Annotated in this window: 59 protein-coding genes (2 of these 59 running past the window's edge); 42 read left to right on the top strand and 17 right to left on the bottom strand. The window is 64.9% G+C overall.

The annotated features are described in order from the left end of the window. Positions 1-681, top strand: partial view of a helix-turn-helix transcriptional regulator gene (locus tag DFR48_RS04710; RefSeq protein WP_114362000.1) — the 3' portion only. It extends 186 nt beyond the left edge of the window; 681 of the gene's 867 nt are visible here — the last part of the coding sequence; its start codon lies beyond the left edge, outside the window; its stop codon occupies positions 679-681. A 45-nt stretch (positions 682-726) separates the two neighbouring features. Beyond that, positions 727-1269, top strand: coding sequence for a YbhB/YbcL family Raf kinase inhibitor-like protein (locus tag DFR48_RS04705; protein ID WP_210205963.1), 543 nt, complete (start codon positions 727-729; stop codon positions 1267-1269). Positions 1270-1275: 6 nt separating this feature from the next. Here the strand turns inward: DFR48_RS04705 and DFR48_RS04700 are convergent, their stop codons facing one another. Beyond that, positions 1276-1959, bottom strand: coding sequence for a glutathione S-transferase family protein (locus tag DFR48_RS04700; RefSeq protein WP_114361998.1), 684 nt, complete (start codon positions 1957-1959; stop codon positions 1276-1278). A 146-nt stretch (positions 1960-2105) separates the two neighbouring features. On the opposite strand from DFR48_RS04700, the gene DFR48_RS04695 reads away from it, so the two are divergent. The 5 genes from DFR48_RS04695 (at position 2106) to DFR48_RS04675 (ending at position 6554) form a co-directional block, all read left to right on the top strand. Next, the gene (locus DFR48_RS04695; protein ID WP_114361997.1) at positions 2106-2615 is read left to right on the top strand and encodes a DinB family protein; all 510 of its coding nucleotides are present in this window, start codon (positions 2106-2108) and stop codon (positions 2613-2615) included. A 155-nt stretch (positions 2616-2770) separates the two neighbouring features. Continuing rightward, positions 2771-3832 carry a GGDEF domain-containing protein gene (locus tag DFR48_RS04690; RefSeq protein ID WP_114361996.1) on the top strand — a complete coding sequence of 354 codons (1062 nt, stop codon included), beginning with the start codon at positions 2771-2773 and terminating at the stop codon, positions 3830-3832. Positions 3833-3962: 130 nt separating this feature from the next. Then, positions 3963-5849 carry a ribosomal protection-like ABC-F family protein gene (gene abc-f / locus DFR48_RS04685; RefSeq protein WP_114361995.1) on the top strand — a complete coding sequence of 629 codons (1887 nt, stop codon included), beginning with the start codon at positions 3963-3965 and terminating at the stop codon, positions 5847-5849. 59 nt (positions 5850-5908) lie between these two features. Further along, a complete protein-coding gene (locus DFR48_RS04680; RefSeq protein ID WP_114361994.1) occupies positions 5909-6169 on the top strand; it encodes a type II toxin-antitoxin system VapB family antitoxin in 261 nt (86 codons plus the stop codon). Continuing rightward, the gene (locus DFR48_RS04675) at positions 6156-6554 is read left to right on the top strand and encodes a type II toxin-antitoxin system VapC family toxin (protein WP_114361993.1); all 399 of its coding nucleotides are present in this window, start codon (positions 6156-6158) and stop codon (positions 6552-6554) included. Before DFR48_RS04680 ends, DFR48_RS04675 begins: the two co-directional genes overlap by 14 nt. Before the next feature lie 13 nt (positions 6555-6567). Here the strand turns inward: DFR48_RS04675 and DFR48_RS04670 are convergent, their stop codons facing one another. After that, complete coding sequence (locus tag DFR48_RS04670; protein ID WP_114361992.1) at positions 6568-7017, bottom strand: DNA polymerase III subunit chi; 450 nt, start codon at positions 7015-7017, stop codon at positions 6568-6570. 16 nt (positions 7018-7033) lie between these two features. Beyond that, the gene (locus DFR48_RS04665; RefSeq protein WP_114361991.1) at positions 7034-8533 is read right to left on the bottom strand and encodes a leucyl aminopeptidase; all 1500 of its coding nucleotides are present in this window, start codon (positions 8531-8533) and stop codon (positions 7034-7036) included. Positions 8534-8720: 187 nt separating this feature from the next. Here DFR48_RS04665 and DFR48_RS04660 point away from each other — a divergent pair, with 187 nt between their 5' ends. The 7 genes from DFR48_RS04660 to rsmA all read left to right on the top strand — a co-directional run bounded on the left by DFR48_RS04660 (position 8721) and on the right by rsmA (position 17232). Further along, on the top strand, positions 8721-9494 hold the full coding sequence (locus tag DFR48_RS04660; RefSeq protein WP_114361990.1) for a phosphatase PAP2 family protein: 774 nt from the start codon (positions 8721-8723) through the stop codon (positions 9492-9494). Positions 9495-9603: 109 nt separating this feature from the next. Next, on the top strand, positions 9604-10782 hold the full coding sequence (locus DFR48_RS04655) for an LptF/LptG family permease (protein WP_114361989.1): 1179 nt from the start codon (positions 9604-9606) through the stop codon (positions 10780-10782). Further along, entirely contained in the window at positions 10779-11864 is a 1086-nt protein-coding gene (lptG, locus tag DFR48_RS04650) for an LPS export ABC transporter permease LptG (RefSeq protein WP_114361988.1), read from the top strand. The genes DFR48_RS04655 and lptG overlap by 4 nt, the downstream gene beginning before the upstream one ends. Continuing rightward, positions 11864-14209: an LPS-assembly protein LptD gene (locus DFR48_RS04645; RefSeq protein WP_245415526.1), complete on the top strand. Its 2346-nt coding sequence runs from the start codon at positions 11864-11866 to the stop codon at positions 14207-14209. Before lptG ends, DFR48_RS04645 begins: the two co-directional genes overlap by 1 nt. Positions 14210-14409: 200 nt before the next feature. Beyond that, the gene (locus tag DFR48_RS04640) at positions 14410-15354 is read left to right on the top strand and encodes a SurA N-terminal domain-containing protein (protein WP_114361986.1); all 945 of its coding nucleotides are present in this window, start codon (positions 14410-14412) and stop codon (positions 15352-15354) included. Positions 15355-15373: 19 nt separating this feature from the next. Next, complete coding sequence (gene pdxA / locus DFR48_RS04635) at positions 15374-16405, top strand: 4-hydroxythreonine-4-phosphate dehydrogenase PdxA (RefSeq protein ID WP_114361985.1); 1032 nt, start codon at positions 15374-15376, stop codon at positions 16403-16405. After that, positions 16405-17232, top strand: a complete 828-nt coding sequence (gene rsmA, locus DFR48_RS04630; protein ID WP_114361984.1) for a 16S rRNA (adenine(1518)-N(6)/adenine(1519)-N(6))-dimethyltransferase RsmA — start codon at positions 16405-16407, stop codon at positions 17230-17232. The genes pdxA and rsmA overlap by 1 nt, the downstream gene beginning before the upstream one ends. 41 nt (positions 17233-17273) lie before the next feature. On the opposite strand, the gene gmk is transcribed toward rsmA, so the two are convergent. The 8 genes from gmk to fabD all read right to left on the bottom strand — a co-directional run bounded on the left by gmk (position 17274) and on the right by fabD (position 24413). Next, positions 17274-17930 carry a guanylate kinase gene (gmk, locus tag DFR48_RS04625; RefSeq protein ID WP_112686900.1) on the bottom strand — a complete coding sequence of 219 codons (657 nt, stop codon included), beginning with the start codon at positions 17928-17930 and terminating at the stop codon, positions 17274-17276. Between the two features lie 3 nt (positions 17931-17933). Further along, positions 17934-18824 (bottom strand): YicC/YloC family endoribonuclease, encoded by an 891-nt coding sequence (locus DFR48_RS04620; RefSeq protein ID WP_114361983.1) that lies wholly within the window; start codon positions 18822-18824, stop codon positions 17934-17936. 90 nt (positions 18825-18914) lie between these two features. Beyond that, on the bottom strand, positions 18915-20105 hold the full coding sequence (gene mltG / locus DFR48_RS04615; protein WP_425359234.1) for an endolytic transglycosylase MltG: 1191 nt from the start codon (positions 20103-20105) through the stop codon (positions 18915-18917). Between the two features lie 108 nt (positions 20106-20213). Next, positions 20214-21470: a beta-ketoacyl-ACP synthase II gene (gene fabF / locus DFR48_RS04610; RefSeq protein WP_114361981.1), complete on the bottom strand. Its 1257-nt coding sequence runs from the start codon at positions 21468-21470 to the stop codon at positions 20214-20216. 106 nt (positions 21471-21576) lie between these two features. Next, the gene (locus DFR48_RS04605) at positions 21577-21813 is read right to left on the bottom strand and encodes an acyl carrier protein (protein WP_027507378.1); all 237 of its coding nucleotides are present in this window, start codon (positions 21811-21813) and stop codon (positions 21577-21579) included. A gap of 272 nt (positions 21814-22085) precedes the next feature. Then, a complete protein-coding gene (fabG, locus tag DFR48_RS04600; RefSeq protein WP_114361980.1) occupies positions 22086-22823 on the bottom strand; it encodes a 3-oxoacyl-[acyl-carrier-protein] reductase in 738 nt (245 codons plus the stop codon). Positions 22824-22828: 5 nt separating this feature from the next. Continuing rightward, positions 22829-23440 (bottom strand): hypothetical protein, encoded by a 612-nt coding sequence (locus DFR48_RS04595; RefSeq protein ID WP_114361979.1) that lies wholly within the window; start codon positions 23438-23440, stop codon positions 22829-22831. A gap of 28 nt (positions 23441-23468) precedes the next feature. Then, a complete protein-coding gene (gene fabD / locus DFR48_RS04590) occupies positions 23469-24413 on the bottom strand; it encodes an ACP S-malonyltransferase (RefSeq protein WP_114361978.1) in 945 nt (314 codons plus the stop codon). A gap of 247 nt (positions 24414-24660) precedes the next feature. Here fabD and DFR48_RS04585 point away from each other — a divergent pair, with 247 nt between their 5' ends. The 8 genes from DFR48_RS04585 (at position 24661) to DFR48_RS04545 (ending at position 31874) form a co-directional block, all read left to right on the top strand. Next, a complete protein-coding gene (locus DFR48_RS04585; RefSeq protein WP_114361977.1) occupies positions 24661-25704 on the top strand; it encodes an aldo/keto reductase in 1044 nt (347 codons plus the stop codon). A 103-nt stretch (positions 25705-25807) separates the two neighbouring features. Continuing rightward, entirely contained in the window at positions 25808-26734 is a 927-nt protein-coding gene (locus DFR48_RS04580; RefSeq protein WP_114361976.1) for a calcium/sodium antiporter, read from the top strand. A 277-nt stretch (positions 26735-27011) separates the two neighbouring features. Continuing rightward, the gene (gene rpsF, locus DFR48_RS04570) at positions 27012-27467 is read left to right on the top strand and encodes a 30S ribosomal protein S6 (RefSeq protein WP_112686884.1); all 456 of its coding nucleotides are present in this window, start codon (positions 27012-27014) and stop codon (positions 27465-27467) included. A 24-nt stretch (positions 27468-27491) separates the two neighbouring features. Then, entirely contained in the window at positions 27492-27740 is a 249-nt protein-coding gene (gene rpsR / locus DFR48_RS04565) for a 30S ribosomal protein S18 (RefSeq protein ID WP_112686882.1), read from the top strand. A gap of 149 nt (positions 27741-27889) precedes the next feature. Further along, a complete protein-coding gene (locus tag DFR48_RS04560) occupies positions 27890-28867 on the top strand; it encodes a DUF2232 domain-containing protein (protein ID WP_114362310.1) in 978 nt (325 codons plus the stop codon). A gap of 25 nt (positions 28868-28892) precedes the next feature. After that, positions 28893-29468: a 50S ribosomal protein L9 gene (gene rplI, locus DFR48_RS04555; protein WP_114361975.1), complete on the top strand. Its 576-nt coding sequence runs from the start codon at positions 28893-28895 to the stop codon at positions 29466-29468. Positions 29469-29817: 349 nt separating this feature from the next. Continuing rightward, a complete protein-coding gene (locus DFR48_RS04550; protein WP_114361974.1) occupies positions 29818-31314 on the top strand; it encodes a replicative DNA helicase in 1497 nt (498 codons plus the stop codon). A gap of 158 nt (positions 31315-31472) precedes the next feature. Then, positions 31473-31874 (top strand): VOC family protein, encoded by a 402-nt coding sequence (locus tag DFR48_RS04545; RefSeq protein WP_114361973.1) that lies wholly within the window; start codon positions 31473-31475, stop codon positions 31872-31874. A 79-nt stretch (positions 31875-31953) separates the two neighbouring features. On the opposite strand, the gene DFR48_RS04540 is transcribed toward DFR48_RS04545, so the two are convergent. Beyond that, positions 31954-32394, bottom strand: a complete 441-nt coding sequence (locus DFR48_RS04540) for a GNAT family N-acetyltransferase (protein WP_114361972.1) — start codon at positions 32392-32394, stop codon at positions 31954-31956. After that, positions 32394-32795 (bottom strand): rhodanese-like domain-containing protein, encoded by a 402-nt coding sequence (locus DFR48_RS04535; RefSeq protein ID WP_210205954.1) that lies wholly within the window; start codon positions 32793-32795, stop codon positions 32394-32396. Before DFR48_RS04535 ends, DFR48_RS04540 begins: the two co-directional genes overlap by 1 nt. 84 nt (positions 32796-32879) lie before the next feature. Here DFR48_RS04535 and ftrA point away from each other — a divergent pair, with 84 nt between their 5' ends. Then, positions 32880-33872, top strand: coding sequence for a transcriptional regulator FtrA (ftrA, locus tag DFR48_RS04530; protein ID WP_114361970.1), 993 nt, complete (start codon positions 32880-32882; stop codon positions 33870-33872). 12 nt (positions 33873-33884) lie between these two features. Here ftrA and DFR48_RS04525 read toward each other — a convergent pair whose 3' ends face one another. The 3 genes from DFR48_RS04525 to DFR48_RS04515 form a co-directional block, all read right to left on the bottom strand. Beyond that, entirely contained in the window at positions 33885-34187 is a 303-nt protein-coding gene (locus tag DFR48_RS04525; RefSeq protein WP_114361969.1) for an AzlD family protein, read from the bottom strand. Continuing rightward, a complete protein-coding gene (locus DFR48_RS04520) occupies positions 34184-34891 on the bottom strand; it encodes an AzlC family ABC transporter permease (protein WP_170141801.1) in 708 nt (235 codons plus the stop codon). The genes DFR48_RS04525 and DFR48_RS04520 overlap by 4 nt, the downstream gene beginning before the upstream one ends. 71 nt (positions 34892-34962) lie before the next feature. Then, entirely contained in the window at positions 34963-35820 is an 858-nt protein-coding gene (locus DFR48_RS04515) for a helix-turn-helix domain-containing protein (protein ID WP_114361967.1), read from the bottom strand. Between the two features lie 117 nt (positions 35821-35937). Here DFR48_RS04515 and alr point away from each other — a divergent pair, with 117 nt between their 5' ends. The 17 genes from alr (at position 35938) to rarD (ending at position 51848) form a co-directional block, all read left to right on the top strand. Continuing rightward, complete coding sequence (gene alr / locus DFR48_RS04510) at positions 35938-37104, top strand: alanine racemase (protein ID WP_114361966.1); 1167 nt, start codon at positions 35938-35940, stop codon at positions 37102-37104. Positions 37105-37180: 76 nt separating this feature from the next. Then, complete coding sequence (locus DFR48_RS04505) at positions 37181-37435, top strand: type II toxin-antitoxin system ParD family antitoxin (protein WP_114361965.1); 255 nt, start codon at positions 37181-37183, stop codon at positions 37433-37435. Further along, on the top strand, positions 37419-37733 hold the full coding sequence (locus DFR48_RS04500; protein ID WP_170141800.1) for a type II toxin-antitoxin system RelE/ParE family toxin: 315 nt from the start codon (positions 37419-37421) through the stop codon (positions 37731-37733). The genes DFR48_RS04505 and DFR48_RS04500 overlap by 17 nt, the downstream gene beginning before the upstream one ends. Before the next feature lie 3 nt (positions 37734-37736). Further along, complete coding sequence (radA, locus tag DFR48_RS04495) at positions 37737-39140, top strand: DNA repair protein RadA (RefSeq protein WP_114361963.1); 1404 nt, start codon at positions 37737-37739, stop codon at positions 39138-39140. Between the two features lie 89 nt (positions 39141-39229). Continuing rightward, positions 39230-39865: a CvpA family protein gene (locus DFR48_RS04490; protein ID WP_114361962.1), complete on the top strand. Its 636-nt coding sequence runs from the start codon at positions 39230-39232 to the stop codon at positions 39863-39865. A 135-nt stretch (positions 39866-40000) separates the two neighbouring features. Continuing rightward, positions 40001-41491: an amidophosphoribosyltransferase gene (gene purF / locus DFR48_RS04485; protein WP_114361961.1), complete on the top strand. Its 1491-nt coding sequence runs from the start codon at positions 40001-40003 to the stop codon at positions 41489-41491. A gap of 200 nt (positions 41492-41691) precedes the next feature. Then, on the top strand, positions 41692-42432 hold the full coding sequence (locus DFR48_RS04480) for an SDR family NAD(P)-dependent oxidoreductase (RefSeq protein WP_114361960.1): 741 nt from the start codon (positions 41692-41694) through the stop codon (positions 42430-42432). A gap of 64 nt (positions 42433-42496) precedes the next feature. Continuing rightward, positions 42497-42718, top strand: a complete 222-nt coding sequence (locus tag DFR48_RS04475; protein WP_114361959.1) for a DUF6500 family protein — start codon at positions 42497-42499, stop codon at positions 42716-42718. A gap of 43 nt (positions 42719-42761) precedes the next feature. After that, positions 42762-43649, top strand: a complete 888-nt coding sequence (locus tag DFR48_RS04470) for a DMT family transporter (protein WP_114361958.1) — start codon at positions 42762-42764, stop codon at positions 43647-43649. Between the two features lie 205 nt (positions 43650-43854). Beyond that, the gene (gene cysS, locus DFR48_RS04465) at positions 43855-45360 is read left to right on the top strand and encodes a cysteine--tRNA ligase (RefSeq protein ID WP_114361957.1); all 1506 of its coding nucleotides are present in this window, start codon (positions 43855-43857) and stop codon (positions 45358-45360) included. Between the two features lie 338 nt (positions 45361-45698). After that, positions 45699-46067: an endonuclease domain-containing protein gene (locus DFR48_RS04455; RefSeq protein WP_114361956.1), complete on the top strand. Its 369-nt coding sequence runs from the start codon at positions 45699-45701 to the stop codon at positions 46065-46067. Positions 46068-46283: 216 nt separating this feature from the next. After that, positions 46284-46760, top strand: a complete 477-nt coding sequence (locus DFR48_RS04450) for a GFA family protein (RefSeq protein WP_114361955.1) — start codon at positions 46284-46286, stop codon at positions 46758-46760. 133 nt (positions 46761-46893) lie between these two features. Continuing rightward, the gene (locus DFR48_RS04445) at positions 46894-47364 is read left to right on the top strand and encodes a GFA family protein (RefSeq protein ID WP_114361954.1); all 471 of its coding nucleotides are present in this window, start codon (positions 46894-46896) and stop codon (positions 47362-47364) included. After that, on the top strand, positions 47361-47858 hold the full coding sequence (locus tag DFR48_RS04440; protein ID WP_114361953.1) for a GFA family protein: 498 nt from the start codon (positions 47361-47363) through the stop codon (positions 47856-47858). The genes DFR48_RS04445 and DFR48_RS04440 overlap by 4 nt, the downstream gene beginning before the upstream one ends. Further along, positions 47855-48814 (top strand): prolyl aminopeptidase, encoded by a 960-nt coding sequence (pip, locus tag DFR48_RS04435; RefSeq protein ID WP_114361952.1) that lies wholly within the window; start codon positions 47855-47857, stop codon positions 48812-48814. Before DFR48_RS04440 ends, pip begins: the two co-directional genes overlap by 4 nt. A gap of 346 nt (positions 48815-49160) precedes the next feature. Continuing rightward, positions 49161-50777 (top strand): citramalate synthase, encoded by a 1617-nt coding sequence (cimA, locus tag DFR48_RS04425; RefSeq protein WP_114361950.1) that lies wholly within the window; start codon positions 49161-49163, stop codon positions 50775-50777. A 162-nt stretch (positions 50778-50939) separates the two neighbouring features. Further along, complete coding sequence (gene rarD, locus DFR48_RS04420; protein ID WP_114361949.1) at positions 50940-51848, top strand: EamA family transporter RarD; 909 nt, start codon at positions 50940-50942, stop codon at positions 51846-51848. A gap of 12 nt (positions 51849-51860) precedes the next feature. Here rarD and DFR48_RS04415 read toward each other — a convergent pair whose 3' ends face one another. After that, the gene (locus DFR48_RS04415) at positions 51861-52481 is read right to left on the bottom strand and encodes an LOG family protein (protein WP_114361948.1); all 621 of its coding nucleotides are present in this window, start codon (positions 52479-52481) and stop codon (positions 51861-51863) included. Positions 52482-52637: 156 nt separating this feature from the next. Between DFR48_RS04415 and DFR48_RS04410 the strand changes: the two genes are divergently transcribed. Together DFR48_RS04410 and DFR48_RS04405 are read left to right on the top strand one after the other, a co-directional pair. Further along, positions 52638-54749, top strand: coding sequence for a LysM peptidoglycan-binding domain-containing protein (locus DFR48_RS04410; RefSeq protein WP_114361947.1), 2112 nt, complete (start codon positions 52638-52640; stop codon positions 54747-54749). 142 nt (positions 54750-54891) lie between these two features. After that, a protein-coding gene (locus DFR48_RS04405) for an ABCB family ABC transporter ATP-binding protein/permease (protein ID WP_114361946.1) crosses the window boundary here: on the top strand, positions 54892-55990 show its 5' portion. The gene runs 785 nt beyond the window's last position; only the first 1099 of its 1884 coding nucleotides appear in the window; it begins with the start codon at positions 54892-54894; its stop codon lies beyond the right edge, outside the window.

Here is a 55990-nt window from a genome sequence, read left to right as displayed (position 1 = left end):
CCGGGCGAAGCGGTCTTCGTACCGCAAGGCCTCGAATGCGTGATCATCAACGGCGTCGGGGAGACGGGCGCCTATCACGCCGAGGCGCTGAGCCTCGCACCGTCGCTGGTCGCCGCTTACGCCGACCCCGCGGCACGGCCGACGACCGGGGCCGTCCACATCGCGCTGGACGACGGCTTCCTCGATGCGCTTGCCCGCGCACGGCAAACCATCGCCGAGGGAGCCTCGACGCAGGAGAGCGTTCATCGCCACATCCTCGGCGAACTGGTGATCCGCCTGCAGGCGCGGGGGATCGGCCTCCTGCCGGACATGCGCGAACATCTCGTCTGGCGCATCCGCGCGCTCGTCCGGACCGATCCCGCCGCAGACTGGCCGGCGGCAATCGTCGCCGGCGCGCTTGCGATGAGCGAGCAGACGCTGCGGCGCAAGCTCGCCCTTCTCGGCACCAACCTCACCGAGATCATTACCGACGTCCGCATGACCACCGCCCTCGCCCTCCTCCAGGCGAGCGAACTGCCGATCAATCGCGTCGCGCTCGACGTCGGCTACGGCTCGGCGTCGAAATTCGCGGCACGGTTCCGTGCCCGCTTCGGGCTCTCGCCGCGCGACATCCGCTCCGCCGCAGGCGACAGCGAGCGTTCCGGGACAGAAGTCGAGCGTCCGAGGGCCGCGGCGGAGTGAAGTGCCGGTTACGGTAGGGCTCCAAAGCAAAGGAGCCAGACCATGTTGAAATCCCTCGTTCTCGCAACCGCCATCGCGAGCCTCTCCGGCTTTGCCGCACAGGCTGCGGACTTCACGCTATCGAGCGCCGACATCCGCGACGGCGGCACGCTTTCCGACGCGCAGGTCGCGAATACCTTCGGCTGCGACGGCGGCAACATCTCCCCGCAGCTTTCCTGGTCAAATGCACCAGCGGACACGAAGAGCTTCGTCGTCAGCGCCTATGATCCGGACGCGCCGACCGGCTCCGGCTTCTGGCACTGGGTGATGTTCAACGTCCCGGCCTCGGTCACCAGGCTCGAAGGCGGCGTCACGCCGAACAAGGGCGCACCGGACGGCGCCGTGCAGAGCCGCGCCGACGCCGGCTTCGCAAGCTATCTCGGCGCCTGCCCGCCGGCCGGCGAGACGCACCGCTACATCTTCACGGTGACCGCACTCTCGGTCGACAAGCTCGACCTCGACCAGAATGCCAGCGGCGCCCTGATCGGCTTCATGACGAATGCCAACGCACTCGCCAAAGCCGCGATCACCGTGACCTACGGGCGCTGAGGAGCGTTAGGCGACCTTCCTGGCCTCGCCGTCGTAGAGGTCGAGGCAGCGCTCGTACCAGGCATAGGCCGGATCGTCCTGCGGCAGGTGCACCGAGCCGGTCGTGATCCTCAGCCACTGCAGCGCGCCGAAGAGGATGTAGTCGGCAAAGAGCGGACCGTCGCCGCCGATGAACGGCTGGAAGGTGAGCACGTGGCGCAGCGGCGTGAACTTGTCGGGGAGGGCCGCGATTTCCTGGTCACGGGCGGCCGCGACCTCCTCGATCGGCACGCCGAAACGCTGTTCGCGGCTTCGGCGGAAATAGGCCCGGTCCGCCTCGTCGAGCATATCGTGGATGTCCATGATGGCGATGCGGGTGATCGCCGGATGGATCACCGTCTGGGAAAAGCCCTCGACGAAGCGGGCGAGCGCCTTGCCACCCTCGCCGCCGAACAGCGTCGGCTCGTCCGGATAGGCGTCGTCGAGATAGAGCGCGATGGCGAAACTGTCGGAGATCAGGCGGTCGCCGTCGCGCAGCAACGGCACCGTCCGCGTCGCCCCGTTCTCGATATCGGGGATGGCCGTGAACGGCAGCGGCCGCTCGGAATAGGACAGCCCCTTGTGCTTCAGAGCCATCACGACTTTCCAGCAATGGGGCGAGAACGGGCGGGAGAGATCACTGCCGCAAAGCGAGTAGAGGGTTCTGGACATCGCGGGGCTCCTTGTTCCAAGAATGATCGCCGGCATTCAAGGGCATGGCTGCGGCGCAATCAAATCAGGAAATTTCATCGGACCCATCACCCACACTTCAGTTCCCCTCGCCTAGACTGAGGCGTCACTCGTTCCGGAGACCCGAAATGCTGCAGCACTGCCAGATGTTCGCCGCCTATAACCGCTGGGCCAACGAGCGGGTCTACGCCGCCGCCGCAGAACTCACCGAGGACGAGCTCTTCCGTGACACCGGCGCCTTCTTCGGCTCGCTCTTCGGCACACTCAGCCACATCCTCGTCGGCGACCGTATCTGGATGCGGCGTTTCACCGGCGAAGGTCCCGTCCCCCGCGCGCTGGACGAACGCCCCTATGAAACGCTCGCCGATCTCGCCGCCGCCCGAAAGGCCGAGGACGAGCGCATCATCCGCTGGGTCGACGGGCTCGACGAGGCGTCGCTCGACGCCCGCATCTCCTACACGACCATCGTCAAGCCGGAGCCGATCAGCCACAAGCTCGGCGCCGCGGTCGCGCATTTCTTCAACCACCAGACCCATCACCGTGGTCAGGCGCACATGGCGTTGACGGTGCTCGGCAAGCCCTCCCTCGTACTCGACCTCGTCTACTTCCAGCGGCAGGAAGGGCAGCAGTGGATCTGACCCGGCTGGAGACGGTCCCTTAACCCTCCCGGCAAACTCCGTTGCGCATCAAGCGCCGGCGTCCCCCATCGTTTACGGATTGCACAGGCTTTCCGCCTCATCTGGTTTCCGGAAAAAGCCAGGGAAGCAAACGAGCTTTGGACGGGGAAAGCGGGATGGGCCATCGGAACGAAGGGACGGCATCGGCAGAGAACGAGGCGACGGACCGGCTGCAGCGCGTCACGCAGGCGATGGCGCGACTCAAGGTCGACGCCCTGCCGCGCAACTACGAACTCTTCCACGAAGCGCTCTTCGGGCATGATCCGGCGCTCGCCCGCGACGTCACCTCGCTTGCGCCCAACCCGCCGCAGCATGTGCTCGACCGGATCGGCCTCGCCTACCGTCTCACCGGCCATTGCGGGCTCATCGAGGAGAAATCCTGCGTGGAGGCCGCGCGTGTTCTCTCCGGGGCCGCGGAGGAGATGTCCGCCGCCATTCGCGAGAAGCAGGCCTTCGTCAGCGCCATGGAGACACTCCTCCGCGCGATCCGCGAGGACCGGGACCGCGGGGTCGAGGATCTCCTCGCCGACGTCGACTTCCTGCAATCCTCCGCCGCCGAACTTCTTCGAAGCGAAAGCCGGGCCGAGCAGGCGCTGAAGGCCGGTCTGGACCGGCTCGACACTGCCGAGCGAGCGACGCGTGCGGCAAAGGCCGCAATCCTGCGCGATCGCCTGACCGGGTTGCCGAACCGCATCGCCTTCGCCAACCGCCTCGAGAGCCTCTACGAGTCCGGGGCGCTGCCACGCGGTACCGCCCTTCTCATCGCCGATATCGACGGGTTCGCCGCCGTCAACCGCGACTACGGCACGGAGGCCGGCAACCGCATTCTCAAGCGGCTCGCCGCGATCCTGAGGAAGTCGATCAAGAAGAACGACTTCGTCGCCCGCATCGGAGCCGACGAGTTCGCCTTCCTCTTCGCCGACGTCGATGACGCCGCCGCTCGGACGATCGCCGGGCGCATCCACGATTCGGTCGAGAACGGGCTGGTCTTCGCCACCGCCGACGGCGAGGACAACGGCGCACTCGGACTGTCGATCGGGATTGCCCTCAGCGACGACGCCGAGAGTGCGCAACATCTCACTGCCCGGGCGGAACAGGCGCTCGCCGCCGCCAAGGTGGACCCGCGCGCGCCGATTGCCTGTTTTGCGCCCGGCGTCGCGGGTCGCCGCGCCGCCTGACGCCCGAAGGCGAAAACAGCCGGAAAATGTTGCCCGCCGGACACCCCGGCGCAGAGCCCGCATACCCTCACCGCCGGCGGGGCCGCTCGCGTCTTGCCTTTGGCGAGCGCTTCCGCCAAAAGCCAAGGCCATGATTACCATCAACGACATCTCGGCCCGCATCGCCGGGCGGCTCCTGATCGACCACGCCACAGTTTCACTGCCGGAGGGCACGAAGGCGGGCCTCGTCGGCCGCAACGGCGCCGGCAAGTCGACGCTCTTCAAGATCATCACCGGCGAACTCTCCGCCGAAACGGGATCGATCACCATCCCGAAGAACGCCCGCATCGGCCAGGTGGCGCAGGAAGCGCCGGGTACCGAAGAGGCGCTGATCGAGATCGTCATGGCTGCGGACAAGGAGCGCGCGGCACTCCTCAAGGAGGCCGAGACGGCGACCGATCCGCACCGCATCGCCGAGATCCAGACGCGGCTCGCCGACATCGGCGCCCATTCGGCGGAGGCGCGCGCCGCGACGATCCTCGCCGGTCTCGGCTTCGACCACGAGGCGCAGCGCCGCCCGGCCTCGTCGTTCTCCGGCGGCTGGCGGATGCGCGTGGCTCTCGCGGCCGTGCTCTTTTCCGAACCGGACCTCCTGCTCCTCGACGAACCGACCAACTATCTCGACCTCGAAGGCACGCTCTGGCTCGAGGACTATGTGCGGCGCTATCCGCACACCGTCATCATCATCAGCCACGACCGCGACCTTCTGAACACCGCCGTCAACGCGATTATCCATCTCGACCAGAAGAAGCTCACCTTCTATCGCGGCGGTTACGACCAGTTCGAGCGGCAGAAGGCGGAGGCCGACGAACTGCAGATGAAGGCTAAGGCGAAAAGCGACGCGGCGCGCAAGCACCTGCAGAGCTATATCGACCGCTTCCGCTACAAGGCGTCGAAGGCGCGGCAGGCCCAGAGCCGCATCAAGGCGCTGGAACGCATGGGCACGGTCGCGGCCGTCATCGAGGATCACGTCCAGCCGATCTCCTTCCCGGAACCGGAGAAACAGCCGGCCTCGCCGATCGTCGCGATTTCCGGCGGCGCTGTCGGCTACGAGCCCGGCAAGCCGATCCTGAAGAACATCAATCTACGGATCGACGCCGACGACCGCATCGCCCTCCTCGGCTCGAACGGCAACGGCAAGTCGACCTTCGCCAAGCTGATCGCCGGGCGGCTCAACCTGCAGGCCGGCGAAATGAAGCTCGCGCCGAACCTTTCGGTCGGCTTCTTCGCCCAGCACCAGCTCGACGACCTCGTGCCGAACGAGACGCCGGTCGACCATGTGCGCCGGCTGATGCCGCAGGCGGGCGAAGCGCAGGTGCGCGCCCGCGTCGCGCAGATGGGACTTGCGACGGAGAAGATGGCGACCGCCGCCAAGGACCTTTCCGGCGGCGAGAAGGCGCGCCTCTTGATGGGGCTCTCCGCCTTCCACGCGCCGAACCTTCTGATCCTCGACGAGCCGACCAACCATCTCGACATCGACAGCCGCCGCGCGCTGATCGAGGCGCTTAACGACTACAACGGCGCCGTCATCCTGATCGCCCACGACCGGCACCTGATCGAGGCGACGGTCGACCGGCTGTGGCTCGTCAACAACGGCACCGTCAGCGTCTTCGACGGCGACTTGGAGGATTATCGCAGCCTTGTGGTCACCGCGGCGCGCAAGCCGGACGAGAAGGACAAGGCCGATGCCGGCGCCCAGGTGAACAAGGCCGACCAGCGCAAGGCCGCCGCCGACAAGCGGGCAAGCCTCGCGCCGCTCAGGAAAAAGATCAATGAAATCGAGTCCCTGACGAAGAAACTGGAGACTTTGATTCAGGCGCTTGATGCGGAACTTGCAGATCCGGCACTCTACGAGAAGAATCCGGCCAAGGCAGCGGAAAAGGCAAAGCAGCGCGGCGAGGCCGCGGCAAAGCTCTCAGCCGCCGAGGAACAGTGGCTCGAACTGTCCACCGAATATGAAGAGGCGATGGCCGGCTGAGGTTTGAACAGATCCGGGATATCCATTATACGTAAGTTGTATATTCCCAAGGAGCCGTCATGCCCCTCTACGTGCGGGACGAAAGCGTCAACGCTCTGGCCGAACAGGCGCGAGCCATCCTGAAAGCACCCACCAAGACCGAGGCGATCCGCCTTGCGCTTCAGCGTGTGATCGACGAGGAGCTGGCAAAGCCCTCGCTCGGCGAACGGGTCGCCCGGCTGCGCGAGAAGTACGCGCTCGCCGACCATGCGAGCCTGCGCCCCTTCGACGACAGGGCCTTCCTGGATCAGATGTGGGGAGACGCCGATGTTCGTCGATAGCTCGGCCATCGTCGCCATCCTGATCGACGCGCCGGAGGCCGGCGCGCTCATCGAACGGCTCGACGCCACCGCCACGCCGCGCATGACGACGCCGACCGCCGTCTTCGAGGCGACGACCGTGCTCGGAAAGAGGCTGGAGCTGGAGCCGCCAACGGCCGACCGGCTGGTGAAGGAATTCCTCGACGTCCTCGACATCCGCGTCACGCCGGTCACCGAGGAGATGGCGGCGAACGCGCTCGACGCCTTCGCGCGCTACGGCAAGGGACGTCATCCGGCGGAGCTGAACTTCGGCGACTGTTTTTCCTATGCCGGCAGCCGGGCGGCCAATGTACCGCTCCTCTATGTCGGCGACGGGTTCTCGCAGACCGACCTGCGCCAGTCCTGACGAAGGGCCTGTCTCAGGCCTTCTTCTCCCATCGCCCCTCGGCCGTCTGCTGCCAGTAGGTGAGCGCGTGGCCCTCACCCTTCAGCTTCTTCCACTGCGCGCGGGCGGCTTCGAGTTGGGCCTGATCGTACCCGTCGAAGACAAAGACGACACGGTCGTAATCCAGCGCTTCCGGAGGCTCGGCGCCGTCGACGAGGAAGCGCACGCTCGCCGCATTGAGGTTTTCCGGAGAGACGGTGATGAGCACCGGCTGCTGCTCGGCGCCTTCCGCCGCATCGGTGCCGTGCGGCAGGAAGCTCTCGTCGCGCCAGGTCCAGAGATGGGCGTCGAGCGCGTCACGGCGGGCAGGATCGGCGGTCTGCACCGCGACCCGCCAACCACGCTCGACGCTCTTTTCGAGAAGTGGCGGCAGGGCGTCCTCGAGCTTCGATTCCGTCAGATGATAGAAGAGGATCTCGGCCAAGACGCCCGCCTTCCCGTCACGCTTCGTAGTGCGCGCGCACCAGCTCGTCGAGGAGCCGGACGCCGAAGCCTGATCCCCAGGAGCGGTTGATCTCGTCGGTCGGCGAACCCATGGCGGTGCCGGCAATGTCGAGATGCGCCCAGGGGGTCTCCTGCACGAAGCGCTTCAGGAACTGCGCCGCAGTGATCGAGCCTGCCTGACGTCCGCTCGAGTTCTTCATGTCGGCGAACTTGGAATCGATCATCTTGTCGTAGTCCTTGCCGAGCGGCATCCGCCACAGGCGCTCGTTGGTCGCAAGCCCCGCCGCCAGCAATCGCTCCGAAAGAGCGTCGTCGTTCGAGAACAGGCCGGCGTGCAGGTTGCCGAGCGCGACGGTGATCGCGCCGGTGAGCGTCGCGAGATTGATCATGAAGGCGGGCTTGAAGCGGTCGTTGCAGTACCAGAGCGCATCGGCCAGCACGAGGCGACCTTCGGCATCGGTGTTGATGACCTCGATCGTCTGGCCGGACATCGAGGTGACGATGTCACCCGGCCGCTGGGCATTGCCGTCCGGCATGTTCTCGACGAGGCCGATGACACCGACGGCGTTCACCTTCGCCTTGCGGGCGGCGAGGGTATGCATGAGTCCGGTGACGGCGGCGGCACCGCCCATGTCGCCCTTCATCTCCTCCATGCCGGCGGCCGGCTTGATCGAGATGCCGCCGGTGTCGAAGACCACGCCCTTGCCGACGAAGGCGATCGGCTTGTCCTTGTGCTTGCCGCCCTTCCACTGCATGACGGCGAGCCGCGGCGGCCGCACGGAGCCCTGGGCGACGCCGAGCAGCGCGCCCATGCCGAGCTTCTTCATGTCCTTCTCGGTCAGGATGTCGACCTCGACGCCGAGCGCTTCCAGCGCTTTCGCCTTGTCAGCGAATTCCTCCGGCCCCAGCACGTTGGCGGGCTCGTTGACGAGATCGCGGGCGAGCACGACGCCCTGGGCGACCGCCTCGTTGTCGGCAAACGCCTTGCGCGCCGCGGAGGCCTCGGCTGTGACGATCGTCACCTTGACCTCTTTCGGTTCGGACTTTCCGTTGCCGTTGTCGTCGCCCTTGCGGGTCTTGTAGGCGTCGAAGTCATAGCTGCGCAGAAGCATGCCGAGGGCGAAGTCGGCGGCGGCCTTGCCGCTCGCGTCGAGACCCGGCGCGTCGAAGAAGACCGTCACTTTCTCAGCGGACTTGAAGGTCCCGGCAGCGGCGCCGCCGGCACGCAGCCAGTCGTGGGCGGTGATCTCGGCGGTCTTGCCGAGGCCGAGAACGACGATCCGGTCGGCCGGCGAACCATGCGGCGCGAGGATGTCGAGCACGGCGCGGGCCTTGCCGGTGAACTTGCCGATCTTGGCGGCCCTGGCGATTACGCCTTCGGGGTCCGCAACCTCGGCGCCGGCGGCCGCGTCGGCTCCTTGAACCTGAAGAAGCACGGCGAGCCCGCCGCTGATCCGGTGGTCCTTGGCGAAGGAAATGTCGAATTTGGAAGACATGGAGACTCCGGGGGAAGGTCGAAACGAAAGCCGGGATCATGGCCCTTTCGGTCATGAACGCAAGCGTCAATTGTCCCGACATATCGCTCTTTGCACCGTTGGCAAGTCCTGCGGCCTCTCCCTCTTGCCTGCCGGGCGGGGAAGCGGATAGGGTCGCGCCGCCTCGAAAAGACCGGAAACAGCCGACGTGAAGATCAACCTGCAAGCCGCCGAGAGCGGGCACCTGCAACAGCCCGGAACGCGAAAGATGCTGCGCGCCGCCCTCGCCCTCTTCGTGCTCTGGTGGGCGCTGCTGCTCGTCTTCTATCTATGGCCCGATATCGACCTTGCAGTCGCCGGCGTCTTCTTCGAGCCCGGTCCGTGCACCGGGGCCCATGCGCAGAGCACCGTCTGCGGCAGCTTTCCGTGGAGCCAGGATCCCCTCGCCGTCGCGGTGAGGAAGGTCTTCTTCTACGTTCCGGCCGCCGCCGGCGCGCTGCTGCTCGGAATTCTCGTCAACGGCCTCGCCCGGCGCAGCGCGGCCTACGGCGCGGCAAGGCTGCGGCAGCTCGGCCTCGCGCTCGTGGCCCTCCTCCTCGGCCCCTATGTGCTGGTCAACCTGCTGCTCAAGAGCTTTTCCGGACGGCCCCGCCCCTATCAGACCGACCTCTTCGGCGGCGACCTGCCCTTCGTCCCGGCGGGCTCGTTCATGGGGCAATGCGACAACAACTGCTCCTTCATCTCGGGCGAGGCCGCGGGTGCCGGATGGGTCGCCTGCCTCCTCCTCTTCCTGCCGGCGAAGCTCCGCCCGGTCCTCGCGCCGCCGATCCTCGTCGTCGCACTGGTGACGCCGGCGATGAGACTCGCCTTCGGCGGCCACTATCTCTCCGACGTCGTGCTCGGCTGGCTTTCCTCGCTGGTGGTCTTTGCCGCCGTCTTCGCCGTGTTCGAAATATCGCGAAAACGGAAAATTGAGCGGTAGACACACGAAATCCGCATCGATCCTGTCGCCAAATCGCCGCAACCGTCGTAGAGAACCCGGTATCCTCAGTCGCCGGCGCGGCCCGACCGTCACGCCCTCGGGAAATGGAATGAAGCTTCTCGAACACTACATCCTGCGGCGTGTCTTTCAGATGATGCTCACCGCCCTCTTGCCGGTCCTGGCGATCATCTGGACCACGCAGGTGCTTGGGCGAATCAATCTGGTGACCGACAGCGGCCAGTCGGTAGGTTCGTTCATGAAGCTTGCGACCCTCATCCTGCCGACCATCATCCCGGCGGTGCTGCCGTTCGCGCTGGTGATCGGCATCACCCAGACGCTCTCTGCGATGAACAACGATTCGGAACTGGCGGTGATTGACGCCGCGGGCGCCCCGCGCAGCATCATCAATCGCCCGATCATCGTGTTCACGATCCTGCTTTCGATATTCTCCTTCTTCATGGCGAACTTCGTCGAGCCCAAGCTGCGGGTCGCCGCCCGCGAGATGGTCGCGGCCGCCTATGCCGACCTTCTGTCGACCGTCATCGAGGAGAAGACCTTCCGCCGCATCGAGGACGGGCTCTACGTGCAGATTTCGGAGCGACTGTCCGGCCGCGTACTCAAGGGACTGCTGGTCGCCGACTCCCGCGATCCTGCCTACGACCTCATCTACTACGCCCGCGAAGGCGCGGTCGACGAGACCGGCACCGCCCTGGTGATGCGCGACGGAGAAGTGCACCGCAAGGCGCCGGACGGCAACGTCTCGGTCGTACGGTTCGATTCCTACTCCTTCGACCTTTCGGATCTGACGCAGACGCGCGGCCAGGCGCGGTTGCATGCCCTCGACCGCGACCTGCCCTATCTCTTCAACCCCGACATGACTGATCCGGACGTCAAGAAGAACTACGGCGAATACCGCAGCGAACTGCACAAGCGGCTCACGAGCTGGACCTTCCCGTTCGTCTTCTCGCTGATTGCGCTGGCCCTTTCCGGCAATGCCCGCTCCCATCGCGAGGCGCGTATTCCGCCGATGGCGACCGCGCTGACGATCGCACTCGTCATCTTCTGGCTCGGCAACTACACCGTGAAGCTCACCGAGAAGAACGAGGCCTATGCGCCGCTCATCTATCTCCTGCCGATCGTCAGCAGCGGCCTCGCCGCGATGAAACTCTGGCGGGGCAGTTCCTGGCGCCTGCCGCGTCCGTTTTCCGACAGCACGGCGCGGGCCATGCGGGCGATCAACGTGCGGCTTGCCGGCAACGAGGCCGGCGAAGAGGGCAAGACACCATGATCTTCACCCTCGGTCGTTACTTCTTCCGGCGCTACATCGTGACGACGCTCTGGTTCTTCATCGGGGTGACGTCGATCATCTATCTCATCGATTTCAGCGAGACGACGGGCCGGTTCGCCGGGCTCACCGGCTATTCGCTGCCGGGCGTCCTCTACCTGACGGCGCTGCGTCTGCCGCTCATCCTGCAGCAGACCATCCCGTTCGTCGCCCTTTTCGTCGGGATGACGACGCTGATTGCCCTCAACCGCAAGTCGGAACTGGTCGTCGCGCGCGCCGCCGGCATCTCGGTCTGGCAGTTCATGATGCCGTTTGTCGTCGGGGCGCTCTTGATCGGCCTCGTCACCACGCTGGTCATCAATCCGATGGCCGCCTGGGGACAGAGCCAGGCGCTCAATATCGAATCGACGTGGCGCGAGGCGAGCAATCGCCGCAAGGAGACGACGGCGGTCCCGTGGCTGCGCCAGATCAGCGGCAAGGACGACGTCGTCATCGGCGGAAGGACGGTTCTGGACAACGGCACCCTGATCACGGATGCCGTCCTCATACACTTCGACAGCGACGGGCGGATCATCCTGCGACAGGATGCGCGGTCGGCAAAGTTGAAAGATGGTTACTGGCTTCTTACCGACGTCACCGAGACGCGGCCGGGCGAGGTTCCGGCAAGGCTCGCGACAGCGAAGGTCAGTACCAATCTGAAACAGGAATTCGTACAACAGCGGCTCGCGCAGCCGGAGACCGTTGCTTTTTATGATCTTTCTCAGAAAATTGCAGTTGCGCGATCGTTCGGCGTCTCAACCAAAGCGCTTGAAACGCAATTTCACTCGCTGCTGTCGCTACCGTTCCTCCTCGTGGCCATGACTCTGATCGCCGCCACCGTTTCGTTAAAATTCAGTAGATTCAACCAGTCCCGGTCGGTGATTCTGGGTGGAATCCTTTCGGGCTTCGTGCTTTATGTTGTAACCACGCTTGTCAAAGCATTCGGAAGCAGCGGTGTCGTGCCGCCATTCGTCGCGGCATGGGTACCGGTCGTCGTGGCGATGGCACTCGGAGCGACGATCCTGCTTCATCAGGAGGATGGTTAGTGGCGGTAACAGACCGCGGAAATATCAGAAGGCTGTTTCTGGCCCTGCTGACGAGTGCCGCTGTGTGCTCCTACCTGTCCTCGACGGTCGCCGTGCGCGCGCAGGACAGCGGACAGTTGCGCAATCTCGAACCCAGCATTCCCGAAGACGCGAAGCTTCTGCTTGCCGCCAACGAACTCGTCTATGACCGTGACGCCGAGCGCGTCGTGGCGCGCGGCGCCGTGCAGATCAATTATGCCGGCTACCAGATGGTCGCACGGCAGGTCGAATACGACCAGAAGAGCGGCCGCATGACGGCGACCGGTAACATCGAACTGGTCGAGCCGGGTGGCAACCGCCTCTATGCCGACTCGATGGACGTCACCGACAATTTCGCGGACGGCTTCCTCAAGGCGCTCCGGATCGAGACGACCGACAACACCCGGCTTGCCGCCGAAAGCGGCGAGCGTGTCGGTGGCCGGGACATCATTCTCAACAAGGGAGTCTATACGGCCTGCCTTCCCTGCGCCGATCACCCGGAGCGTCCGCCGCTCTGGCAGGTGAAGGCCGAGCGCGTGGTCCAGAACGGCGAGACCCACACGATCCGTCTCGAAAAGGCCCGCTTCGAGCTCTTCGGCAGGACGGTCGCGGTGCTCCCCTTCCTCGAGGTGCCGGATCATACGGTGAAGCGCAAATCGGGCTTCCTGTTCCCCGAAATGCAGACCTCGCAGAACCTCGGCTTCGGCCTGACGGTGCCCTACTACATCGCGCTTTCGAACCAGCGCGATGCGACGATCCGCGCCACCGGCTTCACCAGCCAGGGCCTGCTTCTCGAGACGGAAGTTCGCCAGCGTTTCGAGAAAGGAACGGCGACGCTCCGCTTCGCCGGCATCCAGCAGCTCAACAGCGGGAATTTCGACGCCGGCACCAGCGATGCGCGCCGGGACCAGCGCGGAATGGTCGCCTCCAAGGGCGAGTTCAAGATCAATCCCCGCTGGACATTCGGCTGGGATGTCATGTTGCAGAGCGACAACAACTTCGCCCGCACCTACAGTCTCGACGGCCTCGACGAGACGACGCACACGAACGACGTCTATCTGACCGGCCTCGGCGAGCGGAACTATTTCGATCTGCACGGCTACTATTTCGATGTGCAGGACGCCGATCCGGACAGCAACGCCGAGAAGCGCCAGCCGGTCGTGATGCCGTCCCTCGACTACAGCTATGTAGCGCCGGAGCCGGTGGCTGGCGGGCAACTGTCCGGCACGCTGAACTTCACCGCGCTTTCGCGCTTCAAGACGGACGAGGTCGACGCCAACGCCGACGGCATCAACGACCGTTTCCGCGGCCTCAAAGGCTCGATGAGCCGGATCACCGCCGAAACCGAATGGAAGCGGACCTTCTCCGTTCCGGGCGGACTTCAGCTTACGCCGCTGCTTGCCGCGCGCGGTGACGCCTACTGGCTCGATATGAACAGCCCGACGGGTTACACCGGCAACTACTATAACGAGGCGACGGCGACCCGCTACATGCTGACGGCGGGGCTCGAGGCGCGGTATCCGATCCTGATCACTACCGACAACAGCAGCCATATCGTCGAGCCGATCGCGCAGATCTATGCGCGCAACGACGAACAGCTCGCGGGCCGGCTGCCGAACGAGGATGCGCAAAGCTTCGTCTTCGACGCCACCAACCTCTTCGAGCGGGACAAGTTCTCCGGTTTCGACCGGGTCGAGGGCGGCACCCGCGCGAATGTCGGCATCCGCTATACCGGCACGCTCGACAACGGTTTCGGCCTGCGGGCCATCTTCGGCCAATCGTACCATCTCGCGGGCCTCAACTCGTTTGCGACGGACGACCTCGTCAATGCCGGCGCCGATTCCGGTCTCGAAACCGACCGTTCCGACTATGTCGGCATGGCCGGGATCGACATCCCGAACGGGCTGACGCTGAGTGCCAATGCGCGTTTCGACGAAAGGACGTTCGATGTGCGCCGCACCGACGCGAGCCTCGGATTCACCAACGACCGGCTGCTGGCGAACCTCACCTACACGCAGATCGCCGCACAGCCAGAATACGGTTTCCAGGACAAGAACGACGAGTTGCAGGCGGCAAGCTCGGTCAAGATCGACGAATACTGGTCCGTTTTCGGTTCACTCACATGGGATCTGAACAACGCCACGATCAACCGCAAGGGGATCGGCCTCTCCTATGCCGACGAGTGCACGGTCTTCTCGCTGGTCTATTCCGACAAGCGTGACCCGTCAGACGAGTCCGCGAGCGACTGGACGATCGGCGCCCGGCTGACTTTCCGCACGCTGGGCGACGTGCGCATCGGCAAGACCGATCTCGCCGGCTTGGATTGATCGAAGCTGCGGAACGGGTCAGGCATGAGCGTACCGCGGTCACCCCTCCGAGCATCCAGGACGAACGCCAGCTGCGCGCCGGCGCGAATGTCATTGTTTCGCCGCACGGATTGTGCAATCCCTGCGGCACATTATACTTCGGTGGCCAACGAAATGCCGGGACGCGCCGACAATAGCGCGCCCGATGGAAAGGAATGCCAATGACCTTTGGCAAAAAGCAGACACGTATCCTGCTTCTTTGTGCGGCAGCGCTCGCCTTCACCGCAGGCCCCGGTCCTCTACCCATCGCTCCTGCCGCCTATGCGGCAAGCGAAGTCGCCGCGGTCGTCAACAAGACCGCGATCACCACGGGCGACGTCGCCAAGCGCATCGCCTTCCTGCGACTTCAGCGCCGCAAGGGCGACCTGAAGAAGATTGCCCGAGAGGAGATGGTCGACGAGACGCTGAAGCGGCAGGAGATTGCGCGCGTCGGCATGTCGGTCAGCACCGACGAAGTCGATGCGGCCTTTGAGCGTTTCGCCAGTTCGAACAAGCTCTCCGTTCAGCAACTCACCGGCATCCTGAACCAGGCAGGCGTCACCGCCGACCACTTCAAGGCCTATATCGCCGTCTCGATGAGCTGGCCGCGCCTCGTCAACGCCCGCTACGGCTCTCGTGGCAAGCTTTCGAGCCAGGAAGTCGCGACGCGCCTGCTGGAACGCAAGGAGAAGCCGGTCACCACAGAATACTTCCTGAAGCAGGTGATCTTCGTCGTGCCCGCCAACAAGAAGGGCATCGTCGGCAAGCGCAAATCGGAAGCGGAAGCCTCGCGGTCGAAGTTCCCCGGCTGCGACCAGGCGATGGAATTCGCCAAGAACTACCGTGACGTATCGATCCGCAACCTCGGCCGGGTGCTCGCGCCCGAACTGCCGGAAGAGTGGAAGCCGCTGATCGAGAAGGCGAAGGACGGTACGACCGGAACCCGCGTCACCGAACGCGGTGTCGAATATCTGGCGATCTGCAATCAGCGCCAGGTGTCGGACGACGTCGCGGCGGAAGTCGTCTTCCGCGCCGAAGACCTCGGCAAGGACAAGGCGACTGACAATCCGAACGCCCAAAAGTACCTCGACGACCTGCGCTCGAAGGCGCAGATCGTCTACCGCTGATCTCCGGGACCGACTGACGATGACACAGACCGAGAGCCTTCCTCTCGCACTCAGCCAGGGGGACCCGGCCGGCGTCGGCCCCGACATCGCGCTTTCGGCCTGGCTGGAGCGGTCGGTCCATGGCCTGCCGCCCTTCCTCTTTGTCGGCGATCCGGCCGTTCTCGCGGTTCGCGCCAGACAGCTCGACATCGACGTTCCGCTGAAGGAGACCGATGCCGCGGGCGCCATGTCCGTCTTCGCCGACGCACTTCCCGTGCTACCGATTTCGGCCGGTGTCGACGTGGTGGCGGGCAGCCCGCATGTCGCAACCGCCAAGTCGACGATCGCCGCCATCGAGACGGCCGTCCGGCTGTGCTTCGAAGGCAAGGTGCGCGGCATGGTCACCAACCCGATTGCCAAAGCCGTACTCTACGAGGCCGGCTTCGGCTTTCCGGGCCATACCGAATTTCTGGCCGATCTCGCGAGCCGCGCTACCGGAACGAGCGTCCGTCCGGTGATGATGCTTGCGGGGCCGAAGCTGAAGGCGGTGCCGGTCACCATCCACATCCCGATCAAGGACGTTCCGGCCGCGCTGACGGAGACGCTGATCCTCGACACCTGCCGCATTATCGCCAGGGACCTCAAGGAACGCTTCGGCCTTTCCTCGCCGCGACTTGCCGTCGCCGGGCTCAACCCCCATGCGGGTGAAGGCGGGGCGATCGGGCTCGAGGACGAAGAGATCATCCATCCGGCGATCACGCAGTTGCGCGCCGAAGGGATCGATGCCTTCGGGCCTCTGCCGGCCGACACCATGTTCCATGACGAAGCCCGCCGGCGCTACGACGTCGCGGTCTGCATGTACCACGACCAGGCGCTGATCCCGGTCAAGGCGCTCGGCTTCGACGACTCCGTCAACGTGACGCTCGGTCTTCCCTTCGTGCGCACCTCGCCCGACCACGGCACCGCCTTCGGTATCGCCGGCACCGGCATCGCCCGCCACGACAGCCTCGTCGCCGCGCTGAAGCTCGCCTCGGAGATCTCCCGCCCCGCGGGCGCGGGCGCCGCCTCCTGATGGCGGCCCTCGACGGTCTTCCGCCGCTACGCGACGTCATCCGTCGCCATGAGCTCGACGCCCGCAAGGCGCTCGGCCAGAACTTCCTGCTCGATCTCAACCTGACGCAGAAGGTCGCCCGCACCGCCGGTTCGCTCGAGGGCGTGACCGTGTTCGAGGTCGGCCCCGGACCGGGCGGTCTCACCCGGGCGATCCTCGCGCTCGGTGCCAGGAAGGTCATCGCCGTCGAACGCGACGCCCGCTGCCTGCCGGCGCTCGCCGAGGTGGCCGAACACTATCCCGGCCGGCTGGAGGTGATCGAAGGTGATGCGCTGAAGACCGATTTCGAGGCGCTCGTGCCCGAAGGTCCGGTCAAGATCATCGCCAACCTGCCCTACAATGTCGGCACGCAACTGCTGGTCAACTGGCTGCTGCCGAAGGCCTGGCCGCCGTTCTGGCAGTCGCTGACGCTGATGTTCCAGAAGGAAGTCGGCCAGCGCATCGTGGCACACGAGGACGACGACCATTACGGCCGCCTCGGCGTGCTCTGTGGCTGGCGGACCGACGCCCACATGGCCTTCGACGTGCCGCCGCAGGCCTTCACGCCCCCGCCGAAGGTCACCTCGACGGTCGTCCATCTCGTCCCGAAGGCCGATCCCCTGCCCTGTTCTGCCGAAAAGCTCGAACGCGTCACGCAGGCTGCCTTCGGCCAGCGGCGCAAGATGCTGCGCCAGAGCCTGAAACCGCTCGGCGGCGAGGCCCTGCTCGTGAAAGCCGGCATCGATCCGGCGAGACGGGCCGAGACGCTGTCGGTGGAAGAATTCGTCCGGCTGGCGAACTCGCTCTGAACCGGCCAGCCAGATGAACCGGCCGGGCCTACCTCCGGCTGTTACGCCTCGGTGATGAGCCCGTTGACGAAGTCGAACAGGCCGTGCCGCCGGTCGCGCCGCAGCCGTTCCGCCTTGATGATCGATTTGACCGAGTCGATCGCCGTATTGAGGTCGTCATTGACGATGACGTAGTCGTATTCCCGCCAGTGCTCGATTTCGGACCGCGAGTTGGCAAGCCGCGTCTGGATTACCTCCTCGGTATCTTCCGCACGGCGATGCAGGCGAGACTGCAGCTCGGCCATGGTCGGCGGCAGGATGAAGATCGACACCACGTCCGCCGGCATCTTTTCCTGCAGCTGCTGGGCGCCCTGCCAGTCGATGTCGAACAGCATGTCACGGCCTTCGGCCATCGCGATCTCCACCGGATCGCGCGGCGTGCCGTAGAAGTTGCCGTGGACTTCGGCCCATTCGAGCAGGGAGTCGGAGGCGCGCAACGCCTCGAACTCGCGCTGCGAGACGAAACGGTAGTGGACGCCTTCCACCTCGCTGTGGCGACGTTCGCGCGTGGTGACGCTCACCGACACGCTGATCTGCATGTCCGGCTGGCTGAGCAGCGTGCGCGCGATCGACGACTTGCCCGCGCCCGACGGCGACGAGATCACCAGCATCAATCCCCGCCTGGCGATCTCCACCACGCCTCCCTTCGGCTTACCCATTTCCTACTCCAAATTCTGGACCTGTTCCCGGAACTGGTCGATGACGACCTTTAGCTCGATGCCGGCTGAGGTCACCGCGACGGCATTCGACTTGGAACAGATGGTATTCGATTCGCGGTTAAATTCCTGTGCCAGAAAATCGAGCTTGCGGCCGATCGGGCCGCCTTCGGTCAGAAGCTCGCGGGCGGCGGCGACATGCGCCTTCAGCCGGTCGATCTCTTCTCGGAGGTCCGCCTTCGTCGCCAGCAGCGCGGCCTCGGCGTGCAGCCGGTCGCGGTCGAGCGACGGTGCGCTTTCCAGCAGGGCCTGAAGCTGCGCCTCGAGCTTGCGGGTGATCTCCTCCGGCGAGCGGGAGGGATCGGCCTCGACGCGACGGGCGAGCTCTTCAATCTTGTCGACATGCGCGGCAAGAAGACGGCCGAGCGCATCGCCCTCCCGTCGGCGCATGTCACCGAGGGCGGCGATCGCCCTCGAAAGGCCGTCGAGGATTGCGGCGTCACGCGCGGCGATGATTTCCTCGCTGTCGACCGCCTCGCGGAACTCGACGAGCCCGCGGATGTTCAGAAGCGCATCGAGGCGCATCGGCGAAGGATCGACGACCGAAGAGCCGAGCGCGTCGCGCAGCTTCAGGACGGCGGCGAGCGCCTCCTCGTTGACGACGGCCTCGACGCGATTTTCGCTTATGGTCACGGAAAGCGTCACCTGCAGATTGCCGCGGGAGAGCGCCTCGGACAGGCGATGACGCGCCTCGACCTCGAGAGCCTCCATCCCGCTCGGCAGGCGCAGCCTTATATCGAGCCCCTTGCCGTTGACCGAGCGCAACTCCCAGGCCCAGCGATAGCGCCCGCTCGTCCCTTCGCTTCGGGCGAAGCCGGTCATGGATTGCAGTGCCATCGATCTACTCCGTAGGCTCTGGAAACAGGCGTTTATCCGGCGTTCGCGGTTCGGGCAAAGCCCGGGAATGTGAGCGCCGGAATCGGACCGCTAGTTGTTCGTCGGCTGAGCGTCCATCACCACGTCGGGTTCGACGCCACGCTCGGCTTCGATCTTGCGCCACTTCTTGACGTTGGCGTTGTGCTCTTCGAGCGTCGCCGCGAAGACGTGGCCGCCGGTGCCGTCCGCCACGAAGTAGAGGTCCTCGGTGCGCCACGGATTGGCCACCGCCTCCAGCGCCTCGCGGCCGGGATTGGCGATCGGCCCGGGCGGCAGACCCTTGACGATGTAAGTGTTGTAGGGCGTTTCCTTCTTCAGGTCCGACTGGAAGATCGGGCGGTCGGCGGGCTTTCCGTCGCCGCCGAAGAGACCGTAGACGATCGTCGGGTCCGATTGGAGACGCATACCCTTCTGCAACCGATTGTAGAAGACGGAAGCGACATGGGCGCGTTCGTCGGGCTTGCCTGTCTCCTTCTCCACGATCGAGGCGAGCGTGACGAGTTCGAGCTTGCTCTTCAGCGGCAGGTCGGGGGCACGCTTCTCCCAGACCTGGTCGACGATCTTTTCCTGCGCCGCGATCATTTGCCTGATGATCTCGTCGCGCTTCGTCCCGCGGGAGAACTTGTAGGTATCGGGCCGGAGCGCCCCTTCCACCGGCAGTTCCGCCGGCAGCTCGCCTTCGAGCACCTGATCGTCGGCGAGCCGCTTGAACATCTGCTTGACCGAGAGCCCCTCCGGGAAGGAGATCGAATAGAGGATCGACCTGCCCGACTTCAGGAGGTCCATGATCTCCTTCATCGACGCGTTCGCCTTGATCTCGTATTCGCCGGCCTTCAGCGTCTCGTTGTCATCGAGATAGGTGGCCGTCACATAGCGGAAGATACGGGAATCAGTGACTGCACCGCTCCGTTCGAGGTTGTTGGCGATCTCGGAAAGACCGGCGCCGCTACGAACAACAAAATTGACATTCGCCTGCAGCGGTCCCCGCTCCTGGTAGGCCGACATCACGTAATAGAAACCGGCGACGGCGATCACGAAGACCATGACCGTCAGCGACATCAGGAAATTGAGGAAGATCACCAGCTGGCTGCGTGCCTTGCGCGAGCGTCTCGGAGGTGCGGGAACCCGTTCCGGCTTCAGCGCTTCGGCCGGCGATTTCGGAATGATCGGTCCCTTGGACGCGGTTTCCGCACCGCGGCCGATTTCATTCCCGCTGTTCTGATCGATCTCGCTCACCGGCACTCCTCTCCATTTCGGTCCAGCCGCTCTTTCGCCGGACATTGCGGCGAAAACCAGTACGCGGCATCCATCCCGAAAGCGTCATTCCGGCGCGCCGGGCCTCCCGGCTGGTTATCCCTGGTAGCGACGCAGGACCAGCGAGGCATTCGTGCCTCCGAATCCGAACGAATTGGAAAGCGCGACATTGATCTCACGCGCACGCGCCTTGTGCGGCACGAGGTCGATCGCCGTCTCCACTTCGGGATTGTCGAGGTTGAGCGTCGGTGGCGCGATATTGTCACGGATCGCGAGCGCAGAGAAGATCGCCTCGACGGCGCCGGCGGCACCGAGCAGATGGCCGATCGCCGACTTGGTCGACGACATCGAGATCGTCGAGGCGGCATCGCCGACGAGCCGCTCGACAGCGCCGAGCTCGATGACGTCGGCCATGGTCGAGGTGCCATGGGCGTTGATGTAGTCGATATCGGCGGGCGTCAGACCGGCGCGCTTCAGCGCCATCGCCATGCAGCGCTGCGCGCCTTCGCCGTCTTCGGACGGGGCGGTGATGTGATAGGCGTCGCCGGAAAGGCCATAGCCGACGATTTCGGCGTAGATCTTGGCGCCGCGGGCCTTGGCGTGCTCCAGCTCTTCGAGCACGACGATGCCGGCCCCCTCGCCCATGACGAAGCCGTCACGGTCCTTGTCGTAAGGGCGCGAGGCGCGGGTCGGGTCGTCGTTGTGGGCAGTCGACAGCGCACGGCAGGCGGCAAAGCCGGCAAGCGAGATGCGGCTGATCGGCGATTCGGTGCCGCCCGCGACCATCACGTCGGCATCGCCGAGCGCGATCAGGCGCGCTGCGTCACCGATGGCATGGGCGCCGGTCGAGCAGGCAGTGACGACCGAGTGGTTCGGACCGCGCAGCTTGTGGCGAATGGAAACCTGGCCGGATGCGAGGTTGATGAGGCGTCCGGGAATGAAGAACGGCGAAAGGCGGCGCGGGCCCTTGTCGCGCAGGATGAATCCCGCTTCGACGATACCTTCGATGCCACCGATGCCGGAGCCGATCAGCACGCCGCTTGCGATCTGGTCCTCGTCGCTCTTGGGGTGCCAGCCGGCATCCTCGAGCGCCATGTCGGCGGCAGCGATCGCGTAGATGATGAAGTTGTCGACCTTGCGCTGTTCCTTGAGCTCCAGCCAGTCGTCCGGACTGAATGCACCTTCGCCTTCGGTCGGAATGCGGCAGGCGACCTGCGCGGGCAGGTCATCGACCTCGAACTCGGTCACGCGGCGTGCGCCGCTCTGTCCGGCGAGAAGTCTCGACCACGTCACCTCGGTTCCACACCCCAGAGGAGATACCATGCCGGTACCGGTGATAACGACCCGTCTCATAGTCCGCAGCCCACCTGTTCTTTCGGTCTGAAAACAGCAAGGCCCGCCAGGAGCGGGCCTCCGCAGGCCGGATCGAAAGCGATCCGCCTGCCTAGCATGTCAACGATCAGGCCTGAGCCTTCTCGATGAACTTTACCGCGTCGCCGACGGTCAGGATGGAATCGGCCGCGTCGTCCGGGATTTCAACGCCGAACTCTTCTTCGAAAGCCATGACCAATTCGACCGTGTCGAGCGAGTCGGCGCCCAGGTCGTCGATGAAGCTCGCGCCTTCGACGACTTTCTCGGCATCAACGCCAAGATGGTCAATTACAATTTTCTTCACGCGTTCTGCGATATCGCTCATGTCGGTTTCCTCGACCTTCTTTGTATCGGGGCGCCGCGACGGTCCCCTACCCTGTATCAAACCGGCGATCGATGCATTTGCAACCTCACCGGCAAACTCGTTCAGCCCAATCCACAACGAACGGCAGCCTAGGCATAACTGCCGCCTGTCATTTCGGGACGACTGTACACAGCCTTGGCCCGCTTAACATGCTTTAAGCCCTTCGCAAAGCCTGAAAATCACCGGCGAGAGGCTGCTCAACATGCAAATCCCGCACACATCGTGCGCAGGCGTCAGATCATCGCCATACCGCCGTTGACATGGAGCGTCTGGCCGGTGACGTAGCCCGCCTCGTTGGACGCCAGGTAGACGACGGCGGCTGCAATGTCACCGCCGGTGCCCATGCGCTTCATCGGGATCGCGCCCATGATCGCGTCCTTCTGCTTGTCGTTCAGCTTGCCGGTCATCGCGCTTTCGATGAAGCCCGGCGCGACGCAGTTGACGGTCACGTTACGCGTCGCGATCTCCTGGGCGAGCGACTTCGAAAAGCCGATCATGCCGGCCTTCGAGGCGCAGTAGTTCGTCTGGCCCGGATTGCCGGTGACGCCGACGATCGAGGTGATGTTGATGATGCGGCCGAAGCGGCGGCGCATCATCGGATGCGTGAGTTCGCGCGTCAGGCGGAAGACCGCCGTCAGGTTGACCTCGAGCACGCTGTCCCAGTCCTCGTCGCTCATCCGAACGAAGAGGCCGTCCTTGGTGATGCCGGCATTGTTGACGAGGATGTCGACCCCTTCGAGTTCGGCTTCCGCCTTCTCGCCCAGCGCCTTCACTTCGTCGCGGTTCGACAGGTTCGCCGGGAAGACCTTGACCCGGTCGCCGAGCTCGGCGGCGAGCGCCTCGAGCTTTTCGACACGCGTTCCATGCAGGCCGACGATGGCGCCGCGCGCGTGCAGCTGGCGGGCGATTTCCTCGCCGAGGCCGCCGGTTGCGCCGGTGACGAGAGCCTTGCGGCCGGTCAAATCAAACATCGTTCTTATCCTATCTCTGACTCTTCATTTTCAATCAAAGGCTTTCCGATAAGCCCTGCATCCTGATGTCGACCCAGTTTGGCAAGCGGCACCCCGACACTTCGCCACACCAATTCAGCAATTTGCTGGTCAGACATATCCATCTCGCGCAACAGCGATACTCTGTCGCGAAGAACATCGTGTTTCGCTTTGATTACTTGGGCACGAAGCAGTTCATTCTCCAGCTGGAGCCGTTCCTTCTCTGAGAGGTTCCGATAGTCCTTATCCTTTAGGCGCTCATGCCGGTCCTTGAGATACTCCCGCATCTGTTGCAGCGGGTTTAGAGCACCTAGAAACTCCCAGAACCCAGGAGAATTAATTGATACCTTCGTCAGCTCCAGCTGAAATTCAGGGAGAATACTGCTTGGCTCCGTTGCGTTTACGCTCAAGTTTGGCTCTAGCCAAGTGTGCGAGGGAGCCTCAAAAATGTACCGCCGCTGCCAACGCGTCAGGCGCACCTCAAAGAAATAACACGCCTCGTACGCAGCATTGATGTCAGACAAGAAGCGGACAATCTCATCAACGCCACCCGCACGATGAGCAGCTATCCGCAGTCGGAATGGCTCTTTGGCACTCATACAAGTCCCCTCCTTTGGGGCAAATGGATCAGGCGAGAAGAGCGGCGAGCGCGGCGTCGATATCGGCCGGCGTATTGACGGCGATGCCGTTCACGGACTTGTCGATGCGGCGGGCGAGACCCGTCAGGACCTTGCCGGAGCCGAGTTCATAAAGCGTGGTGACGCCGTTTGCGGCGAACCATTCCACCGTCTCGCGCCAGCGGACCTGGCCGGTGACCTGCTCGACCAGCAGCGCGGCGATCTCGTCGGCGGCGGTGACCGGTGCGGCGCGCACATTGGCGACCAGCGGCACGACGGGGTCCTTCTTTTCGACCTTGGCGAGCGCCTCGCGCATCGCCTCGGCGGCCGGCCCCATCAGGGCGGAATGGAAGGGCGCGGAAACCGGCAGCATGATGGCGCGCTTTGCGCCCTTTTCGGTCGCAAGGCCGGCCGCCTTTTCGACAGCAGCCTTGGCGCCGGAGATCACCAGCTGGCCGCCGCCGTTGTCGTTGGCGATCTGGCAGGGACCGACGGCCGAGGCTTCGACACAAATGGACTGCACGTCACCGTGCTCGAGACCGATGATCGCGGCCATGGCGCCCTCGCCGACCGGAACGGCGGCCTGCATGGCGTTGCCGCGGATGCGCAGGAGCCGTGCGGTATCGGCGAGCGAAAAGGTGCCGGCGGCGCAGAGCGCCGAATACTCGCCGAGCGAATGGCCGGCGACGAAGGCGACCTTGGACTTGAGGTCGAGGCCGCGGGCCTGCATCACGCGGATCGCCGCCATCGATACGGCCATCAGCGCCGGCTGGGCGTTTGCGGTCAGCGTCAGGGTCTCTTCCGGCCCCTCGAACATGACGGAGGAGAGTTTTTCGCCGAGCGCCTCGTCGACCTCCTCGAAGACCGCGCGGGCCTCGGGATAGGTCTCCGCAAGCTCCTTGCCCATGCCGACGACCTGGCTGCCCTGGCCGGGGAACGTAAATGCCACACTCATGGTTCAATCCTTCTCGGGATATGTTCTTCCCTGACTTTTTCCTCTCCCTTTGACGGGTTTTCCAAGGGAGTCAAGTGCGGGCCGGCCGCTTTGCCCCGCTCGCGGCACGTTGTCCAGAGGCGGGAGAAGAGGATCGGCGCACCGGCGGAGGTACGCGAAGAACGAGCTTGCAGTACAGCGAAATCGACCTAGATTCGGATGGCAATTCCCGCCCTTTGATATTCTTTCCAGCAACGGAACCGCTTTCATGAAGTACAACAAGCTCGGCCGCACCGGCATCACCGTGTCCGAAATCTGCCTGGGAACGATGACCTGGGGCTCGCAGAACACGGAGGCCGAGGCCTTCGAGCAGATGGACTACGCGCTCGACCGCGGCATCAATTTCTTCGATACCGCCGAACTCTATCCGACCACGCCGCTCTCCGCCGAGACCTATGGCGACACCGAGACGATCATCGGCAACTGGTTCGAAAAGACCGGCAAGCGCAGGGACGTCGTGCTCGCGACCAAGGTCGCCGGCTCCGGACGGCCCTATATCCGCGGCGGCGGCCCGATCACCGGGGCGGCGATCCGCGAGGCGGTCGACGCGAGCCTCAAGCGGCTGAAGACGGACTATATCGATCTTTACCAGATCCACTGGCCGAACCGCGGCCACTATCACTTCCGCCAGGCGTGGACCTACAATCCCTTCAAGCAGGATCGCGAGAAGGCTGTCGCCGACATCGAGGAAAAACTCTCCGCGCTCGACGATTGCGTGAAGGCCGGCAAGATCCGCGCGATCGGCCTTTCCAACGAAACGGCCTGGGGCACGCTCAAATATCTCTCGCTCGCCGAGAAGAAGGGGCTCCCGCGGGTAGCAACACTCCAGAACGAATACAACCTCCTCTACCGCAGCTTCGATCTCGACCTTGCAGAAGTCTCGCATCACGAGGATGTCGGCCTGCTCGCCTATTCTCCCCTCGCCGGCGGCATCCTTTCGGGCAAGTATCTCGACGGACAGAAGCCGGCAGGCTCCCGCGGCTCGATCAACGGCGACATCGGCGGACGCCTGCAGCCCCGCCAGGAGCCGGCGACGCGCGCCTATCTCGAGATCGCCCGCAAGCACGGCCTCGATCCGTCCGCGATGGCACTCGCCTTCTGCCTCACGCGGCCCTTCATGGCCTCGGTGATCATCGGCGCGACCAGCATGGAACAGCTGAAGACCGATATCTCGGCTGCAGATCTCGCGCTCTCGGACGAGGTTCTCGCCGAGATCGCCAAGGTCCATCGCTTCTATCCCATGCCGATCTGAGGCCCCCGCGGCATCGCGACCTAGGCAGAAGCTGCCATTTCATATTGCGCACGGCCGTCCGGACTGCTCCAATGGAACCATCTGGACGGCGAAGCGGAGCAATATGGATTACCTCCTCGTAGCGAGCGGCCTGGTCTGTCTCTATTTCGGCGCGGAATGGCTGCTGCGCGGCACCGTCTCCCTGTCCCGCCGGCTGGACGTCCCGACGCTGCTCGTCTCGCTGGTCGTCATCGGCTTCGGAACCTCGCTGCCGGAACTCCTGGTCTCGCTGCGGGCCGCCTTCGCGGCGTCGCCAGGCCTCGTGCTCGGCAACGTCGTCGGCTCCAACATCGCCAATACGCTCCTCATCATCGGCGTCGGTGCTGCCATCTCGCCGATGAAGGAATGGGACGGTGCCGTCCGGCGTGACGCGCTGGTGATGCTCGCCGCCACCACGCTGATGCTCCTGCTCGTGCAGTTCAGCGCCGTCGGGCGGATCGCCGGCTTGGTGATGGTGGTTCTCCTCGGCGTCTATCTGCGACAGGGCTACCGCAAGGCCCGGCGCGATCCGTCGACGCGCATCGTCGAGACGATCGAAGGCGAGGAACTGCCGTGGTCGCGGATCGCCATTCTGATCGCGGCAAGCCTTACGGCGCTGTTTTCCGGCGCCGAACTGCTCGTTCGCGGCGCAACGAAGCTCGCCGTCGACTTCGGCGTCTCCGAGGCGGTGATCGGCCTGACGGTCGTCGCGGTCGGCACCAGCCTGCCGGAACTCGCGACCGCCGTCGTGGCGGCGTCCCGCCGCCAGTCCGACGTCACCGTCGGCAACGTCGTCGGTTCGAACATCTTCAACATCCTCTTCATCCTCGGCGTGACCGCGCTTGTGCTGCCGGTTCCCGTCGCACCGCGCTTCTCCCGTTTCGACGTGCCGGTGATGCTGGCCGCGGCGGCAGTCTTCACCGCGGCGATCCTGCTCGACCAGCCGGTCAACCGGCTCTTCGGGGTCCTGCTGCTCGTGCTCTACGGCGGCTATCTGGCGCTCGCGATCTGACGGAAGCGCACTTCCGGCTTTTCAGCCTTGCCTTTCCGCGAAAAATGCGTATAAGCGCGCTGTTCAAAACACCCGGTCCTTCGGCTGGTGGCTGAACGGAGGGCAGGTCCTTGAACCAAGGATCGCAGGCACCGAAGGGTTGCCGGCCTCCCGTGTCTCCGCTCTCGACCGTCTCGATCAAACGCTTTTCTTGCCTGGATTTTCCAGTTCCAAGAGCAGTCGTTGAGGCTTAGCGCCGGATCCGGGTGACGACAACCGCAAGAAAGGCAAGTCTACAATGGCTCTTTACGAACATGTATTCCTTGCCCGGCAGGATATGTCCGCTCAGCAGGTTGATGCCCTCGTCGAACAGTACAAGGGCGTCATCGAAGCTAACGGCGGCAAGGTCGGGCGCATCGAAAACTGGGGCCTGAAGTCCCTCACCTACCGCATCAAGAAGAACCGCAAGGCGCATTACGCGCTCATGGACATCGACGCTCCGGCGGCCGCCATCCATGAAATGGAACGCCAGATGCGCATCAACGAAGACGTTCTTCGTTACATGACCATCGCCGTCGAAGCCCATGAAGAAGGCCCGTCCGCGATGATGCAGAAGCGCGACCGCGACGACCGTCCGCGCCGCGAAGGCGACGACCGCGGCCCGCGCCGCGACTTCGGCGATCGTGGCCCGCGTCCGGACCGTGGTCCGCGCGAAGGTGGCTTCGAGCGTCGTCCGCGCGAAGACCGCGCGTAATTTCGAGCACAAGGAGAAAACACAATGGCTGATGCATCCTCTGCTCCGGCACGCCGCCCGTTCCATCGTCGTCGCAAGACCTGCCCCTTCTCGGGCGCGAACGCACCGAAGATCGACTACAAGGACGTTCGTCTCCTGCAGCGCTACATTTCCGAGCGCGGCAAGATCGTTCCGTCCCGCATCACGGCAGTTTCCCAGAAGAAGCAGCGCGAACTGGCCAAGGCCATCAAGCGCGCCCGCTTCCTCGGCCTGCTGCCCTACGTCGTAGCGTAATCCGACATTGTTCCGCCGGCTTCGGCCGGCGGAACCGCCCTTCCGCGATGGGCGCGGATCGGCACCCTTGAAAACCCATGTTGGGGACCGGACGCTCACAGATCGAATCCGGATCTTCCCCTAACTGCTTCGAAAAGCAGGACAGCGACGTGAAACAGGTGAATGCGACATTGCTGCTGACCGGCGTTCTCGCCGGCATTACCGCCGCCCTGCTGGTGCTGGGCGCGAATGCGCAGCCGTCGTTTGCCTCTCTCCTCTACGCGGCGTCCGCCCTTCCCGTGCTCATTGTCGGCCTCGGCTGGGGCAACGTCGCCGCGATCATCGCGGTCATCACCGCCGCCGCCGTCGGCGCGCTCGCCGTCTCGCCGCTCTTCGCCTTCGCCATGGCGATCTTCACGCTGCTGCCGGCGGGCTGGCTCAGCCATCTTGCGAACCTCGCGCGTCCCGCCTCCGAGATCGGCGGCCCCGACCACCTGATGGCATGGTATCCGCTCTCCGATATCCTGCTGCACCTCTGCTCACTGGTCGCGCTCGCCGTCGTCGTGCTCGGGATCATGATCGGCTACGGACCGGACCTCGTCAGCCAGATGGTCGATGCGCTGCTGCAGTCGGTCCAGGGCGGCGAGAACCCCGCAATGGCGCCGGATGCCGCAAGCGTCGCGCAGCTGAAGCGCATGATGCTGACGATGCTGCCGGTCATGCAGGGCGGCACCTGGGTGCTGATGCTCTTTTCGGCCTACTACGTCGCCGTGCGGATCGTCGCCGCCTCCGGCCACGCCCTGCGCCCGCGCGAGGACATTCCGTCCGCACTCAGGATGAACCGCAACGCGCTCTTCGTGTTCCTCGCCGGCATTCTCGCGAGCTTCTACGGCGGGGTTCCGGCCCTTGTCGGCGCAACCGTCTGTGGCACCTTCGGCGCGGGGTTCCTGCTTGCCGGCTTCGCCTCCCTGCACCTGCGCACCCGCGGCAAGGACTGGCGCGCGCCGGCGCTGGTGCTCGCCTATCTCTCGGCGCTGCTCGTGCTGCCCGCCTTCTTCATTCTCGTCCTCGGCCTGTCGGACACCCGGCGGACCGTGGCGCTGACGCCGGCGCGACCCGCCGACAAACCTGACAACCGCAACACCTGAACTTCAAGACTGAAAGGAAACGAAAATGGAAGTCATTCTTCTCGAACGTATCGCCAAGCTCGGCCAGATGGGCGAAACCGTGAAGGTTCGCGACGGCTTTGCCCGCAACTATCTCCTGCCGCAGGGCAAGGCGCTGCGCGCCAACGCCGCCAACAAGGCCCGCTTCGAAGCCGAACGCGCCACCCTCGAAGCCCGCAACCTCGAGCGCAAGTCGGAAGCCCAGAAGGTCGCCGACGCCCTCTCCGGCAAGTCCTTCGTCGTCGTCCGTTCGGCCGGCGAAACCGGCCAGCTGTACGGCTCCGTCGCCGCTCGTGACGTCGCCGAGATCCTGGCCTCCGAAGGCTTCAACGTTTCGCGCAACCAGGTCGAACTCAACCAGCCGATCAAGTCGATCGGCCTGCACCAGGTCACCCTGCACCTGCATGCCGAAGTCGAGCTGTCGATCGAGCTCAACGTCGCCCGCTCGGCCGAAGAAGCCGAACGCCAGGCCAAGGGCGAAAGCCTGACCTCCGCCGACGCGATCTACGGCGTCGACGAAGACGCCCTGCGTCCGGAAGACTTCTTCAACCCGGACGCCGAGTTCGAAGGCGAACAGGAATAACATCCGTCGCAAGCCGGATTTCGACGCCCGGGTCCATGCGGCCCGGGCGTTTTCTTTTGCGGGAGGGCCCGGCCCCACAGGCCGCCGAAGAATTCCCTCCGGACGTTTCCGCCACGGTGTAGAATCATCCGTGCCGGGCGATTCGCCGCCGCCCGCGGGCGCGCAAGCGGAATCCCAATCGGACCGTACGGAAACCCGCCGGCCTGTGGATAAAAGGGACAACTGCCGGCACGGACCGTCTGCCCGCCGAGCGGGCGTGGAATCGCCCGATTGCTGTTGACTATCCTGTCGTCGATCGTCAAACCGGTTGGCTGTCGACGAGCATGAACGAGGGAAACGGTAGCCCGCAATGAACGACGCTGTGCGCAAGATCACGCCCCCCCAGCAGGCCGAGCCGCTCTATCGCGAAGCGCCGAACAACATCGAGGCCGAACAGGCGCTTCTCGGCGCGATCCTCGTCAACAACGACGCCTATTACCGCGTCTCGGACTTTCTGAAGCCCGTCCATCTCTACGAGCCGTTGCACCGCAAGATCTTCGAGGTCGCCTCGGAGATCATCCGCATGGGCAAGACGGCGAACCCCGTCACCATCAAGACCTTCCTGCCGGCCGAAGAGAAGGTCGGCGACCTCACGGTCGCGCAGTATCTCGCCCGCCTCGCCTCCGAGGCGGTGACGATCATCAACGCCGAGGACTACGGCCGCGCGATCTACGATCTGGCGCTGCGCCGCGCGCTGATCCAGATCGGCGAGGACGTCGTCAACATCGCCTATGACGCGCCGCTCGACATGCCGCCGCAGGCGCAGATCGAGGACACCGAACGCCGCCTTTTCGAACTCGCCGAGAACGGCCGCTACGACGGCGGCTTCCAGGCCTTCAGCGACGCAGTGGCACTGGCCGTCGACATGGCGGGCGCCGCCTTCGAACGCGACGGCAATCTCTCCGGCATTTCGACCGGCATCCATTCGCTCGACTCGAAGATGGGCGGTCTGCAGCGCTCCGACTTGATCATCCTCGCCGGCCGTCCGGGCATGGGCAAGACCTCGCTTGCGACCAACATCGCCTGGAACATCGCCGCAGCCTACGAGCCCGAGGTCATGCCGGACGGCTCGTTCAAGGCCAGGAACGGCGGTGTCGTCGGCTTCTACTCGCTCGAAATGTCGTCCGAGCAGCTCGCCACCCGTATCATGTCCGAGCAGACAGAAGTCTCGTCCTCGAAGATCCGCCGCGGCGATATCACCGAGCAGGACTTCGAGAAGCTCGTCGGCTTCTCCCAGACCATGCAGAAGGTGCCGCTCTACATCGACCAGACCGGCGGCATCTCGATCGCACAGCTCGCGGCGCGTGCCCGCCGCCTGAAGCGCCAGCGCGGCCTCGACTGCCTCGTGGTCGACTACGTGCAGCTGATGACCGGTTCCAAGAAGGCCGGCGAGAACCGCGTGCAGGAAATCACCGAGATCACCACGGGCCTCAAGGCGCTCGGCAAGGAACTCAACGTTCCGATCGTCGCGCTCTCGCAGCTCTCCCGTCAGGTCGAAAGCCGCGACGACAAGCGCCCGCAGCTCTCCGACCTGCGTGAATCGGGCTCTATCGAACAGGACGCGGACGTCGTGCTCTTCGTGTTCCGCGAGGAATACTATGTGAAGAACATGGAACCGCGCGACCCCGCCGACCCGAAATACGCCGAATGGGAAGGACAGATGGAGAAGGTCAAGGGCACGGCCGACGTCATCATCGCCAAGCAGCGTCACGGGCCAACCGGCACCGTCAAGCTCGCCTTCCAGGCCGAATACACCCGCTTCGCCGATCTCGCCGACCCGAGCTTCACGCAGTACGAGGAGCATTGAGCGGGAGCCGCGTGCCCATCTCTTGACCATCGAAGGCCTGCATCTGCTTCTGCCGATAGCAGGCTTTCGGAGATTTTGGACATTGCGGGGCGCGGTCGCAGGAGGCACGGGGGTTTTGCCTTGTGTGACGGAGACTTGGACGTCGCGAGAGGAATTCGATGCGTTTCGTCAATCCTATTCCTTTCGTCCGCGACATCGGCCGGTCCAAGGCCTTCTACCAAGATATACTCGGCCTGAGAGTATTGGAGGATTTTGGGAGCTTCGTGCTCTTCGAAACGGGCTTTGCGATACACGAGGGGCAGTCGCTCGAACAGACGGTCTGGCGCGAAGCAACCACTTCGCAAGAACCTTATGGCCAGAGAAATCTACTATTGTATTTTGAGCATGAAGACGTTGACGCGGCTTTCGCAGAAATCGGGCCTCGCGTGAAACTAATACATCCCGTTGAGCGGCAGGCATGGGGGCAACGCGTGTTCCGGTTCTATGATCCCGACGGGCATGCAATAGAAATCGGAGAGCCACAAAATCTCGCCCTTACGGGCGATTTCCAAGGGTCTTGAGAACCTGGACGACCGGCCCACCCGCAAGCAGACGTGCGGGTGAACGTCAGGTCCATTGCCCGTCGCGAGTTTCGGCGTCTCAGGAGATCGCGAGACTGAAGCGGGCCTTGGCATGCCAGACACCGCCTTCGCGCTCGTAGAACCGGATCGCGTCCCGGTTCCAGTCCGGTGTCTGCCATTCGAGACGATCCGCGCCGGATGCGCGCGCCTCATCGACGACATGCGCGAAAAGCCTGGCTCCCGTTCCCTTGCCGCGACCGGATGCGCGGACGAACAGGCAGTCGAGATGAGCAAAGCGGCGGGCCCGCCACAGCGAGTGATCGAAGGTCAGGGCGGCATATCCCTGCAAGCGATCGCTTTGCGCGACGAAGAGGCGAACGGGAATATGCCTCTCGGTCAGCAGCCGCAGAAGCTCCTCTCGCGTGATTCCGGCCGTCGTTCGCTCATAGGCGGCGTGTTCCCGGATCAGTTCGAGGAGGTCGTCGGCGTGCTGCGACGCCGCCTCACCCACGACGAGCATCACGGCGCCTCTGCGGCCGCGAGTTCAAAGCCCTCGTCCAGCCAGCCGGTTATGCCGCCGGCCATGATCTTCACCGGGCGGCCGAGGCCGGCAAGCCGCAGTGCGCCGCGGGCGGCGCCGTTGCAGTGGGGTCCGGCGCAGTAGGTGACGAAGATCGTATCTTCCGGCCACTCCGACATGCGGTTGGCGGTGATCTTCCCATGCGGCAGCCCGACCGCTCCCGGAATGTGCCCCTTCGCATAGAGGGCGGGGCTACGAACGTCGAGCAACACGAAGTCCGCGCCTCTCGCCAGGGCATCGTGAACGTCCCAGCAATCGGTTTCAAAGGAAAATTCGGCGGAAAAGTGCTCTTGGGCAATGTTGCTCGGAGCGGGTTTCACGGCAGTCACGGCAGAGGTCATCACTTGGTCTCCTTTCGACGCGGCAAACATCGAACGAAACGCCGGCGTTGCAAATTGGCAGGAATGACAATATGCGTGTAAATCATGACAAACCCTGCTCCGACAACCGGCCCTCTCGTCGTCGCTCTCGTCTACGACGGCCTGTGCACATTCGAATTCGGCATCGTGACCGAGATCTTCGGTCTCAGCCGCCCGGAGATGGGACCGGGCTGGTACCGCTTCGCCACCTGTGCGGTCGATGAGGGGCCGATGCGAGCCCATGGTGGCCTGACCGTGACTGCGGACGGCGGCATCGATCGCCTCGACGAAGCCGACATCATCGTCGTGCCCGGCTGGCGTGGTGTCGACATGCCGGTGCCGGATGGGCTGCTTCGGCAGCTGCGGGCGGCGCATGCGCGCGGCGCACGGCTGGTTTCACTCTGTTCCGGCGCCTTCGTACTTGCGGCGACCGGTCTTCTCGACAAGGGGGTCGCCACGACACACTGGCGTTATGCGGATGCCCTGCGCCGCAAGCACCCCGGCCTCGTCGTCGACGAAGCTTCCCTTTACAGGTCGCATGACGGGATATTTACGGCGGCCGGCAGTGCCGCCGGCATCGACCTCCTGATCGAGATGATCCGGCACGACTTCGGTCCTGCAGCCGCCAACTCGGTCGCCCGACGGCTGGTGATGCCCGCCCATCGTTCCGGCGGGCAGGCACAGTTCCTCGAACGGCCGGTCGCACTCCGTGAAGGCGCCGAGATCGCGCCGCTGCTCGACGCCATCCGCGGCGACCTCGCCCGCGACTGGACCATCGCCGAAATGGCCCGCCTCTGCCGCATGAGCGATCGCACCTTCCAACGCCGCTTTTGCGACGCCACCGGCATGGCGCCCGGCGAATGGCTGGTGACCGAACGGGTAACGCTGGCGAAGCAGTTGCTCCGCCGCGGCACGGCCCGGATGGAGGAGATTGCCATCGCCGCCGGCTTCGGGTCCGCTCACACGCTCCGGCACCATTTTCGCCGGAAGCTCGGGATCAGCCCCACGGAGTTCCGTGCCCGGTTCATCGCCGAGGATCTGGAGCCGACCGCGGCGTGACAAGGGCCGAGGTCAGAGACCTGCCGCCCTCAATATCGCCACGGCCGCGACGCCGAGTGCGGTTGCGGCAAGCAGCGGCAGGCGCAGCGCCGCTAGTGCCGTGACGACCGCGGCGATCGTCTCCGCCGGTCCGGTGGCGAGCGCCGTGGGTGCGACGACTGCCATCAGCACCGCCGGCGGGATCGCCTCCATCGCCCGCTTCTGCCGGCGGTCCAGCGTCAGGAAACCGAAGAGGACGAGCCCGCCGATGCGGGTTGCGGCGGTTGCGAGCGCCATCACGAGGATCGCGAGAAAGGTCTGCGGATCGAGCGTCATGCCGTGACCTCTTGGCCGTCGGGCATGAGGACGGCCGTGGCGACACCCGCGAGCGCGCCGGCGAGGATATACCAGACGCCCGGCACGGCCGCATGCACCAGCACGGCAGACAGCCCACTTGCAAGGAGTACCAGTCCGGTGCGCGCGCCCTTCCAGAAATTCATCACCAGCACGATGAAGACGGCGCAGAAGACAAAGTCGAGCCCGGTGACGGCCGGATCGCCGAGGAAGGCGCCGGCGAGCGAACCGGCGAGGCCCGACGCCACCCAGGCGAGGTAGAACGGAATGACGGCGCCGGCGTACCAGAGCGGGGTGAGCCTCGCGCCCGCCGCGTGGGTTTCGGCAACCGCCCAGCCTTCGTCGGTCAGGAAGAGCACCGAGAGATACTTCCGCCAGCCGGGAAAGTGCCCGAGCTTCGGCGCGAGCGACGCGCTCATCAGCACGTGGCGGATGTTGACCAGGAAGGCGGAGACGCCGAGTGCCGCCCAGCTCGCCGGATGCGTCCAGATGTCCATGGCGACGAACTGCGAGCCGCCGGCGAAGACCAGCGCACTCATCAGCGTCGCTTCGAGCGGCGAAAGGCCGTTGCCCGCCGCGGCCGCCCCGAAGACGAGGCCGATCGGGATCACGGCTGTAATCAGCGGCGCCATGCGGCGCATGGCAGAGAAAACTTCGGCGGCGCGGCCGCCACGATGGTCCGGCATGTCAGGCATCCTGTTGTCGATGAGACGTCTCTCATAGGCAGGAGGAACGGACGGGTCTTGAAGGAAAGTGATCAGCCCTTGCGGAACTGGCCCGGCGTGACGCCGGTGCGCGCCTTGAAATGGCGGCTGAAATGCGCCTGGTCGGCGAAGCCGCAATCGAGCGCGACGTCGGCGATCGGGCGGCCGAGCCGCAACAGGATGCGCGCCTGCCGCACGCGGATGTCGGTGAGGAAGGCGTGCGGGGTGATGTGGAATTCCCTGCGGAAGGCGCGGATCAGGTGCGCCCGCGACAGGCCGGCCGTCGTCGCGAGTTCGTCGAGGCCGACGTCTTTCGCGAAATTCGCAGTGAGATGGTCGCGCACCCGCCAGACGGCGCTGCGTTCCCGGGTGTCGATGGGTGAGATGCGCCGGCTGCCGTGGCGGACGAAGATCGCCGCGAGCACCGAGAACATGCTCTCCTCGGCCTCGAGCGCGCCGACATTGTCTTCCAGCGCCCGATGCGCCCGGTGGAAGGCCTGCGCCAGCTCCGGGTCGAGCGGCGTGCCGCGGGCGAAAGCGGGCGTCCCGTGGCAGGCCTTGCCGGTGACGTCTTCCAGCACGTCGCGGTAGAGCGTCTCGCCCGGGTAGATCATGCGGTAGCGATAGCCTTCGGCGCCGGGCGCGCCGTCATGCACGACTTCCGGATTGATGAGGTAGAGATGGCCGGGGCCGGTCTCCTCGCGGCTGCCGCGGATGCGCGCAATCTGGCTGCCGCTCTCGATCGCTCCGATCGAGAAGGTGTCGTGGGCGTGCGGCGCGTATTCGTGGGTGCGGAAGGTGGTGCTCAGGCACTCCATGCCCGCGAACCGGCCGTCGCGCCAGAAATTGGTGCGTTCGGCCGTCGTCAGCGGCATGCCGCTCGCCGCCTCTGTCTGCGAAACGTTGTGCATCGCAAAATATTACCGCACTCGACCATTCCAGTCTTGAACAAAAGTGATAGGGTCGGGCCGTCGCCGGGTCGTCTCTCCGACCCTTTTCGCTTCTCCCCATACGATGCATAGTGCCAGATGACCGCTCTCACCGAAATCCCGGAGCTTCCCGAAGACTTCCTCAATGCGCCGCTGCGGCTCACGGTCGATCTCGGCGCGCTCGCCGACAACTGGCGCGACATGGCGCGGCGCTCCGGCAGCGCGCGCACCGCGGCGGTGGTGAAGGCGGACGCCTACGGCATGGGGATCGAGGACGCCGGCACCACGCTTTACGAGGCGGGCGCGCGCGACTTCTTCGTCGCCGTCCCTTCCGAAGGGGCGACGCTGCGGGCCTATGCGCCGGACGCGCGCATCTTCGTGCTCTCCGGCCTCTGGCCCGGTGCAGAAGAGATCTTCTTCGAGAACGACCTCGTGCCGGTGATCGCCTCTGAGGAACAGCTCGCGCTGTGGATGGCGGCCGTCTCCGAACGCGGCGACCACCCCTGCGCGCTGCATGTCGATACCGGCTTCAACCGGCTCGGCCTCAGCATGAAGGAAGCCTTCGAACTGGCCGGCGACGTATCGCGCCCGGCGAGCTTCTCGCCGGTCCTCGTGCTCAGCCATCTCGCCTGCGCGGACGATCCGTCGTCGCCGATGAACCGCCGGCAACTGGAATCTTTCCGCGAGGTTAGCGCCGCTTTCGAAGGGATCGAATCAAGTCTTTCAGCTTCTGCTGGAATTTTCCTCGGGTCCGATTACCACTTCGACCTGACCCGTCCGGGCATCGCGCTCTACGGCGGCGAGGCAGTCAACGGCGTCGAGAACCCGATGCGCCCGGTCGCCAAGGCCGAGGCCCGCATTCTCCAGGTCCGCGAGGCCGCGGCGGGCGAAACGGTGAGCTATGGCGGCACCCTGACACTTCAGCGCGACAGCCGGCTCGCGATCGCCGCGGCCGGCTATGCCGACGGCTATCTGCGCAGCCTCTCCCGCAGCGGCGTTCCGCTCCGCGAGACCGGTATCGCGGGCGCCTGCGGCTTCATCGCCGGCAAGCGCGTTCCGGTCGCCGGCCGCGTCACCATGGATCTCACGATCTTCGACGTCACCGACCTGCCGGACGGCGCCGTCAGGGCCGGCGACTATGTCGAGCTTTTCGGCCCGAACATGCCGCTCGACGAGGTCGCCCGCGCCGGCGGCACGATCGGCTACGAAATGCTCGTCGGCCTCGGCCTTCGCTACGAGCGGCACTATCTCGAAGACGAGAATTGACCTCTGGCAGCCAAGGGTTTGTTCTGCTATTGTTCTCAAGAACAAACCCTGCACCATCTGCTGAACGGAGCCAACCGTGCCAAACATCCAGTTGAATAAGCGCGACGAGAAGTTCGTCGAGAAGCAGATCAGCTCGGGCCTCTATGGGAGCGCCGACGAGGTGGTGACTGCAGGTCTCCGGCTCTTGCGCGAACGGGACGAAGCAGACCTTCGCATGCTCATCCAGGAAGGGATCGATGACGTGGAAGCCGGCCGCGTCTACACTTATGAAAGTGCCGAGGAGTTCCTGGCGGATTTGCAGCGCGCCGAGAACGATGCCCAAAAGCCGTGAGGTTGTCTGGTCGAGAAAGGCACGGCAGGATCTCCGGTCGATCTATCGCCATATTGCAAGGTTCAGCCCTGTCGCGGCCAATCGGTTTGCGCTCGACCTCTACAATAAGATCGAAAACCTGGCACGGCTCGGCCTCACCGGCACGAGCATGAAAGATATGGGCGACGACATTCGTGTCTTCGCCTATCGAGACCGGCGCTTTTTTGTCCGTGTCACGGATGAAACCGTCACTGTCCTCCGCGTGATGCACGGGCGCCAGGACACCACCACCGAAAATCTCCCCGAAAGCGATACCTGATCCATGGCCAAAGCCCGAACCCAATTCGTCTGCCAGAACTGCGGCACCGTCCACACGAGATGGGCGGGCAAATGCGACGGCTGCGGCGAGTGGAACACCATCGTCGAGGAAGACCCGATGGGCGGCATCGGCGCCGGCCCCGGCAAGGTGCCGAAGAAGGGCCGGCCGGTGACGCTCACCTCGCTCTCCGGCGAGATCGAGGAGGCACCGCGCATCCCGACCGGCATGGCCGAGCTCGACCGGGCAACCGGCGGCGGCTTCGTGCGCGGCTCGGCGGTGCTGATCGGCGGCGATCCGGGCATCGGCAAGTCGACCCTTCTGATGCAGGCGGCGGCGGCGCTGTCGCGCAAGGGCCGGCGCGTCATCTACGTCTCGGGCGAAGAGGCGGTCGCGCAGGTCCGGCTGCGGGCGCAGCGCCTGCAGGCGGCCGAAACCGACGTGCTGCTCGCTGCCGAGACCAATGTCGAGGACATTCTCGCCACGCTCGCTGAAGGCAAGCGGCCCGACCTTGTCATCATCGATTCCATCCAGACGCTCTGGAGCGACACGGCCGATTCGGCGCCCGGCACCGTCACCCAGGTCCGCACCGGCGTGCAGGCGATGATTCGTTTCGCCAAGCAGACCGGCGCCACCATGGTGCTCGTCGGCCATGTCACCAAGGACGGCCAGATCGCCGGACCGCGTGTCGTCGAGCACATGGTCGACGCGGTCCTCTACTTCGAGGGTGACCGCGGCCACCACTACCGCATCCTGCGCACCGTCAAGAACCGCTTCGGCCCGACCGACGAGATCGGCGTCTTCGAAATGTCGGACCGGGGCTTGCGTGAAGTCGCCAATCCGTCCGAGCTATTCCTCGGAGAACGCAACGAAAAAGCCCCGGGAGCGGCCGTCTTCGCCGGCATGGAGGGCACGCGGCCGGTGCTCGTCGAGGTGCAGGCGCTGGTCGCCCAGACCTCGCTCGGCACGCCGCGACGGGCCGTCGTCGGCTGGGATTCCTCCCGCCTGTCGATGATCCTCGCGGTGCTCGAGGCCCATTGCGGCGTGCGGCTCGGCAGCCACGACGTCTACCTCAACGTCGCCGGCGGATACCGCATCTCGGAACCCGCCGCGGACATGGCTGTGGCCTCTGCCCTGGTTTCCTCGCTGGCCGGACTTGCCCTTCCCGCCGATTGCGTCTATTTCGGCGAGGTCAGCCTGTCCGGCGCCGTCCGGCCGGTTGCGCACACGGCCCAACGGCTGAAGGAAGCGGAAAAGCTCGGCTTTGCACGTGCGGTGCTGCCTTCGGCCTCGCCCGATCTGCCGAAAGGCACGGCGGGGCGGTGGAGCGAGATCGAAAGCCTTCCTGACCTGGTCGCGCGCATCGCCGGGTCCAGGGTGAAGGCCGGAGAGGGCACGGACGGCAACTGATCCTTTTTCGGCCGCAATGCGGAGTATGGGATCACCGAACGCGATGACGATCACGCAGGCCGGGGCCGGCCGTCTTGGAGTTGATTTAGATGCCCATCACTATTTTTGACGGTATTGTCATCGGCGTTGTCCTGTTTTCCGCCGTTCTCGCCATGGTTCGCGGTTTCTCCCGCGAGGTGCTCTCGATCGCAAGCTGGGTCGGCGCCGTCGCCGCCGCCTACTATCTGCATCCGCTCGTGCTTCCCTACATCAAGAACTACACGAGCGATGAGCGCATCGCGCTCGCCGGTGCCGCCGGCATCGTCTTCCTGATCGCGCTGATCGTCATCTCCTTCATCACGACGCGCATCGCCGACTTCATCATCGACAGCCGCATCGGCGCGCTGGACCGGACGCTCGGCTTCCTCTTCGGTGCGGCCCGCGGCATCCTGCTGCTGGTGGTCGCGGTCGCCTTCTGGAACTGGCTGATCGACGTCAAGCATCGCCCCGACTGGGTGAACAACGCCAAGTCGAAGCCCTTCCTCGACGCGCTGGTCCTGAAGCTCGAAGCGGTGCTGCCGGAAGACATCGAGCCGCAGCTGCGCGCCCGCATCCTCGGCAAGGAACAGGCCGACGGCGAGGCGCCGGCAGAGCAGGCTCCCGCCGATCAGGCGCCGGCCGGACAGGCGGCGCCGTCGCAGACTCTCGCCCCGCCGGCAGAAACGACGCAGCCGGCCGGAAACTGACGGGCAGCGGCGGCTGCCGCTTCCTATATAGAACATGAAAGCCATCGGGCGCCGCCGGAGCGGGATCATCCGGCGAAAGCGCCCCGAGAACCGTGTATAGTGTACCTGTCCCGCACCGAGCAAAGGCCTGCTTCCATGACCCAGTCTGAATTTACCTCCCTCGAAGACGGTCTCGACGGCGACACCCTGCATGAGGAATGCGGGGTGTTCGGCATTTTGGGACATCCCGACGCGTCGACGCTGACGGCGCTCGGCCTGCACGCGCTCCAGCACCGCGGCCAGGAAGCGGCCGGCATCGTCTCCTTCGACGGCCAGCAGTTCCACACCGAAAAGCACATGGGCCTCGTCGGCGACCACTACACCGATCCGGCGACGCTGGCGAAGCTGCCCGGTACGGTCGCCATCGGCCACACCCGCTATTCGACCACCGGCGAAGTGGCGCTCCGCAACGTGCAGCCGCTGTTCGCCGAGCTGGAAGAAGGCGGCATCGCCATTGCCCACAACGGCAATTTCACCAACGGGCTGACGCTTCGCCGGCAGATCATCGCGACAGGCGCCATCTGCCAGTCGACCTCCGATACCGAAGTCGTGCTGCATCTGATCGCCCGCTCGCGCCATGCGTCGACCTCCGACCGCTTCATCGATGCGATCCGCCAGATGGAAGGCGGCTATTCGATGCTGGCGATGACCCGCACCAAGCTCATCGCCGCCCGCGATCCGATCGGCATCCGGCCGCTCGTCATGGGCGAGCTCGACGGCAAGCCGATCTTCTGTTCGGAAACCTGCGCGCTCGACATCATCGGCGCGAAATTCATCCGCGACGTCGAGAACGGCGAAGTCATCATCTGCGAGATCCAGCCGGACGGCTCGATCAGCATCGATGCCCGCAAGCCGAACAAGCCCCAGCCGGAGCGGCTCTGCCTGTTCGAATACGTCTATTTCGCCCGGCCGGATTCGGTCGTCGGCGGTCGCAACGTCTATACGACCCGCAAGAACATGGGCATGAACCTCGCCAAGGAAGCGCCGGTCGAAGGCGACGTCGTGGTGCCGGTTCCGGACGGCGGCACGCCGGCCGCCCTCGGCTATGCCCAGCAGAGCGGCATCCCCTTCGAATACGGCATCATCCGCAACCACTATGTCGGCCGTACCTTCATCGAGCCGACGCAGCAGATCCGCGCCTTCGGGGTGAAGCTCAAGCACTCCGCCAACCGCGCGATGATCGAGGGCAAGCGCGTCGTGCTGGTCGACGATTCGATCGTGCGCGGCACCACCTCGCTCAAGATCGTGCAGATGATCCGTGACGCCGGCGCCAAGGAAGTGCACATCCGCGTCGCCTCGCCGATGATCTTCCACCCCGATTTCTACGGCATCGACACGCCGGATGCCGACAAGCTGCTCGCCAACCAGTATGCCGACGTCGACGCGATGGCGAAGTATATCGGCGCCGATTCGCTCGCCTTCCTGTCGATCGACGGGCTCTACAAGGCGGTCGGCGGAGCGCCGCGTGATCCGGAACGCCCGCAGTTCACCGACCATTACTTCACCGGCGACTATCCGACCCGCCTGCTCGACCGGGAAGGCGAAAAGGTCGGCCGCAAGGTTTCCATGCTGGCCAGCAACGGGTGATGAATACAGCCACCCTCCCCTTGAGGGGGAGGGTCGGACCGAAGGTCCGGGGTGGGGTGACCTCTTCTGCTGTTGCCGCTCACCCTCTCCCGCAGCTTCGTTGCGACCTCCCCCTCAAGGGGGAAGTAAGGTGCGGGCCGCACCGCCTGAATTCCTATCGTCGGTGTGGCATTGCACCGCTTCTCCGGGAGAATTCTTATATGACAATCGACCTGAAGGACCGCATCGCGCTCGTGACCGGCGCATCGCGCGGCATCGGCTATTACACCGCGCTCGAACTCGCCAAGGCCGGCGCGCATGTCATCGCCTGCGCACGCACCGTCGGCGGGCTTGAGGAACTCGATGACGCGATCAAGGCCGTCGGCGGTTCGGCGACGCTGGTGCCCTTCGACCTCGCCGACATGCAGGCGATCGACACGCTCGGCGCCTCGATCTTCGAGCGCTGGGGCAAGCTCGACATTCTCGTCGCCAATGCCGGCATTCTCGGCGTCATCTCGCCGATCGGCCATGTCGAGGCGAAGGTCTTCGAAAAGGTGATGACGATCAACGTCACGGCCACCTGGCGGCTGATCCGCTCGATCGAGCCGCTGCTCGTCAAGTCCGACCAGGGCCGTGCCGTCATCATGTCATCGGCGGCCGCGCACAAGTGCCGGCCGTTCTGGGGCCCCTACTCCGCCTCCAAGGCCGCCGTCGAGGCGCTCGCCCGCACCTGGGCCGGGGAAACGCAGCGCCTGCCGTTGCGCGTCGTCTCGGTCGATCCCGGCGCCACCCGCACCGCCATGCGCGCTCAAGCCATGCCCGGAGAAGACCCCTCGACGCTACCGCATCCGTCCGAGGTCGCCGCCCGGATCCTGCCGCTCTGCGGACCGGAGCTCACCGAGACCGGCAAGCTCTTCGTCGTGCGCGACGGCAAGCTCAAGGACTATCGCCTGCCGGAGTGAAGCGAGCCGGCAAGCAAACAGGGCGGGCTTCCGCCACGCTGAACTCCCTGAATGGCGGTCGTAGATGCGAGAGAGCCTCAGACTGAAGATCATCGAGGTTTGTGACCGGAAGGTCGCGGAAAAAGGTCCGGGCGTCGGCCTGTCCTTCTACGCCTTCTTCGCCAACAAGAACGATGACCCGGAACTTCTAATGGAAGCAGCGGAATGGTGGATACGCACCCATCGGTTCGACCACTTCGAGAAAGCAGTGAAGATCAGGCGGATGGTCGAAACGCAAGGGTCTTGACCCGCCCCGCCCTCAGACATCCACTCAGACCAGGGCCACACCCATGCAGCCCCGCGACATCGCAGCCTATTCCTTCCTTTCGCTCGCCTGGGGGCTTTCCTTCCTGCTGCTGCTGAAGGTCGTCGAAGCCTTCGGCTGGATCGGCGCCGTCACCTTCCGCTGCTTCCTCGCCGGTCTGATCCTGCTCGTTGCGGCGAAGGTGACCGGACGCCGGCTTGATTTCTCCGCCGGTCGCCTGCCCTTTATCGTGGTCGGGGCCACGACGGTCGCCGGCCAGCTCGTCGGCCTTTCCTATTCCACGCCGCTGATCGGCACCGCCATGGCCGCGATCTTCGTCGCGGCGATCCCGCTCTTTTCGATGATCATCGGCCAGCTCTGGGGGATCGAGCGGATCACGCCGGCGCGCGTCGTGGGCCTCGTGCTCGGCACGCTCGGCATCGTGATGCTGGTCGGCTTTCCGGCGGCGCCGATTAACGGCACCTTCGTGCTCGGCTGCGCGGGCATGCTGTTTTCGACCTTCTCGGCGGCCTTCGGCAGCAATTATGCGAGCCGCCACCTGAAGACCACCGGCGCATGGGAGGTGACGATCGGTTCCTTCCTCTCGGGCGGCCTCCTCACCCTGCCGCTCGTCTATCTGGTTCCGGTGCCCGGCACACCGGCTCCGATCGACTACCTCTACCTCGTGGTGCTCGCGGGCGTGATGAGTTCGCTCACCTATGTCGTCTATTTCGGCCTCGTCTCCCGGATCGGTGCGACGCGCGCGATCAGCGTCGAATTCGCCGTCACCGTCGTCGCCGTCCTCGTCGGCGCGGTGGTTCTCGGCGAGCGACTCACCACCATCCAGTTCGCCGGGGCGGCGGTGATCATCGCCGGCTGCGCCATGGTGCTCGGCCTCCTGCCTCTCAGGTTCAAGGCAGCGGCCGCACCCTGATCGTGACGCTGGCGGGAACCCGAGGCATGGGCCCTTGACCAATCACAGCCGGCGCGCCATAACGCTGGCCATGAAAACGACGATCTGCATTTGCGGGATTATTATTCGCTAGCGCAACCGCTGGCCCGGCCGTTTTCGTCTCCTGAACAGTCCCAGATGACAAACGACCCGGCCCAGCCGGCAGTTTGATTTTGGGAGACATTCGATGGCCGCGAGCCTCAAGCTTTACAATACACTGACGCGCGAAAAGGCCGATTTCGAGCCGATCGACCCGACGAACGTGCGCATGTATGTCTGCGGCCCCACCGTCTACGACTTCGCCCATATCGGCAATGCGCGCCCGGTGATCGTCTTCGACGTCCTCTACCGGCTGCTCCGGCATGTCTACGGCGAAGAGCACGTGACCTACGTGCGCAACATCACCGACGTCGACGACAAGATCAATGCGCGCGCGCTGCGTGATTTCGGCGGCCGGATCGCCGACGGCTCGATGAGCCTCAACGAGGCGATCCGCGCCGTGACCGAGAAGACCGAGAGCCAGTTCCACAAGGATGTAGCGGCGCTCGGCACGCTGCCGCCCAATGTCGAGCCGCGGGCAACCGACAACATCCCGCAGATGATCGAGATCATCCAGCGGCTGCTCGACGCCGGCCATGCCTATGTGGCGACGGGTGCCGAGGGCCAGGAAGTGCTGTTCTCCACCGCCTCGATGCCGGATTACGGCAAGCTCTCGAAGCGCAAGCTCGAGGACCAGCAGGCGGGGGCGCGCATCGCCGTCGAGGCGCACAAGCGCAATCCGGCCGACTTCGTGCTCTGGAAGGAATCGGCCGCAACCGAGCCCGGCTGGACCGCCGCCTTCACCGTCGCCGGCAGCGCCGTCTCGATCTACGGCCGTCCCGGCTGGCATATCGAGTGCTCGGCGATGTCCGACCGCTATCTCTGGCAGGAGGCCCGCGACCGGCTGTCGCCGAAGGGAAAGGCGAAACCGCACCAGTTCGACATCCACGGCGGCGGCCTCGACCTCATCTTCCCCCACCACGAGAACGAGATCGCCCAGTCCTGCTGCGCCTACAACACCCATGTGATGGCGAATGTCTGGATGCACAACGGCTTCCTGCAGGTCGAGGGCCGCAAGATGTCGAAGTCGGAGGGCAACTTCGTCACCATCAACGAGTTGCTGGAAACGGAGAAATTCGGCGGTCGCAAATGGCCGGGCGAAGTGCTGCGGCTCGCCATGCTGATGACGCACTATCGCGAACCGATCGACTTTTCGGTGAAGCGGCTGGAGGAGGCTTATGCATCATGGATGAAATGGCATCGGTTCATTGAAGAAGCTTACTCCGAGGAGGAACTTTCGAAAATAGAGTTGGAAGACGAAATTCTTTCAGCGCTGAGCGATGACTTGAACACATCGGGCATCAAAGCGCATTTTGACCGTCTCTCAAAAGGCGAGCCCACCGAAGCGAGACGAAAGGCTCTGGCTAAGAATCTGGACTTCTTGGGACTTTTTACAAGACGGATTGATCAGGATGAGGAACTGCTCGGTCAATTTGACGCGCTCATCGCTCGCCGCCTCGACCTCCTAAAGGCCAAGAACTTCGCCGAAGCTGACAGTATCCGCGATGATCTTCTGGCTCAGGGCATCCAGCTCAAGGACGGCAAGGACCCCGTCACCGGCGAGCGGGTCACGACCTGGGAGGTCAAGCGGTAATCATGTCGGCACTGGCGGCGCTCGATACCCCCCTCTGCCCTGCCGGGCATCTCCCCCACAAGGGGGGAGATCGGGATGTTGCGCCGTCGCCAACCATCGCTGACGGTCCTGCCCGGAGCCGTCGGGAAGGTCGGGCAAAGCGGTTCTACGACCGAAATCCGACACCCTGCCGGACGGGCGAGCCGCGTGCAGTTCTGCCGATCTCCCCCCTTGTGGGGGAGATGTCCGGCAGGACAGAGGGGGGTACAGCAATCTCGGCACCCACCAATCGCGCGCTTGCCCTCGCACGCCACCAGCGGCAGTCTTCCAGCCGGATGAAACCGGTGGTGGAGAGCCTGATGAACCATACGCCCGTTCCACTGAAGCGCCGTTCCGACGCAAAGCGCATGCGCAAAGAGATGACCGATGCCGAACGCAGGCTCTGGCATTGCCTGCGCGCGCATCGCCTGATGGGTCTCGGTTTTCGCCGGCAGGTTCCGATCGCCGGCTTCATCGTCGACTTCGCCTGCCCCGATAGCAAGCTGATCGTCGAAGTCGATGGCTCCCAGCACGGGAACGATGCCGACCTCGCCTACGATGGGGCGCGGACGCGACGTCTGCAGGAGGACGGCTGGACGGTCTTGCGGTTCTGGAACGACGACGTGCTGCGTGACCTCGACAATGTCTGCCGGCACATCATCATCGTGGCGGGTAAGGACTGGTCGTGATTGCTTTGGCTTCGTCGCGGGGTACCCCCCTCTGCCCTGCCGGGCATCTCCCCCACAAGGGGGGAGATCGGGATGTTGCGACCATCACCGCCAGGAGTTCAGGCATCACCGGGATACTGGCAGGGCGTCGGCGGCCCAACTCTCCCCCCTTGTGGGGGAGATGTCACGAAGTGACAGAGGGGGGTAACGCGGAGCCAATCTCACGGGAGGAATGTCATGACTGAAACCCATACCGGCGGATGCCAGTGCGGCGCGGTGCGCTTTCGCGTGCACGGCACACTGAAGGACAGCTCGATCTGTCACTGCCGCATGTGCCAGAAGGCGTTCGGCAGCTATTTCGCGCCACTCGTCTCCGTGCGCGGGACGGATTTCGAATGGACCCGCGGCGCGCCGAAGAAGTTCCGCTCCTCCAATTTCGTTCTGCGCGGCTTCTGCGGCGACTGCGGCACGCCGCTGACCTACGAGGCGCCGGACGGCATGGCGATCGCGGCCGGCGCCTTCGACGATCCCGCCGCCGTGCCGCCGACGGTCCAGTACGGTGTCGAGGCGAAGCTCGGCTTCTTCGACCATCTGCACGAACTGCCGGAGCTTTCGACGCTGGACGATCTCGACAACGCACCGTTCCTCGAAGAAATCGTCTCGTTCCAGCACCCCGATCACGACACCGATACATGGCCGGAGGACAAGCCATGACCGAGAAGAAACCCGGCACGGAAATGCCGAAATGGCTGCTCTACGGGCTGATCGGCAAGGGCGTTCTCGTCCTTGTCGTCACCGTCGCGGTCGTCGCCTACGTCATGTTGAAATAGAACCCTTGGAGGCGTTCATGGAAGGCATATTCACCGGCGGATGCCAATGCGGCGCGGTCAGGTTCCGGGCGGAAAAGCTCGGACGGCCGTCGATCTGCCATTGCCGCATGTGCCAGAAACAGTTCGGCAACTTCTTCGGCGCCTTCGTGACCGGCGACCACGCGCATCTCACCTGGACGCGCGGCCAGCCGACGCTCTTCCGTTCCTCCGCCAAGGTGAAGCGCGGCTTCTGTGAGAAATGCGGCACGCCGCTCACCTACCAGCAGGGCGAAGAAATCGAACTTGCGATCGGCGCCTTCGACCATCCGGAGCTTCTCGAACCGCAGGTGCAGGTGAACCACGACAAGCGCCTGCCGTGGATCGATCACCTGTTCGAAAAGCCGGCCTACAGCAGCCCGGCAATGGAGGAGTCCTTCGCCGCCGTCGTCTCCTTCCAGCATCCCGACCACGACACGGCCGTCTGGCCGCCCGAGGAGGACGAGGCGTGAGCACTCGCGAGGTCCATTCCGGCGGCTGCCAGTGTGGCGCCGTGCGCTACCGCATCGCCGGCGAACTCGGCTACCCGCATATCTGCCATTGCCGCATGTGCCAGAAGGCGGGCGGCAACTTCTTCATGGCTTTGGCCGGAACCCGCAACGAGGATTTCCTGCTGACCCGCGGCGAACCGAGCTGGTTCCGCTCGTCCGATCCCTGTGGCCGTGGCTTCTGCGCGAAATGCGGCACGCCGCTTTTCTTCAAGACCGTCGGCTCGCCCTATATCAGCGTCACCATCGGCAGCCTCGACGACCCGGAAGCCTCCGTGCCGGTGTCACAGGACGGGGTCGAGTCCAGGGTCTCCTATTTCGACCGGCTCTTCGGCCTGCCGGAGCGCGAGACCGACCGCTCCGACCTGCCGGGCGGGACCGCCGCCGTCGGCCGCAGCAATCACCAGCATCCCGACCACGATACGGCGGCATGGCCGCCCCGAGAGGACCGATCATGACCAACGAACTGCGCGGCTTCTATCCCGAGATCGAACCCTTCGAGACGGGCTTCCTCGATGTCGGCGACGGGCATAGCGTCTACTGGGAGCGCTTCGGGACCAAGGGCGCCAAGCCTGCCGTCTTCCTGCATGGCGGCCCGGGCGGCGCGACCGGCCCGAACAACCGCCGCGTCTTCGATCCAGCCCTCTACGACGTCATGATGTTCGACCAGCGCGGCTGCGGCAAGTCGACCCCGCATGCCTCGATCGAGGCGAACACCACCTGGCACCTCGTCGCCGACATCGAACGGCTGCGCGAGATGATGGGCGTCGAAAAATGGCTCGTCTTCGGCGGCTCCTGGGGTTCGACGCTGGCACTCGCCTATTCCGAGACGCATCCCGAGCGCGTGTCCGAACTGGTGCTGCGCGGCGTCTACACGCTGACCAAAGCCGAGCTCGACTGGTACTACCAGTTCGGCGTCTCGGAAATGTTCCCCGACAAGTGGGAACGGTTCCAGGCGCCGATCCCGGAGGCAGAACGCCACGAGATGATGGCGGCCTATCGCCGGCGGCTCACCGGCACCGACCGTGAAGAGCAGTTGCGCTGCGCCGTCGCCTGGAGCAGTTGGGAGGGCGAGACGATCACGCTGCTGCCGAACCCGGATTATTCCGACCATTTTTACGATCCGGAATTCGCGCTCGCCTTCGCCCGCATCGAGAACCATTTCTTCGTCCATGCCGGCTGGCTGGAGGAAGGGCAGTTGCTGCGCGACGCCGTGAAGCTCAAGGACATTCCCGGCGTCATCATCCACGGCCGCTATGACATGCCCTGCCCGGCGAAATACGCCTGGCAACTCCACAAGGCCTGGCCGAAGGCGGATTTCCACCTGATCGAAGGCGCCGGCCATGCCTATCTCGAACCCGGCATCCTCGACCAGCTGATCCGCGCGACCGACCGGTTTGCGGGGAAGGTGTAAGTTATGGTCGCGGTCGTGGTTACCCCCCTCTGCCCTGCCGGGCATCTCCCCCACAAGGGGGGAGAGCGGCCTGGGGATGCGGCGCGGCCTCACCCTCCCCTTGAGGGGGAGGGTCGGAGCGAAGCTCCGGGGTGGGGTGACGGTCGTAGCTTGGACCCCGGACCCACGCGTCGAACTCGCGGTGTGGTTCACCCCCACCCGCCGCATCGCGGCGACCTCCCCCTCAAGGGGGAGGCGGGGGAGCGCGGCACCAGCGGCCACCACTCTCCCCCTTGTGGGGGAGATGTCACGCAGTGACAGAGGGGGGTGAAACCCCGAATACGAACGTTTGCCTGAGGATTGCAGCATGACACGCGAAAAGATCTACCTCTTCGACACGACGCTCCGCGACGGACAGCAGACGCCGGGCATCGACTTTTCGGTCGAGGACAAGATCGCCATCGCCTCGATGCTCGACGACTTCGGCTTCGACTATGTCGAGGGCGGCTATCCCGGCGCCAACCCGACCGACACCGCCTTCTTCACGCAGAAGCGCACGAACCGCGCCGCCTTCGTCGCCTTCGGCATGACCAAGCGGGCAGGCATTTCCGCTTCCAACGATCCGGGCCTCGCCCAGCTCCTGCAGGCAAAGAGCGACGCCGTCTGCTTCGTCGCCAAGAGCTGGGACTACCACGTCAAGGTCGCGCTCGGCTGTACCAACGAGGAGAACCTCGCAAGCATCCGTGAGAGCGTCGAGGCGGCGATCGCCGCCGGCAAGACCGCCATGGTCGACTGCGAGCACTTCTTCGACGGCTACAAGGCCAATCCGGACTATGCCGTCGCCTGCGCGAAGACCGCCTACGAGGCGGGCGCCCGCTGGGTCGTGCTCTGCGACACCAATGGCGGCACGCAGCCGCCGGAAGTCGGCACGATCGTCGCCGCCGTCATCGCTGCCGGCGTGCCGGGCAGCGCGCTCGGCATCCACGCCCACAACGACACCGGCCAGGCGGTCGCCAATTCGCTTGCGGCAATCGAGGCCGGGGCGCGGCAGATCCAGGGAACGCTGAACGGCATCGGCGAACGCTGCGGCAATGCCAATCTCGTGACGCTCATCCCGACCCTCTGCCTCAAGGAAACCTATGCGGAGCGTTTCGAGACGGCGATCGACCATGAGACGCTCGCCGGCCTGACACGGCTCTCGCACGCCTTCGACGAGCTGTTGAACCGCTCGCCCGAGCATCAGGCGCCCTATGTCGGCGCGTCCGCCTTCGCCACCAAGGCGGGCATCCACGCCTCCGCGCTGCTCAAGGACCCGCGCACCTACGAGCATGTCGATCCGGCGAGTGTCGGCAATTTCCGCAAGGTCATGGTCTCCGACCAGGGCGGCAAGGCGAATTTCATCAACGAGCTGAAGCGCCGTGGCATCGCGGTCGAGAAGGACGATCCGCGCCTCGACCGGCTGATCTCGATCGTCAAGGAGCGCGAGGCGACCGGCTATGCCTACGAGGGCGCCGATGCGAGCTTCGAGCTGCTCGCCCACCGCACGCTCGGCACCGTTCCGGACTTCTTCTCGATCGACGGCTTCCGGGTGATGGTCGAGCGGCGCTTCGATGCCAACGGTCACCTGAAGACGGTGTCAGAGGCCGTCGTGAAGCTCGTCATCGACGGCGAGAGCGTCATGTCGGTCGCCGAAGGCGACGGTCCGGTCAACGCGCTCGACATCGCGCTTCGCAAGGACCTCGGTAAGTACCAGGCCGAGATCGGCGACCTCGAACTCACCGACTACAAGGTGCGTATCCTCAACGGCGGCACCGAGGCGATCACCCGCGTCCTCATCGAATCCGGCGATGCGACGGGCGTGCGCTGGTGGACGGTCGGCGTGTCGGAAAACATCATCGACGCCTCCTTCCAGGCGCTGATGGATTCGATCGTCTACAAGCTGATGAAGAACCGTCAGCTCGCAGGCAAGATCGCGGCGGAGTAGGTCCGCCTCGGATAGTCGGCAGGCTATGACGCGCCGAGACACGGCTCGCGGCGCGCTACCCGCCGTTCAATTCCGGTCACCGACCCTTCACCGGAATGAATTTGTCCATTCGTGACTCATGGAGTATCGCAAGCGCCTAAAACAACAAAGGATGGAAACGCCATGGCGACCGACACCGCCGTCGAGGTCAAGAACGAGGACAGCGCGCGCGGCTTCGCCTTTGCGCTCGCCGCCTACATGCTCTGGGGTTTCCTGCCGTTCTACATGAAGGCGGTCGCCCATATCCCGCCGACGGAGGTCATCGCCCACCGCATTCTCTGGTCGATCCCAATCGCCGGCGGCGTGCTCCTCATCCTCCGGCGAACGGACGACCTGAAAGCGGCCATCCGCAATCCGCGCATGCTCGGCATGGCCGCGGTCACCGCCCTGCTCATCAGCATCAACTGGGGCATCTATGTCTGGGCGATCGGCGCGGGCCGCGCGCTCGACACCGCGCTCGGCTATTTCATCAATCCGCTGTTCTCGATCTTCCTCGGCGCCGTGCTGCTCAAGGAAAAGCTCGCACCGGCGCAGAAGGTGGCGATCACGCTCGCCGCCATCGCCGTCGCGGTACTGACCTACGACGCCGGCGGACTGCCCTGGGTGGCGCTCGGCCTCACCTTCTCCTGGGGCTTCTATGCCTTCTTCCGCAAGACCCTGCCGATCGGACCGAACCAGGGCTTTCTCCTCGAAGTGCTGCTGCTCAGCGTGCCGGCGCTCGGCTATGTCGCCTATCTCGGCGCGACCGGCCACGGCCACTTCTTCTCGACCGGAGCGAGCGACGCGCTGCTGCTGCTCGGAACCGGCGTGGTAACGGCGGTACCGCTGCTCTTCTACGCCAACGGTGCCAAGCTCCTGCGCCTCTCGACCATCGGCATCATGCAGTACCTGCCGCCGACGATGATCTTCCTGATCGCGGTCTTCGTCTTCAAGGAGCCATTCGGCACCGCCAAGATGATCGCCTTCCCGCTGATCTGGCTCGCGCTCACCATCTTCGTGTGGCCGATGCTGAGGCAATACCGCAAACAGTAAGGGCCAAGACAGTCAGAGCTTTGCGATCACCTCGTCGGCGCCGTCGAGGTCGCGCACGCCCTCGACCTTCTCGAGGATCGCCGGGATGATGTCCTCGACATTGTCGATGACGAGCGGCTGCACCCGCTCGGCGGTGTGGATGAAACCCTGCTCGCGCATGTGGCGGAGCAGTTCCAGCATCGGGTTCCAGAAACCGTTGATATTGGCGAAGACCATCGGCTTCTCGTGACGGCCGAGCTGCGCCCAGGTCATGATCTCGACGATCTCCTCCAGCGTGCCGATGCCGCCCGGCAGCGTGATGAAGGCGTCGGCGCGCTCGAACATCTTGTGCTTGCGGGCGTGCATGTCCTCCGTGACGATCAGCTCGTTGAGCTGGCCGAGGGAATGGCGCGTCGCCTCCATGTCCACCAGGAATTCGGGGATGATGCCGGTGACCTGTCCGCCGTTCGACAGCACGCCGCCCGCAACCGCTCCCATGATGCCGCGGGTGCCGCCGCCGTAGACGAGCCGCAGCCCGTGCGCGGCGATCGACCGGCCGAGCGCGCGGCCGGCGGCGATATGGTCGGGATCGCGTCCCGGCTGGGAGCCGCAATAGACGCAGACGGATCGAATCGTATTCATGTTTTCGCTCATGAAGGAAGAAAGACAATCATGCGCCGGCAAGGTCAACCGAATTGACGAAAAAGCTGTCGGTGCAAAGCCGCCATCCGTTGAGAAAGCTTGTGAAAGTGGCGAGATAAGGCTAGCAATTCCAAGGGATATGGCGGCCTATCCGCCCGGAGAGTGACTATGATGAAAAATCGTGCCGGCTTGCTGGCCTTGCTGGTGCTCGCGATTGCGACGATCCTGATGGTGTTCTTCGTCATGCCGAGGATTTCGGACGACGGGAAGGACAAGGCCCAAACGACGACAGCAAGCGGCGATGCCGCCAAGACGCCTGCGCCCGAGCCCGCCAAACCCGCGGGAGACCTCGCGGCGGCGAGCGAGAAGATGGGGCGCCTGAAGGCCGATGCCGAAAAGGCCACCCAGGCTCTCGTCTCGCTCTTTGCCGACGGCAAGGTGCCCGCGGCAGAAGCCTATGCCGGTGCGAAGGCGGAAGTCGAAAAGGCGCTCTCCGCGCTCGCCACGCTTGACATACCCGATGCGCTCGAAGCCGGTGTCAAGGAGACGATGACGGCCGCACGCGGCAATGCCGAAAAGGCACTCACCCTCCTCAGGACCTTGCCTTCCGATCCGGCCGCCGCGGCGACCGCCATCGGCAAGGTCATCGACGCGCTGGCAGGCAAGCCTGACACGGCACCGGAAGCCCCGGCCCCTCAGGCTGCGGCCCCGGCCGCGACGGAGCAGCCGGCTGCCGCCAATGCACCGGCGACCGGCCCGATCATCCCGCGCTTCGACGTGCTGCGCGTCGAACCGGACGGCTCGGCCGTCATCGCCGGCAATGCCGAACCCGGCTCGAAACTCGCGATCGTCGACGGCGACACGGTCATCTTCGAAACCGAGGTGGGCATCAGCGGCGACTTCGCCGTCATTCTCGACAAGCCGCTCTCGCCCGGCGACCACTCGCTCGAACTGCGCGTCACCGGCAAGGACGGAAAGGTCGTCACTTCGGAAGAGGTCGCGACGATCTCCATTCCCGAGAACGGCAACGGCAACCTGCTCGCCATGGTCACCAGGCCCGGCGAGGCGAGCCGCGTGATTACGGCACCGGAAACCGTCAACCAGGCCGACAAGAAGGCCCGTGTTCCGTCGGAAGCGGCTCCTGCCACGCAGACGGCCGAAGCACCACCGGCCACGGCGGCGCCGCAGGACGCTGCAGCGACACAGCAGCCCACCGAGGCCGCCAAGCCCGCACCCGCCCCCGAAGTCCAGGTAAGCGCCGTCGAGATCGAGGGCGATCGCATCTTCGTCGCCGGTACTGCCGCGCCGGGCAGCGCGGTTCGCGCCTCGGCCGACGACACGCTGATCGGCGCCGCAACGGCGGACAACACCGGCCACTTCGTCATCGAAGGCACGATCGCGCTTGCGGTCGGCGATCACACGATCCGGGCGGAACTGCTCGACGCGGACGGCAGGGTGCTGGTGCGCGCCTCCGTGCCGTTCAACCGCCCCGAAGGGCACCAGGTCGCCGTGGTCGCACAGTCGAAGGCTCCGGAAGCCGGCCAGCAGGCTGCCATGGTGCCGCTCGACCGTGCAACCTTCGAAACCATGCGTGGCTCGGTCGGCAAGGCCTTCGGCATCCTGCAGGGGCTCTTTGCCGACGGCAAGAAGCCGGCAGCCGAGGAGCTCGCCGCCGCCCGTTCGGCGACCGAGATCGCCCTTCAGTCACTCATCGACTATCGCCTCGGCGCGGGTGTCGATTCCGACTATGCCCAGTTCGTGACGCAGACGGCGGCGCGTGCCCGCAACGCGCTCGAAGCGCTGAAGGCGCTTTCGGCCGATGCCGACTCGGTCCGCGACGGGCTGCCGAAGATCGCCGAACTGATCAACGCCGTCCTCGAGCCGCTGCCGGCCGCAGCGGTCGCCGAAGCCCAGCCGCCCGCGGAGAAGGCGGAAGCGCAAGCAGAACCCGCCGCTCAGCCGCAAGCGGCGGCCCCGGCAGCGCAACCGGCACAGGCTCCGACAGAAACGGCCGCCGACGCCCCGAAGACGATCGAGCAGGCACCACTCACCGAGAGCAAGAACACGGTCATCATCCGCCGTGGCGATACGCTCTGGCAGATCTCGCGCCGCGTCTACGGTCTCGGGGTTCGCTACACGACCATCTATCTCGCCAACGCCAACAAGATCAGCAATCCGGACCTCATCGAGCCCGGCCAGGTCTTCCAGGTGCCGCACGATGCCCTTCCGAATGCGGAAGAGCTGCATCGCAAGCGCCTGCAGGGCGAGACGATCGACTGACGGCGGTGCGGAGGCGGGGCCTGTCAAAAGTTTCGGGTCCTCCATTGCACACGCATATTCGAAATCCTATGTGGCGAAAGTCGGCGGCCTCCGAGAGGCCGCCGATTTCATCTGACGACGGTTGACGCGAGGGGCAGGCAACATGACGAAGAAGAAGACCGTATCGGCGGATTCCTCCAATCCGCTCGAAACGCTGGTCAATCTCTGGCCGTACATGTGGCCCTCCGGCCGGCCGGACCTCAAGGCGCGCGTCGTCTGGGCGACGGTCTTCCTCGTCATCTCGAAGTTCATCCTGCTTCTCGTTCCCTACTTTTTCAAATGGGCGACCGATGCGCTGAACGGGCGGCTCGACATGGTCGGGCTGCTGCCCGCATTCCTGCTCGGCGCCGTCGCGCTCGTCATCCTCTACAATCTCACCCGCATCGCCCAGGTCGGCCTCAACCAGCTCCGCGACGCGCTTTTCGCGAGCGTCGGCCAGTATGCGGTGCGCCAGCTCGCCTACCGGACCTTCGTCCATATCCACCAGCTCTCGCTGCGCTTCCATCTGGAGCGCAAGACCGGCGGCCTCTCGCGCATCATTGAACGCGGCACGAAGGGCATCGAGACGATCGTCCGCTTCACGATCCTCAACTCCGTGCCGACCTTGCTCGAATTCCTGCTGACGGCCGTGATCTTCTGGTGGGGCTACGGCTTCTCCTATCTCGCCGTCACCGCGATCACCGTCTGGGCCTATATCTGGTTCACGATCAAGGCGAGCGACTGGCGCATCGGCATCCGCCGGTCGATGAACGACAGCGACACAGAGGCCAATACGAAGGCGATCGACTCGCTCCTGAACTTCGAGACCGTCAAATATTTCGGCAACGAGGAGATGGAAGCCAAGCGCTACGACAAGTCGATGGAGCGCTACGAGAAGGCGGCGACCGACGTCTGGACCTCGCTCGGCTGGCTGAACTTCGGCCAGACGGCGATCTTCGGTCTCGGCATGACCGCCATGATGGTGATGTCGGCGCTCGCCGTGCAGCGCGGCGACCAGACGATCGGCGACTTCGTCTTCGTCAATGCCATGCTGCTGCAGCTCGCCATGCCGCTCAACTTCATCGGCTTCGTCTACCGCGAAATCCGCCAGGGCCTCACCGACATCGAGCAGATGTTCGACCTCCTCGAAGTCGATCCGGAGGTGACCGACAAGCCGGGCGCGCCGGAGCTGGCGATCGCAAAGGGCGCCATCTCGTTCAAGG

Origin of the sequence: Ciceribacter lividus (assembly GCF_003337715.1) — a bacterium.
Classification (GTDB): domain Bacteria; phylum Pseudomonadota; class Alphaproteobacteria; order Rhizobiales; family Rhizobiaceae; genus Allorhizobium; species Allorhizobium lividum.
The sequence above is the reverse complement of the archived record's forward strand: the minus strand, read 5'-3'. Positions and strand labels throughout refer to the sequence as shown.

Coding starts and splice junctions, on each gene's coding strand:
- DFR48_RS04700 (WP_114361998.1), bottom strand. CDS start 1,959: ATGTCCAGAACCCTCTACTCGCTTTGCGGCAGTGATCTCTCCCGCCCG.
- DFR48_RS04695 (WP_114361997.1), top strand. CDS start 2,106: ATGCTGCAGCACTGCCAGATGTTCGCCGCCTATAACCGCTGGGCCAAC.
- DFR48_RS04690 (WP_114361996.1), top strand. CDS start 2,771: ATGGGCCATCGGAACGAAGGGACGGCATCGGCAGAGAACGAGGCGACG.
- abc-f (WP_114361995.1), top strand. CDS start 3,963: ATGATTACCATCAACGACATCTCGGCCCGCATCGCCGGGCGGCTCCTG.
- DFR48_RS04680 (WP_114361994.1), top strand. CDS start 5,909: ATGCCCCTCTACGTGCGGGACGAAAGCGTCAACGCTCTGGCCGAACAG.
- DFR48_RS04675 (WP_114361993.1), top strand. CDS start 6,156: ATGTTCGTCGATAGCTCGGCCATCGTCGCCATCCTGATCGACGCGCCG.
- DFR48_RS04665 (WP_114361991.1), bottom strand. CDS start 8,533: ATGTCTTCCAAATTCGACATTTCCTTCGCCAAGGACCACCGGATCAGC.
- DFR48_RS04655 (WP_114361989.1), top strand. CDS start 9,604: ATGAAGCTTCTCGAACACTACATCCTGCGGCGTGTCTTTCAGATGATG.
- lptG (WP_114361988.1), top strand. CDS start 10,779: ATGATCTTCACCCTCGGTCGTTACTTCTTCCGGCGCTACATCGTGACG.
- DFR48_RS04640 (WP_114361986.1), top strand. CDS start 14,410: ATGACCTTTGGCAAAAAGCAGACACGTATCCTGCTTCTTTGTGCGGCA.
- pdxA (WP_114361985.1), top strand. CDS start 15,374: ATGACACAGACCGAGAGCCTTCCTCTCGCACTCAGCCAGGGGGACCCG.
- rsmA (WP_114361984.1), top strand. CDS start 16,405: ATGGCGGCCCTCGACGGTCTTCCGCCGCTACGCGACGTCATCCGTCGC.
- gmk (WP_112686900.1), bottom strand. CDS start 17,930: ATGGGTAAGCCGAAGGGAGGCGTGGTGGAGATCGCCAGGCGGGGATTG.
- DFR48_RS04620 (WP_114361983.1), bottom strand. CDS start 18,824: ATGGCACTGCAATCCATGACCGGCTTCGCCCGAAGCGAAGGGACGAGC.
- fabF (WP_114361981.1), bottom strand. CDS start 21,470: ATGAGACGGGTCGTTATCACCGGTACCGGCATGGTATCTCCTCTGGGG.
- DFR48_RS04605 (WP_027507378.1), bottom strand. CDS start 21,813: ATGAGCGATATCGCAGAACGCGTGAAGAAAATTGTAATTGACCATCTT.
- fabG (WP_114361980.1), bottom strand. CDS start 22,823: ATGTTTGATTTGACCGGCCGCAAGGCTCTCGTCACCGGCGCAACCGGC.
- DFR48_RS04595 (WP_114361979.1), bottom strand. CDS start 23,440: ATGAGTGCCAAAGAGCCATTCCGACTGCGGATAGCTGCTCATCGTGCG.
- fabD (WP_114361978.1), bottom strand. CDS start 24,413: ATGAGTGTGGCATTTACGTTCCCCGGCCAGGGCAGCCAGGTCGTCGGC.
- DFR48_RS04585 (WP_114361977.1), top strand. CDS start 24,661: ATGAAGTACAACAAGCTCGGCCGCACCGGCATCACCGTGTCCGAAATC.
- DFR48_RS04580 (WP_114361976.1), top strand. CDS start 25,808: ATGGATTACCTCCTCGTAGCGAGCGGCCTGGTCTGTCTCTATTTCGGC.
- rpsF (WP_112686884.1), top strand. CDS start 27,012: ATGGCTCTTTACGAACATGTATTCCTTGCCCGGCAGGATATGTCCGCT.
- rpsR (WP_112686882.1), top strand. CDS start 27,492: ATGGCTGATGCATCCTCTGCTCCGGCACGCCGCCCGTTCCATCGTCGT.
- rplI (WP_114361975.1), top strand. CDS start 28,893: ATGGAAGTCATTCTTCTCGAACGTATCGCCAAGCTCGGCCAGATGGGC.
- DFR48_RS04550 (WP_114361974.1), top strand. CDS start 29,818: ATGAACGACGCTGTGCGCAAGATCACGCCCCCCCAGCAGGCCGAGCCG.
- DFR48_RS04545 (WP_114361973.1), top strand. CDS start 31,473: ATGCGTTTCGTCAATCCTATTCCTTTCGTCCGCGACATCGGCCGGTCC.
- DFR48_RS04540 (WP_114361972.1), bottom strand. CDS start 32,394: ATGCTCGTCGTGGGTGAGGCGGCGTCGCAGCACGCCGACGACCTCCTC.
- DFR48_RS04535 (WP_210205954.1), bottom strand. CDS start 32,795: ATGACCTCTGCCGTGACTGCCGTGAAACCCGCTCCGAGCAACATTGCC.
- ftrA (WP_114361970.1), top strand. CDS start 32,880: ATGACAAACCCTGCTCCGACAACCGGCCCTCTCGTCGTCGCTCTCGTC.
- DFR48_RS04525 (WP_114361969.1), bottom strand. CDS start 34,187: ATGACGCTCGATCCGCAGACCTTTCTCGCGATCCTCGTGATGGCGCTC.
- DFR48_RS04520 (WP_170141801.1), bottom strand. CDS start 34,891: ATGCCGGACCATCGTGGCGGCCGCGCCGCCGAAGTTTTCTCTGCCATG.
- DFR48_RS04515 (WP_114361967.1), bottom strand. CDS start 35,820: ATGCACAACGTTTCGCAGACAGAGGCGGCGAGCGGCATGCCGCTGACG.
- alr (WP_114361966.1), top strand. CDS start 35,938: ATGACCGCTCTCACCGAAATCCCGGAGCTTCCCGAAGACTTCCTCAAT.
- DFR48_RS04500 (WP_170141800.1), top strand. CDS start 37,419: ATGCCCAAAAGCCGTGAGGTTGTCTGGTCGAGAAAGGCACGGCAGGAT.
- radA (WP_114361963.1), top strand. CDS start 37,737: ATGGCCAAAGCCCGAACCCAATTCGTCTGCCAGAACTGCGGCACCGTC.
- DFR48_RS04490 (WP_114361962.1), top strand. CDS start 39,230: ATGCCCATCACTATTTTTGACGGTATTGTCATCGGCGTTGTCCTGTTT.
- purF (WP_114361961.1), top strand. CDS start 40,001: ATGACCCAGTCTGAATTTACCTCCCTCGAAGACGGTCTCGACGGCGAC.
- DFR48_RS04480 (WP_114361960.1), top strand. CDS start 41,692: ATGACAATCGACCTGAAGGACCGCATCGCGCTCGTGACCGGCGCATCG.
- DFR48_RS04475 (WP_114361959.1), top strand. CDS start 42,497: ATGCGAGAGAGCCTCAGACTGAAGATCATCGAGGTTTGTGACCGGAAG.
- DFR48_RS04470 (WP_114361958.1), top strand. CDS start 42,762: ATGCAGCCCCGCGACATCGCAGCCTATTCCTTCCTTTCGCTCGCCTGG.
- cysS (WP_114361957.1), top strand. CDS start 43,855: ATGGCCGCGAGCCTCAAGCTTTACAATACACTGACGCGCGAAAAGGCC.
- DFR48_RS04455 (WP_114361956.1), top strand. CDS start 45,699: ATGAACCATACGCCCGTTCCACTGAAGCGCCGTTCCGACGCAAAGCGC.
- DFR48_RS04450 (WP_114361955.1), top strand. CDS start 46,284: ATGACTGAAACCCATACCGGCGGATGCCAGTGCGGCGCGGTGCGCTTT.
- DFR48_RS04445 (WP_114361954.1), top strand. CDS start 46,894: ATGGAAGGCATATTCACCGGCGGATGCCAATGCGGCGCGGTCAGGTTC.
- pip (WP_114361952.1), top strand. CDS start 47,855: ATGACCAACGAACTGCGCGGCTTCTATCCCGAGATCGAACCCTTCGAG.
- cimA (WP_114361950.1), top strand. CDS start 49,161: ATGACACGCGAAAAGATCTACCTCTTCGACACGACGCTCCGCGACGGA.
- rarD (WP_114361949.1), top strand. CDS start 50,940: ATGGCGACCGACACCGCCGTCGAGGTCAAGAACGAGGACAGCGCGCGC.
- DFR48_RS04415 (WP_114361948.1), bottom strand. CDS start 52,481: ATGAGCGAAAACATGAATACGATTCGATCCGTCTGCGTCTATTGCGGC.
- DFR48_RS04410 (WP_114361947.1), top strand. CDS start 52,638: ATGATGAAAAATCGTGCCGGCTTGCTGGCCTTGCTGGTGCTCGCGATT.